This is a genomic window from Enterobacter sp. 03-F-07-AD-ECC, from assembly GCF_047530935.1.
Taxonomy (GTDB): Bacteria; Pseudomonadota; Gammaproteobacteria; order Enterobacterales; family Enterobacteriaceae; genus Enterobacter; species Enterobacter cloacae.
In genome coordinates this window covers 57672-115342 of record NZ_JBLKBZ010000006.1, presented here as the reverse complement: position 1 = coordinate 115342, position 57671 = coordinate 57672, and the positions used below count along the sequence as shown (strand labels likewise).

The following is a 57671-nucleotide window of genomic DNA, read 5'->3' as shown; positions in this document are numbered from 1 at the left end:
CCGTCACCTATCCGTCCTATCAGCGTCTGGTGAAGTACAAGCCTGGCACCACGGAGGTCGAAGGCGATCTGTCCACGGGCTGGAAGGCATCTGAGGATCAGAAAGAGTGGACCTTCACCCTGACGGACAACGCGAAATTCTCTGACGGCACGCCGGTCACCGCTGAAGCGGTAAAACTGTCGTTTGAGCGCCTGCTGAAGCTCAGCCAGGGGCCGTCTGAAGCGTTCCCGAAAGATCTCAAAATTGACGCCGTTGATGACCACACGGTGAAATTCACCCTCAGCCAGCCGTTTGCTCCCTTCCTCTATACCCTGGCGAATGACGGTGCATCGATTATTAACCCGGCCGTACTGAAGGCCAATGCCGCCGATGACGCGCGGGCTTATCTGGCGCAGAACACCGCCGGTTCCGGGCCATTTATGCTGAAGAGCTGGCAAAAAGGTCAGCAGCTGGTGCTGGTGCCTAACCCGCACTGGGCGGGTGATAAACCCCACTTTAAGCGCGTCTCGGTGAAAATTATCGGTGAAAGCGCGTCGCGTCGCCTGCAGCTTTCACGTGGCGATCTGGATATTGCCGACTCCCTGCCTGTCGATCAGCTTTCTGCGCTCAAGCAGGAGGGCAAAGTCGCCGTGGCGGAGTATCCGTCCCTGCGCGTGACCTATCTCTATCTCAACAACAGCAAAGCGCCGCTGAATCAGGTGGATTTGCGCCGGGCCGTCTCCTGGGCAACCGATTATCAGGGGATGGTGAAAGGCATTCTCAGCGGTAACGGCAAGCAGATGCGCGGCCCGATCCCGGATGGCATGTGGGGCTTTGACGCCACCGCCATGCAGTACAGCTTTGACGAGGCCAAAGCGAAAGCGGCGCTGGAGAAAGTCAAAGATAAACCGGCCAGCCTGACGTTCCTCTACTCGGACAACGACCCGAACTGGGAGCCTATCGCCCTCTCCACTCAGGCCAGCCTGGGCAAGCTCGGTATCAACGTCAAGCTGGAAAAACTGGCTAACGCCACCATGCGCGACCGCGTGGGTAAAGGCGATTATGACATTGCCATTGGCAACTGGAGCCCGGACTTTGCCGACCCGTACATGTTCATGAACTACTGGTTTGAGTCGGACAAAAAAGGTCTGCCGGGCAACCGCTCGTTCTATGAGAACAAAGAGGTCGATTCCCTGCTGCAGGCGGCGCTGAAAACCACGGAACAGGCGGAGCGCACCCGCGATTACCAGCAGGCGCAGAAGATTGTGATTGACGAAGCGGCCTACGTTTATCTGTTCCAGAAGAACTACCAGCTGGCAATGAACAAAGAGGTCAAAGGCTTCACCTTTAATCCAATGCTCGAGCAGGTGTTCAACATCGCCACCATGAGCAAGTAACGGTTTCGCCGGGGGAAAGTGTATGACGTTCTGGAGCATTGTGCGCCAGCGCTGCTGGGGGTTAATCCTGGTAGTAGCCGGTGTCTGTATCATCACCTTTATCATTTCACACCTGATCCCCGGCGATCCGGCCCGCCTGCTGGCCGGTGACCGTGCCAGCGACGAGATTGTGCAAAACATTCGCCAGCAACTGGGACTGGATCAGCCGCTCTATATCCAGTTTGGCCGCTATGTGGACGCCCTGGCGCACGGCGATTTAGGGACCTCTATCCGTACCGGGCGGCCGGTGGCGGAAGATTTAAAAGCCTTCTTCCCTGCCACGCTGGAGCTGGCGTTCTGTTCCCTGCTGCTGGCGCTGGTGATCGGCGTTCCGCTGGGGATTTTATCGGCGGTCTACCGTAACCGCTGGCTGGATCATCTGGTACGGCTGATGGCGATGACCGGGATCTCCACACCGGCCTTCTGGCTGGGTCTGGGCGTCATCGTCTTGTTCTACGGCCATCTTCAGCTTCTGCCCGGCGGCGGCAGGCTGGACGACTGGCTCGACCCGCCGGCCCACGTGACGGGCTTTTATCTGCTGGATGCCCTGCTGGAGGGTAACGGCGAGGTCTTTTTCAACGCCCTGCAACACCTGATTTTACCGTCACTGACGCTGGCGTTTGTTCATCTTGGCATCGTGGCGCGTCAGGTACGTTCCGCCATGCTGGAGCAGCTCAGCGAAGATTACATTCGCACCGCCCGCGCCAGCGGCTTGCCGGGCTGGTATATCGTCCTGCGGTATGCCCTGCCGAATGCGATGATCCCGTCCATTACCGTACTCGGGCTGGCGCTGGGCGATCTGCTTTATGGTGCGGTACTGACCGAAACCGTCTTTGCCTGGCCAGGCATGGGCGCCTGGGTGGTGACCTCCATTCAGGCGCTGGATTTCCCTGCCGTCATGGGCTTCGCCGTGGTGGTTTCACTGGCCTATGTGGTCGTCAATCTGGTGGTTGATCTGCTCTATCTGTGGATTGACCCTCGTATCGGGCGCGGAGGTGCCGAATGATGTTGACTGAGGAAACGCCCGTCCCCGTAAACACAACGAAACCGGGCATCGACTGGCCAAGGCTGTTCTGGATGCTGCGTCAAAGCCCGCTCACGCTGATCGGCGGGGTGATTATGCTGGTGATGCTGTTGCTGATGGTAACTTCACCGTGGATCGTCCCCCATGATCCGAACGCGCTGGATCTCACTGCCCGGTTGCAGGCCCCGTCTGCGCAACACTGGTTTGGTACCGATGAAGTCGGACGCGATCTGTTCAGCCGCGTGCTGGTCGGTAGCCAGCAATCCATTACCGCCGGGCTGGCGGTGGTGGTGATTGCCGGGAGTATCGGCTCGCTGCTGGGCTGTTTGTCCGGCGTGCTGGGCGGGCGCGGCGATGCCATCATTATGCGGGTGATGGACATTATGCTCTCCATTCCCTCCCTGGTACTGACCATGGCGCTGGCGGCGGCGCTGGGACCGAGTCTGTTTAACGCCATGCTGGCGATTGCGATTGTGCGTATCCCGTTTTACGTTCGCCTTGCGCGCGGGCAAACCCTGGTGGTGCGCCAGTTTACCTATGTGCAGGCCGCGCGCACATTTGGCGCATCGCGCTGGCATTTGATCAGCTGGCACATTCTGCGTAACGCCCTGCCACCGCTGATCGTGCAGGCCTCGCTGGATATTGGCAGCGCCATTCTGATGGCCGCCACGCTGGGCTTTATCGGCCTTGGGGCACAGCAGCCCACCGCCGAATGGGGAGCGATGGTGGCCGTGGGCCGCAACTATGTGCTCGACCAGTGGTGGTACTGCGCCTTTCCTGGCGCGGCAATTCTGGTCACTGCCGTCGGGTTTAATCTGTTTGGTGACGGCATTCGCGACCTGCTGGATCCGAAATCGGGAGGAAAACAGGCATGAGCGAAGCAGTATTAACCATTGAAGATTTACACCTGAGCTTCCCGATATTTCGCGGTGAAGTTCACGCCCTGAACCACGTATCGCTGGAGATCAAACGCGGCGAGATTGTTGGAGTAGTGGGCGAATCCGGCTCCGGAAAATCGGTAACGGCGATGCTGACCATGCGTCTGCTGCCGGAGGGCAGTTACCGGATCCATCGCGGGCAGGTAAAACTGTTGGGTGAAGATGTCCTGAATGCTTCGGAGAAACAACTCCGCCAGTGGCGCGGTGCCAAAGTGGCGATGATTTTTCAGGAGCCGATGACAGCGCTGAACCCAACGCGACGAATTGGCAAACAGATGGTGGAAGTGATCCGCCAGCATCAGCCCCTTTCACGGCGTGATGCCGGAAAAAAAGCGATCACCCTGCTGGAAGAGATGCAGATCCCGGATGCGGCGGAGGTCATGGAACGTTATCCGTTCGAGCTGTCCGGTGGCATGCGCCAGCGGGTGATGATTGCGCTGGCCTTCTCCTGCGAGCCTGAACTGATTATTGCCGATGAGCCGACCACCGCACTGGACGTCACCGTCCAGCTACAGGTACTGCGATTGCTGAAGCATAAAGCGCGGGCCAGCGGAACCTCGGTACTGTTCATCAGCCACGATATGGCGGTGGTTTCACAGCTCTGCGATCGGATGTATGTCATGTACGCCGGGAGCGTGATTGAAAGCGGCACCACGCAAACGCTGATCCACCATCCCGTTCATCCCTATTCCATCGGCCTGCTGCAGTGTGCGCCTGAAAACGGCGAGCCGCGCGAGATGCTGCCTGCCATCCCCGGTACGGTGCCCAATCTTAGCCAGCTTCCGCGCGGGTGTGCTTTTCGGGAGCGCTGTTTTGCTGCGGGCGTAAAATGCACTGAAACGCCGCGCTTACTGCCTCAGGGGGCCGAAGGCCAGCGGGCGGCCTGCTGGTATCCGCAACAGGAGAAAACCCATGTCTGACGTACTGCTGGAACTGGATCGCGTGCACGTTAACTTTCCCGCACGCAAAAACTGGCTGGGGCGGGTCACGGAACAGGTGCATGCTCTTAACGGGCTGGATCTTCAGATCCATCGCGGCGAAACGCTGGGGATTGTTGGCGAATCCGGCTGTGGTAAAAGCACACTGGCGCAGCTTTTAATGGGGATGCTCAAACCCAGTGCCGGCCTGTGTGCACGGACAAACCACGCGGGCGGTATGCAGATGGTGTTCCAGGATCCGCTCTCGTCGCTTGACCCGCGTCTGCCGGTCTGGCGCATTATCACCGAGCCGGTGTGGGTGCAAAAACGCAGCAGCGAACGGGAACGACGTCAGCTTGCTGAAAACCTGGCGCAGCAGGTCGGTATCCGCCCGGAATACCTCGACCGCCTGCCGCACGCCTTTTCCGGCGGGCAGCGCCAGCGTATTGCTATCGCCCGCGCTCTTTCCTCTGACCCGGACATCATCGTGCTGGATGAGCCCACCAGCGCGCTGGATATTTCCGTACAGGCGCAGATCCTCAATTTACTGGTGAAGCTGCAGCAGGAACGCAACCTGACCTATGTGCTGATATCCCATAACGTCTCGGTTGTCAGGCACATGAGCGATCGCGTGGCGGTGATGTATCTGGGGCAGATTGTCGAACTGGGCACGGCGGCACAGGTGCTGGTTACGCCGCGTCATCCCTACACCCGGCTGCTGCTCGATTCCGTTCCCAGAACCGGTGAGCCGCTGGATGAAAACCTGGCGCTGCGTAAAACGGATCTCCCGGGGAACCGCCATCTGCCCGAGGGGTGCTATTTCCGCGACCGTTGTCCGCAGGCCACGCAGGGGTGTGAACGCCCGCAGCCGCTACAGCCTTCACACGAGGGCCGTAGCGTGCGCTGCTGGCGTAATGTGGATTAAATTTGCGCCATCCCACCATCAACAAACAGCTCGGTGGCGTTAATAAAGCTGGCCGCGTCAGAGGCCAGAAACGCCACCACTTTCCCCACCTCGCCCGGCGCACCTAAACGTCCTAACGGAACCTGTGCAGCCAGCGCATCGTACAGCCCCTGACGATGTTCTTCTGGCACCAGTTCGCCAAGTCCCGGGGTTTTGACGGGGCCAGGACTGACCACGTTGATACGGATCCCACGGCCCTGCAGATCCAGCGCCCAGGAGCGGGCAAAGTTGCGCACGGCGGCTTTGCTGGCGCTGTAGACGCTAAAGTTTGCCGTTCCCTTTATCGACACCGTTGAACCGGTCAGAATAATGGACGACCCGGCAGATAACAGCGGCAGCGCTTTTTGTACTGTAAACAGCACTCCGCGCACGTTTGTGCCGAAAATACGGTCAAACTGCTCCTCGGTGATTGCTCCCAGCGGCAGCATATCTCCGCCACCCGCATTGGCGAACAAAATATCGAGACGCCCTTCTTCTTTTGCTATCTGCGCATAGACTCGATCCAGATCGGCGAGTTGTGAGACGTCGGCACGAATACCCACCGCACGGGAATCAATTTGTGCGACGGCGGCATCCAGCTCGGCCTGTCGACGACCGGTGATATAGACTTTGGCGCCCTGAGCCGCCAGCTCCTGCGCCGTGGCAAGACCAATACCGGTGCTGCCGCCAGTGACCAGTGCGATTTTTTCGAAGAGCGTTGTGTTCATGTCATTTACCTTTTGTTGGGTTTGCGTTGCGCGTTTTTGCTTGCGCTGGAGACACATTAGCCCTTGCCGGATTAGTGAAAAACCAGCAAAAATGAAAATGACTATTCACAAACAGAAATAATCGAGAGAAAAAGATGGACCAGCTCATGGCGATGCGCGCCTTCACGCGGGTTGTGGAAACCGGTAGCTTTACCCGAGCGGCTGATTCGCTAAACATGCCCATCGCCACACTGAGCAAGCTTGTGAAAGCGCTTGAGGCGCATCTTGAAATACGGCTGCTGCACCGTACCACCCGCCGGGTGGTCACGACGCCGGAAGGCGCGGAGTATTATGAAAAAGCGCTCAGGGTGCTCATTGATATCGAAGATATCGATACCTCGTTTCGCGTCTCTCACGCCACACCGAAAGGACATCTGCGGGTGGATATTGGCGGTTCGACTGCCCGCGACGTGCTCATCCCCCTGCTCCCGGATTTCATGCAGCGCTACCCGGATATTCGCATCGATCTTGGCGTGGCGGATCGTCCTGTTGATTTGATCAGCGGCAACGTGGATTGTGTGATCAGAGGCGGTCCGCTGAACGATTCCACCCTTATCGCCCGTCATCTGGGCGACGCCGACATGGTGACCTGCGCAACGCCGGGCTATCTGAAAAAGCACGGCGTTCCGGCTTATCCGCAAGAGTTGCGCAACGGACATAAACTTATAAGCTATCTCTCCCCGGTCACCGGGCGACCCTTTCCGTTTCGCTTCAGGAAAGGCGGCGAGGTGCAGGAGATCGGCATTTCGCACTATCTCGGCGTTAATGAAAGCAATGCGCACCTGGCAGCGGCGGTGGCAGGATTGGGCATCATTCAGACGTTTACATATTCAGCAAAGACATATCTTCAGGCGGGTACGTTACAAGAAATTTTAAGCGACTGGCACCCGGCGGCGTATCCGTTTCACGTGGTTTACCCGCAAAACCGGCATCTGACGCATCGCCTTAAGGCGTTTATTGCATGGCTGGCAGCGGTTTTTCCTGCTGCGCTGAAGGGATAGCCGGGCCTTCGCCCGGCTCAGGCTTAGTTAAGTTTATAGTCCAGCGTGATTTCCGCTTTCAGTACCTGCGACACCGGGCATCCTGCTTTCGCTTTCTGGATGATGCCGTCGAATTTCTGCGGGTCGATACCCGGTACGGTGACCTTGCTGTTTAGCGCAATTTTGCTGATTGCGAAGCCGCCATCGGTTTTATCCAGCGAGACATCCGCTGTGGTATCGATGGAATCTGCGGTATAGCCCGCTTCACCAATCATCAGCGACAGCGCCATTGAGAAACAGGCGGCGTGGGCTGCGCCAATCAACTCTTCCGGGTTAGTGCCTTTAGCGCCTTCGAAGCGGGTGTTAAAGCCGTAAGGTTGTTGATTCAGGACGCCACTTTCCGTTGAGACCGTCCCTTTGCCATTTTTGATATCACCAGACCAGTGTGCCGAACCGTGCTTATGAATCGTCATTCTTGCTCTCCTTTTGGCTTACAAAGGGGTAAGTATAGACGATGGTTCCGGCACACCCAGGAACACAGACAATTCTGTAACCTATACCCGCTGCGCGTCGCCTGACAGATGGCGCGCTATCTCATCAAGAAATACGCGCAACGCTGCGGGCTGATACTCCCGGGACTGATAAATACCGTGAATGGCTAACGCTTTGGGCGTCAGGCTGCTCAGCACCGGGACCAGCATGCCCTGTTCAATCGCGGCATGTGCTTCCTGCTCCGGCAACATGGCAATGCCGCAATGCTTCACCGCCGCCTCCATCAACAATGACGAGATGCTGGCGCTGAGGTTGCCGCTCACGGCGACGCTGACGTTTTCCCCTTCCAGCGTCAGGAAGTGCCACGCCTGACCGGCGAAAAAGCTGTAATGCAGACAGTTGTGCTGCGCTAACTCCTCCACCTGCTCTGGCGTGCCGTGGGTTGCAAGATACTGCGGCGACGCGCACAGCACGGAACGGCACTCCCCGAGCCTGCGGGCAATCATCCCGGGCTCTGGGTTATCCGTGATGCGGATCGCCACATCAATGCGTTCCCCTACCAGGCTCACCGGGTGGTTGTTCACATCCAGCTCAATGCGCAGTTGCGGGTAGCGCGAAAGCAAGCCGGGCAGCACCGGGGCAATCAGATGCATGGCGGTAAAATGGGCGCAGGCCACCCGTAGCGTGCCTGAAGGGAGATCTTTCTCCGACTGGCCCTCAATTTCCTGCGACAGCTGGGACAGCGTTCGCGTTTTTAGCAGCACCTTCTCTCCGGCCGCCGTCAGCGTCAGCTTGCGCGTCGAGCGGTTTACCAGCCGCGTACCGGCCCACTTCTCCATTTGCTCAAGATAGCGGCTCACCATCGGACGGGAGATACCCAACGCCCGGGCCGCTGCACTCAGGCTTCCCAGCTCGCATATCCGGTTATAGACCTGAGCGGCAATAACGCGATCCATATCACACCCCATTTGCTCGATTTATGAAACAAAGCATGTCTTGTTTCAGGAATTCTGGCAAATGCGAATATCCGTACAATAAAGACTTTCCTGAACAACAGAGACATCAGAATGAAATTCACTCACCTTGCACTGCTCTCCACGCTTATCACGCCCGCGGTGTTGGCTGCGCCATTAACCATTGATACCTATAACCCGCAGGACAAAGGGATGTTTGCGGTCTCCTCCACGCTGGTCTCTGGTCCAAAAGAGGCCGTGCTGTTTGACGCCCAGTTCAGCGTCAAAGATGGCGAAGCGCTGGTCGACAAAATTCGCAAAAGCGGGAAAACCCTGAACAAAATCGTCATTACCTCTGGCGATCCGGATTTCTATTTTGGTCTGCAACCGCTGGTGAAAGCCTTCCCGAATGCCAAAGTGGTGGCCACACAGCAGGTGGTTGACCATATCAAGGCCACCAAAGACGCCAAGCTTGCCTTCTGGGGACCGCAAATGAAAAACGGTGCACCAACCGAACTTATCGTTCCGCAGGTGCTGGCATCAACAACCTTCATGGTGGACGGCGAGAAGATTGATATCGAGCAGCCAGAAAGCTACGCCGCCTATGTCTGGATCCCTTCGGCTAAAACTATCCTCGGTGGTACCGGTGTCGCCTGGGGTATCCACGTCTGGACGGCAGACACCCAGACGCCAGCCAGCCGCAAGCAGTGGCAACAGACGCTGGAAAGCATGGCGGCACATAAGCCTGAACGCGTGATCCCGGGTCACTATCTGGGAACACCACCGGCAGGTAGCGGTGCTATCGACTTTACCCGTGATTATCTCCAGCGCTTCGAAAAGGCGTTGTCAGAACATAAAACATCGACAGGCGTGATCAACGCCATGAAAAAACAGTATCCGGGTCTGGCTGAAGAGAGCTCACTGGAATTAAGCGCCAAAGTGAATACTGGCGAAATGAAGTGGTAATGTAAAATCTGCTCCTGCTATATTTCAGTGATAGCAGGAGCACCTGCAAAATATCCTCGCGACAAACCCTCAATATATCCTCCCATTCTAAAAGCGCATAAAAGCATGCACTTATGTCATTTTTATTTCTAAGATGAATCTTAGACACAGCGGCCAAAATATTTGCCATTCTGTTTGTGAATTAAATTTTTTGCGAGCCGTACCATTAAACAGACAACGACACGGAGGCAGCATGTTTACTTATTACCCGGCCAATACTGCAGCGGCACAACCTGAACTCGTTAACGCGATTGCACAAGGTCTTCACGCCGAGCATGGTGCTGTGACTGAAGATGACATTTTGATGGAACTGACCAAGTGGGTGGAATCCACAGACAATGACATCCTCAGTGACATCTACCAGCAGACCATTAACTACGTCGTCAGCGGGCAAAACGCACCTTTGTAAAAACCTGCTATGCTGGATCTGCAACCTAAGGGGTTACATTTCGTTTGCGTAAGCGAACTGGTCCTTAAAACTATCAACAGGATTGAGGAGTTAACATGAAATCGAACCGTCAGGCACGCCATATACTGGGACTGAACTACAAGCTTTCTAACCAACGTAAAGTGGTGATTGAAGGCGACAGTGAAACACAGGTCACTCACGCCACCGGCAGAAAACGCCACGCGGGCAAGTAAGTTCCCAGGAGAGAGATCCTCAACACCATCGGCAAAACCGATGGTGTTTTTGTTTATGTGTTGCGGTAATTAATATTTAGCTCCTTTATAATACCGCCTGACCGCACCCCATCGCACAGGCCAGAAAGATGACAAACAGCAGTGTCAGGGACGGATCTTCAAAAAAAGAGTGAGTGACATGGACAACAAACTGAAAAAACATCGTTCCCTATATATCCCTTATGCCGGCCCGGTATTACTCGAATTCCCCCTGCTCAACAAAGGTAGCGCCTTCAGCATGGAAGAGCGCAGCAGCTTCAACCTGCTCGGTTTGCTGCCAGAAGTGGTGGAAACCATTGAAGAACAGGCAGAACGCGCGTGGATCCAGTATCAGGGTTTCAAAACCGAAATCGACAAACATATTTACCTGCGCAACATTCAGGACACCAACGAAACCCTCTTCTATCGTCTGGTACAAAATCATCTCGAAGAGATGATGCCGGTGATCTACACCCCAACGGTGGGTGCCGCCTGTGAACGCTTCTCAGAGATCTACCGTCGCTCCCGTGGCGTCTTTATCTCTTATCAGAACCGCCACAACATGGACGATATTCTGCAGAACGTGCCGAACCACAATATCAAAGTGATCGTGGTGACCGATGGCGAACGTATTCTGGGTCTCGGAGACCAGGGTATTGGCGGCATGGGGATCCCAATCGGTAAGCTCTCTCTGTATACCGCCTGCGGCGGCATCAGCCCGGCGTATACCCTGCCGGTGGTGCTGGATGTGGGCACCAACAACCAGCAGTTGCTTAACGACCCGCTGTATATGGGCTGGCGTCATCCGCGTATCACCGACGACGAGTACTATCAGTTTGTCGATGATTTCATCCAGGCGGTCAAGCACCGCTGGCCGGACGTGCTGCTGCAGTTTGAAGACTTCGCGCAGAAAAACGCGATGCCGTTGCTGAACCGCTATCGCGATGAGATCTGCTCTTTTAACGATGATATTCAGGGCACCGCCGCGGTCACCGTCGGCACGCTGATTGCCGCCAGTCGCGCGGCAGGCAGCCAACTGAGCTATCAGAAAATTGTCTTCCTGGGCGCAGGCTCTGCGGGTTGTGGTATCGCCGAGCAGATTATCGCCCAGACGCAGCGTGAAGGGCTAAGCGAAGAGCTGGCGCGCTCCCGCGTGTTCATGGTCGACCGTTTCGGCCTGCTGACCGACGGCATGCCAAACCTGCTGCCGTTCCAGACCAAGCTGGTGCAGAAACGTGAGAACCTGAAGAACTGGGACACCGACAACGAAGTGCTCTCTCTGCTGGACGTAGTGCGCAACGTGAAGCCGGATATCCTGATTGGCGTCTCCGGTCAGACGGGGCTGTTCACCGAAGAGATCATTCGTGAGATGCACAAGCACTGCGAACGCCCTATCGTGATGCCGCTCTCCAACCCGACCTCGCGCGTGGAAGCAACGCCGCAGGACATCATTGCCTGGACCGAAGGGAACGCGCTGGTCGCAACCGGCAGCCCGTTCGATCCGGTGGTGTGGAAGGACAAAACCTATCCTATTGCCCAGTGCAACAACTCCTATATTTTCCCGGGCATTGGTCTGGGTGTGATCGCCTCCGGCGCGTCGCGCATTACCGATGAGATGCTGATGTCGGCAAGCGAAACCCTGGCGGGCCACTCGCCGCTGGTGAACGATGGCGAAGGACTGGTGCTGCCAGAGCTGAAAGACATTCACAAGGTGTCGCGTGCTATCGCGTTCGCGGTCGGGAAAATGGCCCAGCAGCAGGGTGTGGCAGTGAAAACCTCTGCTGACGCGCTGCAGCAGGCCATCGACGACAACTTCTGGATGCCGGAATACCGCAGCTACCGTCGTACTTCGATCTAACACTGTGTTCCGACCGTTCCCTCTCCCTGTGGGAGAGGGGATTACATTCGTCCCCCCTAGCCAAACCGCCTTTCCCCCGCTACACTCCTTTCATCCATTAACCCACTGAATATATAAGGAGGCCAATTATGCTGTACTGTGAAATTTTCAATGTTTCACATGCATTGGGTGATCGCACCAGCTCAAGCGTTATCGGTATCGTGCTGCGATAACTTCTGCTTGAGCGAAGACACCAACCCCTGAAATCCCTTCTCTCGGGCTTACTGAGTTATCGTCAGCGATGTTTGACGAGGCATAAACATGCCTGTAACTCTTGGGTAAGCAACAATGAGCACTTTACTCACTGCACAATCTTTACGTGTTGATACGGCGTTTGGCACGCTCTTCGACTCCCTCTCCTTTACGCTGAAAAAAGGCGACCGCATTGGCCTGCTGGGCGACAACGGCTGCGGCAAAAGTACGCTGCTGAAGGTGCTGGACGGCACAGACTCTCCCGCTGCCGGAAGCGTCGCGCTGGCCGGACACTGTCTGATGGCGCGCGTTGAGCAACATCTGCCAGAAGCCATTTATACCCTGACCATGCTGGATGCCGTGCTGGCGCAACTGCCCACGACTGAGCGCGAGAGCCTGCGCTGGAAAGCAGAAACGCTGCTGGCGGGTATGGGCTTTACGCCGCAGGACATGGCCTTAACGTCGGCGACGCTGAGCGGCGGGCAACACACGCGTCTCCTGCTCGCGCGGGCGTTGATCGGCGAGCCGGATCTGTTACTGCTGGACGAGCCGAGCAACCACCTCGATTTGCCTACCATGCTCTGGCTGGAGCAGTTTTTACAGAACTGGTCCGGCAGCTTTGTACTGGTCTCGCACGACAGGCAGTTGCTGGATGCCGTCACCAACGGCAGCTGGATCCTGCGCGATAAGATGTTGCACTACTTCGCCCTTCCCTGCACCGCCGCGCGCCAGGCGCTGGTGGCGAAAGACGAAAGCGATGCGCTTCGGCATAAGGCGGAGCAAAAGGAGATCGACCGCGTAACCGCCAGTGCCAGACGGCTGGCCACCTGGGGCAAGGTCTACGATAACGAAGATCTGGCCCGCAAAGCCAAACAGATGGAAAAACAGGTCGAGCGGCTAAAGGAGAGCCAGACAGAGCTCACGGCAGGCAGTCCGTGGACGTTAACCCTGCGTGGTGATGCCCTGCGGGCGGACCGACTGCTGGAGATGGAAAACCTCGGCGTACCGCCTGCACCTGGGTTGCCCGATCTATTTCACGTCGACATTGCGCGGCTTAAAAGTGGCGATCGCGTGGCTATCGTCGGGCGTAACGGCTGCGGCAAATCATCGCTGATGAAGCTCATCTGGCGGCATTTCTCAGGTGAACCGTCAGAGGCTGGGCTAAAACTCCATCCTCGCGTGTCGCCAGGCTATTACGACCAGACGCTGAATCAGCTTCCGGATGAGGCAACGATCTTCGACGCGCTGGAGCCTTTTGCGCCAGCGCCACAGGATCGCAAGATGGCGCTTATCAGCGCCGGGTTCCCGTGGGCGCGTCACGGGCAAAAGGTCAGCACCCTCAGCGGCGGGGAGCGTTCGCGCCTGCTGTTTGTCGGCCTGACGCTTGCCCGTTATAGCCTGCTGATGCTGGATGAGCCTACCAACCACCTGGACATGGAAGGCAAAGAGGCGCTGGCCACTACCCTGCAACAGTTTGACGGCGGAGTGCTGCTGGTCAGCCATGACCGGCAGCTGATCGCCCAAAGCTGCAATCGCTTCTGGCTGATTGAGGACGGTTTGCTGAGCGAATGGCATGACGCCGAAGCGGTGTTCGAACGGCTGCGTGAACGCACAGGCCTGATGGCGTCGTCGGCGTCACCAGCAGTCGCGGATGTTAAAGCGCAAGCCTCGGACGATCTGCTTGAAAGGCTGATCGCGCTGGAAACGCTACTCGCAGAAGACCTGGCGCGTAAGCCTAAGCATCAGAAACCACATCTGCAGGCGCAATGGCGCAAAGAGATTGAGGTGATAGAAGCAAAACTGTAGATCTGTGCCCGGCGAGCTTCTCGCCGGGCCAGTGAATTCCCCACTAATTATTAGAGGATCGCTGTATTCTTAATCTGAAATCGCATCAATTGGTGACATTATGTTGCCGCCGCCTTGCATAACGCCTCTAAACTATTAATCCTTAAGTAGTATTCCCCTGCGATACACATACCCATCAAAAACAAGGAGAAACCTATGAAGGCTGCTGTTGTTACACAGGATCATCAGGTCAATGTTACCGAAAAAACCTTACGCCCACTGAAGCACGGCGAAGCCCTGCTCAAAATGGAGTGCTGTGGCGTTTGCCATACTGACCTCCACGTCAAAAATGGCGATTTCGGTGATAAAACCGGTGTGATCCTGGGCCACGAAGGGATTGGGATCGTGAAAGAAGTTGGGCCTGGCGTGACGTCACTAAAAGTCGGCGACCGTGCAAGCGTCGCGTGGTTCTTTGAGGGCTGCGGCCACTGTGAATACTGTAATACCGGCAACGAAACCCTGTGCCGCGATGTGAAAAACGCCGGTTATTCCGTTGATGGCGGCATGGCTGAAGAGTGCATTGTCACCGCGGATTACGCGGTAAAAGTGCCTGACGGGCTGGATTCCGCTGCGGCCAGCAGCATAACCTGTGCCGGCGTCACCACTTACAAAGCGGTAAAAGTCTCCCATATCAAGCCGGGCCAGTGGATTGCGATCTACGGCCTGGGCGGACTGGGTAACCTCGCGCTGCAGTATGCGAAAAACGTCTTCAACGCCAAAGTCATCGCCCTTGACGTTAACGACGAACAGCTGAAGCTGGCAGCGAGCATGGGGGCAGACTTAACCATCAACTCCCGCAGCGAAGATGCCGCTAAAATCGTGCAGGAAAAAACCGGCGGCGCGCATGCGGCTGTGGTAACGGCGGTCGCGAAAGCAGCATTTAACTCGGCGGTGGACGCGGTGCGTGCCGGTGGCCGCGTGGTGGCCGTTGGCCTGCCGCCGGAAGCCATGAGCCTCGATATCCCTCGTCTGGTGCTGGACGGTATCCAGGTGGTCGGCTCGCTGGTTGGTACCCGTCAGGATCTGCAGGAAGCGTTCCAGTTTGCTGCCGAAGGCAAAGTGGTGCCAAAAGTGACGATGCGCCCGCTGGAAGATATCAACGCCATCTTCAAAGAGATGGAACAGGGCCAGATCCGCGGCCGTATGGTGATTGACCTACGCAATTAACGCCGTTCCCACGAACCGCTCCGTCTGTGGAGCGGTTTTTTATGACCATATTCCGGCACTCAGGCCAGCGCACGAGCATCAGACTGAGCCCGCCTGGCGCGCAGATAGCCATACACCAGCAGCGCGCTCATCGCCAGGAAGGATAATATCGCCGCCGGTAGCGTGACATAGCTCCAGCTAAAACCGAGCGTAATCATCATCCCGCCAAAATAAGCACCAATCGCACTGCCCAGGTTAAACGCCATCTGTCCGCCTGCGGCACCAAGCATTTCCCCTCCTTTCGCATTTTGCAGCAGCAGAATTTGCAGTGGTGCAGAGAGTGCGAACAGCCCGGCACAGCAGATGAACCCCATCACCAGCGACGCGGTTTTCTGTTCGCCAAAGGCGAAAAGCAATAACAGTGAGGCGACAATCACCATATCGGTGGTGGCAGCAATACGCAGCGGGCTGAAACGGCCCGATAGTTTCCCGCTCAGCAGGTTACCCAGCACCATGCCGAGGCCCATCAACATCATGATGATCGTCATCAACCCCTCGGAGAAGCCAGAGACATTGACCATAAACGGCTTCACAAAACTGAACCACGCAAAAACGCCAGCGTTGCCAAACATGGTGGCGGCGAAGATCAGCCACGGTTCCGGTTTTTTCAGGAAGTGAAACTGCTCGGTGAGTTTTATTTCTGATGCGTCATGAAGGTTTGGTACCCACACCAGCACCGAGAGGATCACCAGCGCGTCAAACAGGGCTATCAGGAAAAAGGTATAACGCCAGTTGAATGTATGCCCCAGCCAGGTTCCAAACGGAACCCCCACCAGATTCGCCACGGTCATCCCGGCGATCATCCCCGCCACGGCCACCGTCACCTTACCCGGTGGCGCTATTTTCGAGAGGATAATCGCCCCCACGCCGAAAATTGCGCCGTGCGGGAACCCCGAGATTAAGCGCCCTGCCGCCAGCCAAAAATAGGATGTGGAAAAGGTAAACATCGCGTTACCCACCGCACACAGGGCAACCAGAAACAGCAGCGTGGTTTTTAACGAGAACTTACTGGAAAACAGCGCCACAATCGGCGCGCCAATCACCACGCCAAAGGCGTAAAACGAAATCATATTTCCGGCGGAGGGAATGGAAATACCGGTATCATGCGCCAGTTCCGTCAGGACACCCATAATACCAAATTCAGCCATGCCCAGGCCAAACGTGCTAAGGGCTAACGAGAAAATTGTCTTTTTCATACCACAACCACGAGTGAAAATTCGCAGCGGGCATTATTGAATAATCTTGTATGGTGAGCCAGTTCAAATCAGCAGACTGACACGTTAATCCATTAATTCAGGTGAATTACACTTCTTAATGCGGCCTCGCTTCTTCCCCGCGACCGGACAACCTGAGGATGACAATCATGGCAAGTAATAAGAAAACCAGCGTCGCTGTTGATGTCGTTAAAAATGCCCCTCTGAAAACAAAAGAGTATGAAAAAGAGCTTCGTCGCCTTCACGTTGAACTGGTCAAACTCCAGCAATGGGTTGTCGCCAAAGGATTGAAAGTCTGCATCGTGTTTGAGGGACGAGACGGGGCCGGTAAAGGCGGCACCATAAAAGCGATAACCGAACGCGTCAGCCCGCGCGTATTCCGGGTTGTCGCGCTGCCTGCGCCTACAGAGAAAGAGAAAACGCAGCTCTATTTCCAGCGTTATGTTCCGCACCTGCCCGCTGCTGGTGAAATCGTTATTTTTGACCGCAGCTGGTACAACCGCGCAGGCGTTGAACGGGTGATGGGGTTCTGCACGCCGGAACAGGTTGAAAAGTTTCTTGATGGCGCACCGGTGATGGAAAAAGCGATGGTCGATGCCGGGATCATTTTGCTGAAATACTGGCTTGAAGTGACGCCAAAGGAGCAGGAACGCAGGCTACGCGATCGCATCAACGATGGCCGCAAGATCTGGAAATTATCGCCTATGGATATTAAATCGTTCAATTTATGGGATGAATACACCGTCGCGCGGGATGCCATGTTTGCCTCCACGGACACTGCCTGGGCACCGTGGTTTGTGGCGCGCTCGGAAGATAAAAAACGCGTGCGGTTGAATATTATCTCCCATCTGCTTTCGCAGATCCCGTATAAAGAACTTCACGTTGAAAAAGTGGATTTGCCGAAGCGCAAAATTGGCAAAGTCAAACCAACAAAATATCCTTTCCGATATATTGCGGAGAAATTCTGATAAGCTGGAATACGGCTCGCATAATGAAGATTACCAGGGGAAACGGTATTGTTTTTTGTTGGCTGCGGTTGATAATGACCGCACCAACAAAGGAGGCTAAAAATGAAACCAAACCGAACAGAAAACTGCAGTGGCAGACCACCCCGGACAGAGAGAATACCGCGTCAGGCCTTGACTCCAGAGGAACGTAAACGCCAGCACCATCAGGATCAGGAGTTCATAAAAGCCATGAATGAATTTACTGCTAAAGCGGGATTATTATCAGATGACCCTTATTTTGGAGGACTTTAATGTGCTTTCAGTTCGATGTTTATCGTAACCCCTCAGACAAAACGCGCGAATACCAGCCTTATTTTATGATAATTCAACATGACTATTATGATGACTTATCAACAAGACTGATTGTTCCTTTAAGCTATCATAATAACCTACATGGGCATTACAACGCCGCCACACCATTAATAAACATTGAATTTGAGAGATATTTTCTCAACACCGCTGGCATAACACACGTGGAGAAAAAGAAATTAAATAATAAAAATTTTGTATGTAATCTTCGCAGCGCAAGAAGTACCGTCATTGCGGCGATAGATGCGTTAGTGACGAACAAATCCCGTAGGCCCGTGCAAGCGAAGCGCCGCCGGGCAAAGCCGACGGCGCAGGACGTTTTACTTCATCCCTTCCGTACTCTCCTGTTTCGCTTCCTGTCGCTCCACTTCCCGGTACCAGCGTGGGTGGTGTTTCTGCGCCCAGCGGCGGCTCACCTTCCCTTCAATCATGCCTTTAATCGACCCTTTAACCCAGAACGCCATATACATATGGATCAAAATGGCATGGATCAGAATGATGGCTGAGGTTGCGTGGATCAGCAGCGCGTAGCGGATGACCTGCATCGGGAAGTACTGCGCAAAATAAGGACGCCAGATGATCACACCAGTCACCAGCAGGACGAAAATCATGCTCATGATGCTCCAGAACATCATCTTCTGTCCGGCATTGTATTTACCGACCTTCGCGACTTTATGTTCGTTCCCCTTCAGGACCTCAATAATGCCCTTCAGCCAGGGAATATCCTGCTTGTCCGGGATATTGTGGTGGACGAAACGCACAAACATAAACATCAGCACCACAAAAATCAGTACGCCAAAAAACGGGTGCAGAATACGCCCCATCTGCGGCGTGCCGAACGTTTCCGTCAGCCATTGCAGCGTCGGGAAGAAGAACGAAATTCCGGATACGGCCACCAGGAAGAAGCAGATCACCACCGTCCAGTGACAGGCGCGATCGACAAACTTTGTGCGCACTATCATTTTCGACTTACTCATGATGCTCCTCCTCGTCGTCATCCACCTCTTTATTCGGCCCGATACCGATGTAGTGATAAATCAGCCCGGCAAAGGTGGCGATAAAGCCCGCCGCCGAGAGCGGTTTTAGCGCCCCTTTCCACAGGTTGATGGAGGTATCGATCGCCGGATCTTTCGGCAGATTGTGGTACAGCTCCGGCTGATCATTGTGATGCAGAACATACATCACATGCGTACCGCCCACCCCCTGCGGGTTGTAAATGCCCGCCTTGTCGTAGCCGCGCGCTTTCAGTTTGTCCACGCGCTGCTGCGCCACCTCCAGCATCTCTTTCTTGGTGCCGAAGTGAATGGCCCCGGTTGGACAGGTCTTGACGCAGGCAGGCTCCTGCCCGACGCTGACGCGGTCTACGCACAGGGTGCATTTGTATACCCGGTTATCCTCTTTATTGAGGCGCGGGATGTTAAACGGACAACCCGCAATGCAATATCCGCAGCCGATACAGTTATCCTGCTGGAAGTCGACGATTCCGTTCGCATACTGGATGATGGCGCCTGCAGACGGGCAGGCCTTGAGGCAGCCCGGATCTTCACAGTGCATACAGCCGTCTTTTCGAATCAGCCACTCCAGCTTGCCGTTCTGGTCAGTTTCGCTAAAACGCATCACCGTCCAGGATTTGGCGCTCAGATCGGCCGGGTTGTCGTAAACGCCAACGCAGTGCCCTACCTCATCGCGGATATCATTCCACTCTGAACAAGCCACCTGGCAGGCTTTGCAGCCCACGCAGGAAGAGACATCGATAAGCTTGGCGACTTCGGCCTTATAATCCCGCGCGCGCGGCGCGGGCGTTATCGGGTTGGTCGCGGAGCGTTTGATAATGTCTTGTGTTTCCATCGCCATTTACTCGCTCCTTACGCTTTCTCGATGTTGACCAGAAACGCCTTGTACTCCGGCGTTTGCGAGTTGGAATCGCCAACGTTTGGCGTCAGGGTATTGGCGAGATAGCCTTTCTGCGCCACACCTTCAAAGCCCCAGTGCAGCGGGATACCCACGGTTTCCACCTGCTGACCATTCACGTTTAACGTCTGCAGACGACGAGTGACCACCGCAACCGCACGGATAAAGCCACGTTTGCTGCTCACCGTCACGCGATCGCCATTGGCAATCCCTTTCGCTTTCGCCAGCGTTTCGCTTATCTCCACAAACTGTTCCGGCTGTGCGATGGCGTTAAGCCGCGCGTGCTTGGTCCAGGTGTGGAAATGCTCCGTCAGGCGATAGGTGGTTCCCACATACGGGAATTTGTCCTTTTTGCCTAAACGCAGCACGTCGTCAGCGTAGATACGCACGACCGGACTGGAGATAACATTTGGGTGTAGCGGGTTCGTGCCGAGCGGCGTTTCCATCGGCTCGTAGTGTTCCGGGAATGGCCCCTCAGCCAGCTTGTCGAGGGCAAACAGGCGTCCCAGCCCCTCCGGCTGCATAATAAACGGCCCGGTCTCACTGCCCGGTGGCGCGGTGTTGAAGTCAGGAATATCATTCCCCGCCCATTTCGCGCCGTTCCACGCGATCAGCATCCGTTTCGGATCCCACGGTTTACCGTTGATATCCGCCGACGCACGGTTGTACAGCACCCGACGGTTTAGCGGCCATGCCCAGGCCCAGCCCAGCGTATTGCCCAACCCGGACGGGTCAGCGTTATCGCGATTGGCCATCTGGTTGCCCTGCTCGGTCCAACTGCCGGTGTAGATCCAGCAGGACGACGCGGTGGAACCATCATCGCGCAGGACCGCAAAGCTGTTCAGCAGCTGGCCTTTCTTCGCCACCAGATTGCCGTTGGCGTCATAGAGATCGGCCAGCGCCACGCCGTTGTTCTCTTTGGCCACCTCTTCGGATTCAGGGTGATCCGGTTGCTTATAGTTCCAGCTCATCTTCAGCAACGGTTCAGCGCCTTTGCCACCTTCGGTGCGGTACATCTCACGCAGGCGATGGTAAATCCCGGCCAGAATTTCACCGTCATTACGCGCTTCACCCGGCGCATCCTGCCCCTTCCAGTGCCATTGTAACCAGCGACCGGAGTTGGCGATCGACCCGTCTTCCTCGGCAAAACAGGTAGACGGCAAGCGGAAGACCTCGGTCTGAATTGATGCGGGATCCACATCGTTCATCTCGCCGTGGTTCTGCCAGAAGTTAGACGTTTCCGTCACCAGCGGATCGATAACGACCATGTACTTCAGCTTGCTCAGGCTGCGAACCACTTTGTTTTTGTCCGGGAAGGACGCTACCGGGTTAAAGCCCTGGCAGATATAGCCCGTGACGTTGCCCTTATCCATCATGTTGAAATACTTGATGACGTCGTAGGCCTGGTCCCATTTCGGCAGCCACTCAAAGCCCCAGTCGTTCTCTTTCTGCGCCGCATCGCCATAAAACGATTTCATCAGGCTGACGTAGAACTTCGGATAGTTGCTCCAGTAGTTCACTTGCTCCGCACGCGTCGCTTTTGGCGTATTGGCCGTGAGATAGGTTTGCAGATCGGCCTGTTTTTCCGACGGCAGCGTCAGGTAACCCGGCAGGCTGGTCGAGAGTAAACCCAGATCGGTTAAGCCCTGGATGTTGGAGTGACCGCGCAAGGCATTTACCCCGCCTCCCGCCATGCCCATATTGCCGAGCAGCAGCTGAATCATCGCCATGGTACGGATGTTCTGCGCACCAACGGTGTGCTGCGTCCAGCCCAGCGCGTACAGGAACGTGGTGGTTCTGTCGGCGGCACTGGTAGAGGCCAGCACCTCACACACTTTCAGGAAGCCGGCTTTTGGCGTACCGCAGATGTTTTCTACTACATCCGGCGTATAGCGGGAAACGTGCTGTTTCAGCAAGTTCCACACACAGCGTGGATGGCTCAGGGTTTCATCGCGTCTGGCATAGCCGTTTTCATCGAACTGGTAGTTCCAGGACGATTTATCGTACTGACGTTTGTCCGCGTCATAGCCGCTGAACAGCCCCTCATCGAAGGCAAAATCATCCCGCACCAGCAGGCTGGCGTTGGTGTAGTGTTTTACGTACTCCGCGTTGATTTTATTGTTTTCAATCAGATACAGCAGCACGCCCGACAGGAACGTAATGTCCGTACCGGAGCGGATCGGTGCATAGATATCGGCCACCGATGCCGTACGCGTAAAGCGCGGATCGACGACGATAAGCGTCGCATCGTTATTGTTTTTCGCTTCCATCGCCCAGCGGAACCCCACCGGATGGGCCTCAGCGGCGTTGCCACCCATCACCATCACGACGTTGGCGTTTTTGATATCAACCCAGTGGTTGGTCATCGCACCGCGACCAAATGTTGGAGCAAGACTTGCTACCGTTGGTCCGTGTCAGACGCGCGCCTGGTTATCAACCGCCAGCATCCCGAGGGAACGAACAAATTTTTGCGTTAGCATGCCGGTTTCATTGCTGGCCGCGGAGGCGCACAGCATGCCGGTAGAGAGCCAACGGTTCACCGTCACGCCCTGCGCGTTCTTCTCAATGAAGTTGGCGTCGCGGTCAGCTTTCATCAGTCTGGCAATCCGGGAGAAGGCTTCATCCCAGGAAATACGCTGCCATTTGTCGGAACCCGGCGCGCGGTATTCCGGATAGCGCAGACGGTTATCGCTGTGAACGTAGTCCAGCAGTCCCGCCCCTTTCGGGCAGAGTGCCCCACGGCTCACCGGATGGTCCGGATCCCCTTCAATATGATAAATGGCCTCTCTGGCGTTCTTCGCGCCATCACCCAGGCTATACATTAAAAGCCCACAACCCACGGAGCAGTATGTGCAGGTGTTACGGATCTCTTTGGCACGCAGCAGTTTATAGTTGCGCGCCTGAGCCAGCGCCATTTTGGGAGCGAATCCCAGCATCGCGGCTGTTGTTCCGGCCATACCGCCCGCGCAGATTTTAAAAAATTGTCTGCGGCTGACGTCCATTGTTGTCCTCATTTACGGATAAGACTTCGCGCCGCAAACTAACAGCAAAGCCCCTGTTTTTTTTGCGTCAAATCAAGGTCGCCGGTGTTCGCCCCCTTAATAGTCAACCATCTCGCATTTAAATACCTCTTTTTGATTAACGGCTTAAGAGAATAATTCGCGACCGGGGCGCGATCGGTGCTATAAGTTTTGCCTTTGGTTTTGAGAGTAATGGCAAGGGTATGGACAGAAAAAGAGCAACGCTGATTGGGCTGGCAGCAATCTTGTTATGGAGCACCATGGTGGGGCTCATTCGCAGCGTGAGTGAAGGGCTTGGGCCTGTGGGGGGCGCCGCCATGATCTATACCGTCAGCGGCTTACTCTGTCTGGTGACGGTAGGATTTCCTCAAATCCGGCGCTTCACTCCCGGCTATCTTATTGCCGGCAGCCTCCTGTTTGTGAGCTACGAAATTTGTCTGGCGCTGTCGTTAGGGTATGCGGCTACGCGTTCACAGGCGATTGAAGTCGGCATGGTGAATTATCTCTGGCCAAGTCTGACCATTGTGTTTGCCATTTTGTTTAACGGACAGAAATCGTCCCTGTGGGTGATCCCCGGATTAGCCCTCTCTTTACTCGGTGTGTGCTGGGTATTGGGCGGCGAACAGGGGTTGCAGGTGAATGAGATTATCCGCAATGTTGTCTCCAGCCCCCTCAGCTATGCCCTTGCATTTGCCGGCGCGTTTATCTGGGCGGCGTACTGCACGGTAACCAGCAAATATGCCAAAGGACAAAACGGGATCACGCTCTTTGTGTTGCTTACCGCGCTGAGTTTGTGGGTGAAATATGCCCTAAGCGATCAACCGGAAATGGTGTTCAGCGTTCCGGTGGTGGTGAAATTACTCATGTGCGGCGCCGCACTGGGGCTGGGCTATGCGTCGTGGAATATTGGGATCCTTCACGGTAACGTCACGGTGCTGGCAGCCGTGTCCTATTTTACCCCGGTCTTATCCGCTGCGCTGGCGGCGCTGTTGTTGAGCGCCCCACTTTCCTTCTCCTTCTGGCAAGGCGCTATCATGGTCTGTGTGGGTTCTTTGCTGTGCTGGTACGCCACACGAAAATAATCTTTTCCTGATGCCGGGTTAATTACAACCCGGCCACATAATTAACATAAATTTAAAATGTGATCGCCCATTCACTCTTTAGCAAAATAATAGAAAGCGGTTTAGTTTCTGTTTATATTAACTCTCGTTCGTAAAGATATGGCGCGCAAATTGACATAAACTGACACCGGAACGTAATAACTGCATAGCAAACAGTCACGTCAGAAAAAGCATAAAATAAAATAATTCACTGCAAAACATTCACTTCACACATCGAAATCAACGTGCGATTAATCTTATAAGCCACTGATTTTAATGCATGTAAATTTCATCAACGATTGCAAAAGAACGGAAAAAACGATAATTAACACCATGAAATAAAAATGGTAATAATTATATTCCCCGCAACGAAAATGGCGGTAAAACGCGCACAAAATGCATAATTTTCAGGCAATTTATTCGTTAAAGCTGAAATTTACCCGATCACGATCACACTAATTGAAATTATCTTTAATATTTTGAAACTTATTATTGAAAGCAGGCTACAAGATTTTTAAAAATAGCTTGCCATTGACGAACAGCCTCGTTTGGAAATCGTTCGAAGTGGTTCAGGAAATACCCAAGAAAATTATAAGGAATATTTAAGATGAAACTTAAATTAGTTGCAGTGGCGGTCACTTCCATGTTGGCAGCAGGCGTTGTAAACGCGGCTGAAGTTTTTAACAAAGACGGTAACAAGCTGGATCTGTACGGTAAAGTCACAGGTCTGCACTATTTTTCTGATGATACTGACAACGACGGCGACAAAACCTACGTGCGTCTGGGCTTCAAAGGCGAAACTCAGATCAATGACCAGATGACCGGTTATGGCCAATGGGAATATGAGTTCAAGGGCAACCGCTCTGAATCCCAGGGTGCTGACGGTAACAAAACGCGTCTGGCGTTCGCAGGTCTGAAATTCAACGAATTCGGTTCCTTCGACTACGGCCGTAACTACGGCGTGGCGTACGACATCGGCGCATGGACTGACGTTCTGCCAGAATTCGGTGGCGATACCTGGACCCAGACTGATGGCTTTATGACTGGCCGTACAACTGGCGTAGCGACTTACCGTAACACCGACTTCTTCGGTCTGGTTGACGGTCTGAACGTTGCCGCTCAGTACCAGGGTAAAAACGACCGTAACGACATCACCGAATCTAACGGTGACGGCTGGGGTCTCTCTTCTACCTATGAATTCGACGGCTTCGCAGCGGGTGCAACCTACGCGAAATCTGACCGTACTGACCGTCAGGTTCGTGCAGCAAGCGACCTGAACGCAGGTGGCGAGAACGCAGAAGTATGGGCAGCCGGTCTGAAGTACGATGCGAACAACATCTACCTGGCAACCACCTACTCTGAAACCCGTAACATGACAGCTTTCGGTGACGGTCACGTTGCAAACAAAGCACAGAACTTCGAAGTTGTGGCTCAGTACCAGTTCGACTTCGGTCTGCGTCCGTCCATCGCTTACCTGAAATCCAAAGGTAAAGACATCGGTTCTTACGGCGACCAGGATCTGGTGGAATACGTTGACGTTGGCGCGAGCTACTACTTCAACAAAAACATGTCCACCTATGTTGATTACAAAATCAACCTGCTGGACGACAATGCGTTCACTAAAGACGCTAAGATCGCTACCGACAATATCGTTGCTGTAGGTCTGACCTACCAGTTCTAAGATTTGTCACACCAGAAAGCCAGCCCCTGCGGCTGGCTTTTTTTTGCCCCTCTGCCCGCTCCCCTAATCGTCATCCCCTGGTTCCGGTATACTGCTCTGTCGTCACTGTCCTAACGTCACAGCCTGAACAGGGAGCCCTCGATGATTACCACCCACGTTTTTATCGCCGTCAGTCTTGATGGCTACATTGCCCGCCAGGACGGCGATATCGGCTGGCTACTCCAGCGCGATGATCCAACGGAAGATCATGGTTATGATGCGTTCATTGCCGACAAAGACTGGATTGTGATGGGCCGGGGAAGCTATGAGAAAGTGCTGACCTTTGACCAATGGCCCTATAACCGACCCGTGCTGGTGCTCTCCAGTCAGCTGGCTGACACCGAGGTGCCCGAGGCGCTGAAAGGTAAAGTGCAGTTCTCCCGCTGTACCCCAAAGGAAGCGCTTGCTGAGCTGGCGGCGCAGAACGCACACCGCGTCTATATTGATGGCGGACAGGTGATCCAGTCGTTTCTGCGCGAAGGACTGGTGGCCGATATGGTTATCACCACTGTTCCTGTCCTGATCGGCTCAGGCAAGCCGCTGTTCGGCTCGCTGTCCCGGGATATCGATTTGACGCTTTTATCCACCCGCAGATTTCCGTCGGGTCTGGTGCAGTCGCACTATCGGCTGACGCGATAACGACACCGCGCCGCTGAAGAAGAAGTGAAAAGCCCGAAGGTGCAGCGCCTTCGGGCTTGCATTTACTGTTGCGGCGCGTTCGCCAGGCTAAACCAAATCCCAATCGCCAGCAGCAATAACATCCCACCGGCGCTGCCTAACGCCACGCTGTGCGACGTGATAAACGCCGTTTTTGCCGCCTCAATGACGGTTTCACCGAGCGCCGGACCGAGATCCTGCGCGACCTTCATCGCTTCGCCAATGGATGACGAGGCTTTATCAGCCAGCGTTGAAGGTAAGCCCTGCGGTAGTTCAATCGACGCCGAGAAGCTGCGGGTCAGCAACAGACCAAATATCGCGATCCCCAGGCCCGCGCCCAGTTCGTAGGACATGGTTTCAATCGCCCCGGCAGCGGCGGCTTTCTCTTTCGGCGCCGCCGCCATGATTGCCGAGGTGGAGGCCAGCAGCGCACTCGCCGCACTGAAGCCAAGCAGCACCATCAGGCACCACGCCTGCCACTGCTGCGTGCTGAAGTCGAGCATCGACAGGCCAATAAAGCTGACGGCGCTCAGCCCCATTCCGCCTGCCGCTACCATGCGCAGCCCCAGACGACCAACCAGTATCCCGGCAATCGGGCCGCTGAAGCCGCTGGCGACCATGAGCGGCAGCATGAACATGCCCGCTTCAAACGGGGTAAAGCCATGCACAAACTGCAGCTCCTGGGCCATCAACAATTCATACCCCACCAGGGCGATCATGGCGGTCATCGCCATCACCACCCCACTTAAAATGATGCGATGGCAAAACAGGCGCATGTCGATCATCGGCACGCGGGCGCGAAGCTGAATACGCACGAAGATAAACAGCAATACCGCGCCGGTGAGCAGTGTACAGGCCACCAGCCATGGAGAAAGCCCGCCTTTCAGCGCGGTTTTGGCGCTATAGACCAGCAGCAAAATTGCCACAATCAGCATGACGGCATGGCTAATATTTAGCGGCTGCTCTGGGCGCCCTTGCTGACGCGGAACATAGACCGCGGCCAGCGAGACCACCACCAGCACAATCGGCACGTTGATCAAAAAGACCGATCCCCAGTAAAAATGCTCCAGCAGCATACCGCCAATCAGCGGGCCAAACGCCGCCCCGCCGGACCCGACCGCGGCCCAGACGCCAAGCGCGATGTTGCGATCCCGCGCGTTAATAAACAAGGTGCGTATACCCGCAAGGGTTGCCGGTATGATCATTGCCGCGCCAATTGCCAGCGAGGCGCGCGCGGCAATCAGCCAGCCCGCAGAGGGGGCAAAGGCCGCCGCCAGCGATGACAGACCAAACAGCGTGCTGCCAAGCATCAGCAGCCGTTTAAAACCGATGCGGTCGCCGAGCGCGCCCATTGGCAACACCATACCCGCCATCACCAGCGAGTAGATATCGATGATCCACAATAATTCGTTACCGCTGGCGCCCAGCGTCATGCTCAATGTCGGCGCCGCCACGTGCAGCACCGTCGCGTCAATCGCCACCGGGATATACACCAGCACGATAATCACTAACGCTAACCACTGACGAAACATAAATTTCCTTTTTATATAAAAATGGACACATGTCCAGGATGCGATCCTACGGAATGTTGAACACTTGTCCAGCTCTTTGTTACACTCGTTTCATTGCTATTTAAGAGTGAGAGAAAATGGGTTATCTGACCAGGGATGAAAGACGGGAAGAGATCTTACAGGCCGCTATGCGCGTGGCGCTGGCCGAGGGATTTTCCGCCATGACGGTGCGCCGCATCGCGTCCGAAGCCGGTGTCGCAACCGGGCAAGTGCATCACCATTTCACCTCCGGCGGTGAGTTAAAATCGCTGGCCTTTATCCGGCTGATCCGCGAACTGCTGGATGCGGATGTGCTCGGGGAACACGCCAGCTGGCGGGCACGTTTACATGCCATGCTCGGCAGCGATGACGGCAGGTTTGAACCCTACATTCGCCTCTGGCGAGAAGCGCAAATCCTCGCAACCCGCGACGCAGAGATCAAGGGCGCGTATGTGCTGACAATGGAGATGTGGCATCAGGAAACGGTTGCCCTTATTGAAGCTGGCAGGAATGCAGGCGTATTCCGTTCCGGTGACCCGGCAGCAAGTATTGCCTGGCGTTTAATTGGCCTGGTATGTGGCCTTGACGGCATATATCTATTAAACATGCCTGAAATGGATGACGCTGCGTTTAATAATCATCTTGATAAATTAATTTCTCTGGAGTTGTTTTAATACTCCCTTCTGAGTAATTAAATCCCACCGTTACAATTAGTAACACATTAGGCGAACCCCTATTTCATTTCCAAACTCTGGGGTTCGCTTTTTTATCTATCCTTTCAGATGTATCTCAATACTTCCAATAACCACAATACCAGACCTTCACATATCTAACTGTTTTTACTTATTTTTTATCTCCATTTGGGTAAGCAAGAGGGCGATATGTCACAACAAAGTGAGAAAAATCATCACCATCTTTTAAGTAACTGGAAACCGGAAAATCCGCAATTCTGGGAGAATAAAGGCAAACATATCGCGCGAAGAAACCTATGGATTTCTGTGGCTTGCCTGCTATTGGCCTTTTGCGTCTGGATGTTATTTAGTGCCATTGCGGTTAACCTCAATAAAGTCGGATTTAATTTCACTACCGATCAGCTTTTTATGCTAACGGCATTACCTTCTCTCTCCGGCGCAATATTGCGTGTCCCCTACTCTTTTATGGTGCCGATATTTGGCGGACGTAACTGGACAGTATTGAGCACCGTGATCCTGATTATCCCCTGCGTCTGGCTGGGGATTGCCATTCAAAACACCGCGACGCCTTACTGGGTCTTTATCGTCATTGCCCTGCTCTGCGGATTTGCGGGCGCTAACTTTGCCTCCAGCATGGGAAATATCAGCTTTTTCTTCCCGAAATCCAGACAGGGTAGCGCGCTGGGAATCAACGGCGGGCTGGGAAACCTGGGCGTCAGCGTGATGCAGTTGATTGCGCCACTGGTCATTTTTCTGCCGATGTTCACCTTTCTGGGGGTAAACGGTGTGCCTCTGGAGGACGGGTCCACCATGTGGCTGGCGAATGCCGCCTGGATCTGGGCTCCGCTTCTGCTGCTGGCAACCATTGCGGCGTTTATTGGCATGAACGATATCGCCAGCTCAAAAGCCTCTATCGCCAGCCAGCTTCCTGTGCTTAAGCGGTTTCATCTCTGGCTGCTGAGCCTGCTCTATCTGGCGACCTTCGGCTCGTTTATCGGTTTCTCGGCAGGCTTTGCCATGCTGTCGAAAACCCAGTTTCCGGACGTTAACATTCTTCACCTTGCCTTCTTTGGCCCACTGATTGGTGCGCTGGCGCGTTCAGCGGGCGGGATGATCTCCGACAGGCTGGGCGGCGTGCGCGTCACACTCATCAACTTTGTCTTTATGGCCATCTTTAGCGCCCTGATCTTCCTGACCCTGCCCGGCTCGGGCTCCGGCAGCTTTGTCGCGTTTTATCTGGTCTTTATGGGGCTGTTCCTCACCGCCGGGCTGGGCAGCGGCTCAACCTTCCAGATGATTGCGATTATCTTTCGCCAAATCTCCATCGACCGGGTGAGAAAGCAAGGTGGCACCGATGAACAGGCGCAGCATGAAGCCGTGACGGACACCGCTGCCGCGCTGGGCTTTATTTCCGCCATTGGCGCAGTAGGCGGATTTTTTATCCCTAAAGCCTTCGGCACCTCGCTGGCGATGACCGGATCGCCGGTCGGCGCCATGAAAGTCTTCCTCGTGTTTTACATCGTCTGCGTGCTCGTCACCTGGCTGGTGTACGGCCGTAAATCCTCACAAAAATAATAACTACATCTTCGCCGGAGCGTGATGCAGCACCCTCCGGCCATGCTATCGAAGCAGGAGAAATGTCATGAGCAAACTGCTGGACCGCTTTCGTTACTTCAAAACAAAAGGCGACAGTTTCGCCGATGGGCACGGGCAGGTGTATCACACCAACCGGGACTGGGAAGACAGCTACCGCCAGCGCTGGCAGTTCGACAAGATTGTGCGCTCTACCCACGGCGTAAACTGTACCGGCTCCTGCAGCTGGAAGATTTATGTCAAAAACGGACTGGTGACCTGGGAGACCCAGCAGACCGATTACCCCCGCACTCGCCCGGACCTGCCTAACCATGAGCCACGCGGTTGCCCACGCGGCGCAAGCTACTCCTGGTACCTCTACAGCGCCAACCGCCTCAAATATCCGCTGGTGCGCCGCAGGCTGATTGAACTCTGGCGCAAGGCGCTGACGCAGCACAGCGACCCGGTACTCGCCTGGGATGCCATTCAAAACGATCCGCAAAAAGCGCAGAGCTACCGACAGGCACGCGGTAAAGGCGGGTTTATCCGCTCGAACTGGAAAGAGCTGAACCAGCTGATTGCCGCCGCCAACGTCTGGACCATCAAAAATTATGGCCCGGACCGCGTGGCCGGTTTCTCGCCTATTCCGGCGATGTCGATGGTCTCTTACGCTGCCGGTACCCGCTATCTCTCTCTGCTCGGCGGTACCTGCCTGAGTTTCTATGACTGGTATTGCGACCTGCCTCCCGCCTCTCCCATGACCTGGGGCGAGCAGACCGACGTGCCGGAGTCCGCCGACTGGTACAACTCCAGCTATATCATCGCCTGGGGCTCTAACGTTCCCCAGACGCGCACCCCCGACGCCCATTTCTTTACCGAGGTTCGTTATAAAGGGACCAAAACCGTTGCCATCACGCCTGACTTCTCAGAAGTTGCCAAACTGAGCGACCAGTGGCTCGCCCCGAAACAGGGGACCGACAGCGCGCTGGCGATGGCCATGGGACATGTGATCCTCAAAGAGTTCCACCTCGATAACCCAAGCGACTACTTCCTCAACTACTGCCGCCGCTACACCGACATGCCGATGCTGGTTCTGCTGGATGAGCAGGCCGATGGTCGTCTGGTGCCGGGACGCATGCTGCGGGCGTCCGACCTTGTGGACGGGCTGGGCGAAGCCAACAATCCGGAGTGGAAAACCGTCGCCTTTGATATTGCCGGTAATCTGGTGGTTCCTAACGGTTCCATTGGCTTCCGCTGGGGCGAAAAAGGCAAATGGAACCTGGAATCGCTGGCTGCGGGTCAGGAAACGGAGTTGACCCTTTCCCTGCTGATCACCCACGACAGCGTGGCGGATGTCGCCTTCCCCTACTTTGGCGGTAATGAGAACCCGCATTTTCGCAGCGTGAAACAGGAGCCAGTGCTGACCCGCCGTGTGCCGAGTAAAACCCTGACGCTTGCCGATGGCAGCCAGAAACATGTGGTCAGCGTGTACGATCTGGTGCTTGCCAACTACGGTCTCGATCGTGGTCTGGAAGACAGTAACGCGGCTGAAAATTATGGTGAGATCAAAGCGTATACACCGGCCTGGGGCGAACAGATCACCGGTGTTCCCGCGTATCTGATTGAAAAAATTGCCCGTGAGTTTGCCGACACGGCGCACAAAACGCATGGACGCTCGATGATCATTCTCGGTGCCGGGGTAAACCACTGGTACCACATGGACATGAACTACCGGGGCATGATCAACATGCTGGTCTTCTGCGGCTGCGTGGGCCAAAGCGGCGGTGGCTGGTCGCACTACGTGGGCCAGGAGAAGCTGCGTCCGCAAACCGGCTGGCTGCCGCTGGCCTTCGCGCTGGACTGGAACCGCCCGCCGCGCCAGATGAACAGCACCTCGTTCTTTTACAACCACGCCAGCCAGTGGCGCTATGAGAAGCTGACGGCGCAGGAGCTGCTTTCTCCGCTGGCGGATGCATCCCGATTCACCGGTCACCTGATCGACTTCAACGTCCGCGCCGAGCGTATGGGCTGGCTGCCGTCGGCGCCGCAGCTCAACCTCAACCCGCTGCACATCAAAGCCCGCGCTGAGGCAGCAGGCCTGTCTCCGCAGGAGTACACCGCTCAGGCGTTAAAATCGGGCGATATCCGCTTCGCCTGCGAGCAGCCCGATAGCGGTAAAAACCACCCGCGCAATCTGTTTGTCTGGCGCTCGAACCTGCTTGGCTCCTCCGGCAAAGGCCACGAGTACATGCTCAAGTATTTGCTCGGCACCGAAAGCGGGATACAAGGGGAAGATTTAGGCTCGACCGATGACGTGAAGCCTGAAGAGGTCGACTGGCAGACTAACGCCATTGAGGGCAAACTCGACCTGCTGGTAACGCTCGATTTCCGTATGTCCAGCACCTGCCTGTTCTCTGACATCGTCCTGCCAACCGCCACCTGGTATGAAAAGGACGACATGAACACCTCCGACATGCATCCGTTTATTCATCCGCTGTCTGCCGCCGTCGACCCGGCGTGGGAATCGCGCAGCGACTGGGAGATTTACAAAGGCATCGCCAAAGTTTTCTCTGACGTGTGCGTCGGCCATCTCGGTACGGAAACGGACGTCGTGTTGCAGCCTCTGCAGCACGATTCCCCGGCGGAACTGTCCCAGCCGTTTGATATTCAGGACTGGCGCAAAGGCGAATGCGATTTGATCCCCGGCAAAACCGCGCCGAACATTGCGGTCGTCGAGCGTAACTACCCGGAAACGTGGGAGCGCTTTACCTCCCTCGGCCCCTTGCTGGACAAGCTCGGCAACGGCGGGAAAGGGATCTCGTGGAACACGCAAAACGAAGTCGAGTTCCTCGGCAAGCTGAACTACGTCAAGCTCGACGGTCCGGCGAAAGGCCGTCCGCGTATTGAGACGGCCATTGATGCCGCCGAAGTGATCCTCGCGCTGGCACCGGAAACCAACGGTCAGGTGGCAGTGAAGGCGTGGGAGGCGCTGGGCGAACTGACCGGACGCGACCACACCCACCTGGCGCTGAATAAAGAAGATGAAAAAATCCGCTTCCGCGATATTCAGGCGCAGCCGCGTAAAATCATCTCCAGCCCGACCTGGTCCGGTCTGGAAAGCGAGCATGTCTCCTACAACGCGGGTTATACCAACGTTCACGAGCTGATCCCGTGGCGCACCCTCTCCGGCCGTCAGCAGCTGTATCAGGATCACCCGTGGATGCGTGCCTTCGGCGAAAGTCTGGTGGCTTACCGTCCGCCGATTGATACCCGCAGCGTCAGCCATATGCGCGAGATCCCGCCGAACGGCTTCCCGGAAAAAGCGCTCAACTTCCTGACGCCGCACCAGAAATGGGGCATCCACTCTACCTACAGTGAAAACCTGCTGATGCAGACTCTGTCGCGCGGCGGGCCGATTGTCTGGATCAGTGAAACCGACGCGCGTGAGCTGGGCATTGAGGACAACGACTGGATTGAAGCCTTCAACGCCAACGGCGCCCTCACCGCCCGCGCGGTGGTGAGCCAGCGCGTGCCACCGGGTATGACCATGATGTACCACGCCCAGGAGCGCATTCTTAACATTCCGGGTTCCGAGGTGACCGGACGGCGCGGCGGTATTCATAACTCGGTGACCCGCGCCTGCCCGAAACCGACGCACATGATTGGTGGTTACGCGCAGTTGGCTTACGGCTTCAACTATTACGGCACCGTTGGCTCCAACCGCGACGAGTTCATCATGATCCGCAAAATGAAAAACATTAACTGGCTGGATGGCGAAGGTCGGGATCAGGTACAGGAGACGAAAAAATGAAAATACGTTCACAGGTTGGCATGGTACTGAATCTCGATAAATGCATTGGCTGCCACACCTGCTCGGTCACCTGTAAAAACGTCTGGACCGGGCGTGAAGGGATGGAGTATGCATGGTTTAACAACGTCGAGACCAAACCGGGGATCGGCTACCCGAAAAACTGGGAAGATCAGGAAGAGTGGCAAGGCGGCTGGATCCGCGGTATTCACGGTAAGCTGACGCCGCGTCTCGGCGGCAAAATGGGGGTGCTGTCGAAAATATTTTCTAACCCTGTCATGCCGCAGATTGACGATTACTATGAGCCCTTTACCTTTGACTATCAGGACCTGCACCGCGCGCCGGAGGGGGATCACCTCCCTACCGCTCGCCCGCGCTCGCTGATTGACGGCAAGCGGATGGATAAAATCGTCTGGGGACCCAACTGGGAGGAGCTGCTGGGCGGCGAATTCGAAAAACGCGCCCGCGACCGTAACTTCCAGAAGATCCAGAAAGAGATGTACGGCCAGTTTGAAAACACCTTCATGATGTACCTGCCGCGCCTGTGCGAGCACTGCCTGAACCCAAGCTGCGTCGCCACCTGCCCGAGCGGCGCCATTTACAAGCGCGAAGAGGACGGCATTGTGCTGATTGATCAGGACAAATGCCGCGGCTGGCGTCTGTGCATCAGCGGTTGTCCGTACAAAAAGATCTACTTCAACTGGAAGAGCGGCAAGTCAGAAAAATGCATCTTCTGCTACCCGCGCATTGAATCCGGCCAGCCGACCGTCTGCTCGGAAACCTGCGTCGGGCGCATCCGCTATCTCGGCGTGCTGCTGTATGACGCGGACCGTATTGAGGAGGCCGCCAGCACCGAGCATGAAACCGATCTCTACGAACGCCAGTGCGACGTGTTCCTCAACCCGAACGACCCGGCGGTGATTGAAGAAGCGCTGAAACAGGGTATTCCGCAGAACGTGATTGATGCGGCCCAGCGCTCCCCGGTCTACAAAATGGCGATGGACTGGAAGCTGGCCCTGCCGCTGCACCCCGAATACCGCACCCTGCCGATGGTCTGGTATGTGCCGCCGCTGTCACCGATCCAGTCCTACGCTGACGCAGGCGGTCTGCCGCAGAGCGACGGCGTACTGCCTGCCGTGGAGAGCTTGCGCATTCCGGTGCAGTATCTGGCGAACATGCTCAGCGCGGGGGATACCGGCCCGGTGCTGCGCGCCCTTAAACGCATGATGGCGATGCGACACTACAAGCGCTCCCAGACGGTAGAAGGCGTCACGGACACCCGTGCGATTGAGGAGGTAGGCCTTACCGTGGAACAGGTTGAAGAGATGTACCGCTATCTGGCCATCGCCAACTATGAGGATCGTTTCGTGATCCCCACCAGCCACCGTGAAATGGCGCGCGATGCCTTCCCGGAACGTAACGGCTGCGGCTTCACTTTTGGCGACGGCTGCCACGGCTCTGACACCAAATTTAACCTCTTCAACAGCAGCCGGATTGATGCCATCAACATCACCGAGGTGCGCGAACATGGGGAGGGAGAGTAATGCAGATCCTCAAAATCATCGCGCTGCTGATTGAGTATCCCGATGAGACCCTGTGGGAAAATCGCGAGGAAGCGCTTTCGCTCATTGAGCAGGACGCACCCATGCTGCTGTCATTTGCCCGTCAGCACCTGAGCGCCCCGCTGCTGGATAAACAGGCCGAGTGGTGCGAGGTATTTGAGCGTGGCCGCGCGACCTCGCTGCTGCTGTTCGAGCATGTTCACGCTGAATCCCGCGATCGCGGTCAGGCAATGGTCGACCTGATGGGCCAGTATGAGAAAGCCGGGCTACAGCTCGACTGCCGCGAACTGCCGGACTATCTGCCGCTCTATCTGGAGTACCTCAGTATCGTTACGGACGACGAGGCGCGCGAAGGATTGCAGAACGTCGCGCCTATCCTGGCGCTGATTGGCGGGCGTCTGAAGCAGCGCGGCGTGGCCCATTATCAGCTGTTCGATGCCCTGCTGGTGTTGGCCGGAACGCGGCTTTCCAGCGACAGCGTGGCGAAACAGGTGGCCACGGAGAAACGCGATGACACCCGCCAGGCGCTGGACGCCGTCTGGGAAGAGGAACAGGTCAAGTTTATCGAAGACAACGCCACATCGTGCGACAGCTCGCCGATGCAGCACTATCAACGACGCTTTAGCCAGGACGTCGCGCCGCAGTACGTAGACGTCAGCGCCGGAGGCCCAAAATGACACATTACCTGAACGTCTTTTTCTATGACATTTACCCCTACATCTGCGCCACCGTGTTTTTCCTTGGCAGCTGGTTGCGCTACGACTACGGGCAATACACCTGGCGCGCCTCATCGAGCCAGATGCTCAGCAAACGCGGTATGAACTGGGCCTCTAACCTGTTTCATATTGGGATCCTGGGGATTTTCTTCGGACACCTGTTCGGCATGCTAACCCCGCACTGGATGTATGCCTGGTTTTTACCCGTCGCGGTTAAGCAGCAGTTAGCCATGATTGCAGGGGGGATTTGCGGCGTGCTGACGCTGATTGGCGGTTCCATGCTGCTGATTCGCCGCCTGTTCAACCAGCGGGTGCGTGCCACCTCCACCACGCCGGATATCATCATCATGAGTATCCTGCTGATACAGTGCATTCTGGGGCTATCGACCATTCCTTTCTCCGCCCAGTATCCTGACGGAAGTGAGATGATGAAGCTGGTCGGCTGGGCGCAGGGAATTGTGACGTTTAAGGGCGGCTCATCGGAAATGTTGAGTGGCGTTGCCCCCATCTTCCGCGTTCATCTGGTGCTGGGGATGACTATTTTCCTTATCTTCCCGTTCACCCGCTTGGTGCACGTGTGGAGCGCACCGTTTGAGTATTTTACCCGTCGGTATCAGGTGGTGAGATCGCGCCGTTGATTTTGTCGGGTGGCGGCTTCGCCTTACCCGACCTACGTTTGTGCACCTGTAGGCCGGGTAAGGCGCAGCCGCCACCGGGCTATTTCCCGGCCTGAGGATGTGTATCAAACCCTGCCATCACCGCCGTCAGCTCCGCCAGGGAAAAACCGTGCTTCGGATCGTCAACACCCAGCCCGAAGCGTTCCTGCATCAGTTGATACAGCGCCGCAGCATCGGGGAGATGGATTTGCTCCTCCACATGGCCCTTTTGCCAGTGGGTAAAGTTGAAGTTGGTCAGCGTCAGTTTGCCGCCGTCAGGCAGATGGCGACACATCAGCAGATGATGGCGGAAATGGGACTGCGGCCAATGCGCCGACCAGAAATTCCCCATGACGTAATCACTGAAATATTGTGTCGTCAGGTCAAAGTGGTACATCGACTGCCAGTGCTCATGGTGACGGAATTGCAGTACCCAGTCGTTCCCCTCGCTCAGCAGACGATACAGACCGTGCGGCGTCTCCTGCTCTTCGTTGGCAAGCAGACGAATCGGTGCCGTCAGCGTCTGGCCGCCAAATCCAACGTCGGCAATCCAGCGCTCGCCGTTAAGTTCGACGAGCAACAGGCGATGCGTGCGCGGCGGCATTTGCGGTGGATTCGCTAATACCACACGTCCCAGCACGCTGCGCACCGTAAACCCAACTTCTCGCAACACGCGCTCAAACAAGCCATTTTGTTCAAAGCAATACCCCCCGCGACGCGCCTTAACAAGTTTGTCGACAAGGCTTTGATCGTCGAGCTGTATTTCGCGCGGTAGTACGACATCGATATTCTCAAACGGGATCGCACAGTTGTGATGTAAATGCAGCGCGCACAAGGTGTCGATATCAACAGTAGCCGGTTGTTTCCAGCCGATGCGGGCGAAATAGGCAGTCAGAAATGGGGACATGCATCAGTTTCCTTTAACAGTGATGTTCTGTTTATAAACTAATTTTACGTGTCCACTTTGATTTCCGTGCTTTTTCGCCATACTCATCGTTATTAATGAGGAGACCCTATGAACCACTTTCGTCCTGTTGAATTACGTCATGCCAGCCGTCTTTTAAACCATGGTCCCACCGTGCTTATCACCAGTCGGGATGAAACCCTGGACAGGCGTAACGTTATGGCTGCTGCGTGGTCGATGCCGGTTGAGTTTGAACCACCGCGTATCGCCATTGTGGTGGATAAAAGCACCTGGTCGCGTGAACTGATTGAACGCAGTGGGCAATTTGGCATCGTCATTCCCGGCGTGTCCGCCGCCAACTGGACCTACGCGGTCGGTAGCGTTAGCGGGCGCGACGAAGACAAATTCAACTGCTACGGCATCCCGGTGGTGAACGGTCCGGCACTCGGCCTGCCCGTCATTGAAGAGAAATGTCTGGCATGGATGGAGTGCCGGTTATTACCCGTTACATCCGCTGCAGAAAAGTACGATACGCTGTTCGGGGAAGTGGTTTCAGCCGCCGCCGATGAACGCGCGTTTGTCGCCGGACGCTGGAAGTTTGACGGGGATAAGCTGAATACCCTGCACCATCTGGGAGCCGGGACGTTTGTGGCGAGTGGGAAAATGGTGAAGGCGCTCGATTGATAAACCCTCCCCCCATCGGGGAGAGGGTGAACGTATTACTTCGCACGCCGGGCAATAATCTCATCCGCCACATTGCGCGGTGCTTCCGCAAAATGGTGGAACTCCATCGTGTAGGTCGCGCGGCCTTGCGACATCGAGCGCAGCGTGGTGGCGTATCCAAACATCTCTGCCAGCGGCACGTCAGCGCGGATAATCTGGCTGCCGTACTGCTCTTCCATGCCCTGCACCATGCCACGACGGGATGAGAGATCGCCCATAATATTACCGGCGTACTCTTCCGGCGTTTCCACCTCGACATGCATCACCGGCTCAAGGATCACCGGATCCGCTCTGCGAGCGCCCTCTTTAAACCCGAGGATCGCCGCCATGCGGAACGCCATTTCCGAGGAGTCGACGTCGTGATACGACCCAAAGGTCAGGGTCGCTTTTACATCGACAACCGGATACCCCGCCAGCACGCCGCTGTTCATGGCTTCGCGCAGCCCTTTTTCCACAGAGGGAATATACTCACGCGGCACCACGCCACCCTTCGTGGCATCTTCAAACTTGAAGCCACTACCAGGCTCTAACGGCTCAAGGCTCAGGACCACATGCCCGTACTGCCCTTTACCGCCGGACTGCCGGACAAATTTGCCTTCGATATCTTTCACCGCTTTGCGCAGCGTCTCGCGGTAGGTCACCTGCGGACGGCCGATGTTCGCCTCGACGCCAAACTCACGCTTCATGCGATCGACAATAATCTCAAGATGTAGCTCACCCATACCGGAGATAATCGTCTGGCCGGACTCTTCATCGGTATGCAGACGGAACGACGGATCTTCCGCCGCCAGGCGTTGCAGGGCAATGCCCATCTTCTCTTGATCGCCCTTGGTTTTTGGCTCGATGGCAAGGGAGATCACCGGGTCCGGGAACTCCATTCGCTCAAGCGTGATGACCGCATTCGGATCGGTGAGCGTGTCCCCGGTGGTCACATCCTTCAGACCCACACAGGCCGCAATATCACCGGCGCGCAGCTCGTCCACCTCGTGACGATCGTTGGCATGCATCAGCACGATGCGTCCGATACGCTCTTTCTTGCCCTTCACCGGGTTATACACCGCGTCGCCTTTTCTCAACACGCCAGAGTAAACGCGAATAAAGGTCAACTGCCCGACGTACGGATCGCTCATCAGTTTGAACGCCAGCGCAGAAAACGGCTCTTCATCACTTGGATGACGCTCCGCATGCTGCCCTTTTTCGTCCACACCGTCGATGGCCGGTACATCCAGAGGGGATGGCATCAGCTCAATCACCGCATCGAGCATGCGCTGTACCCCTTTGTTTTTAAAGGCGCTGCCGCACAGCATCGGCTGGATTTCACCGGAGATGGTCCGAATACGCAGCCCTTTGATGATCTCAGCCTCATCAAGGTCGCCCGTCTCCAGGTATTTATCCATCAGCGCGTCGCTGGCTTCTGCTGCCGCAGAGACCATTTTTTCCCGCCACTCCTGCGCGGTGCTCAGCAATTCGTCCGGTACCGGCGCATAGTTAAATACCATGCCCTGTGTGGCATCATCCCACACAATGGTACGCATCTTGATGAGATCCACCACGCCGGTGAAATGCTCTTCCGCGCCCACAGGGATCACAATAGGCACCGGATTCGCCTTCAGGCGTTCCTGCATCATCCGTACGACGCGGAAGAAATCGGCACCCGGACGGTCCATTTTGTTGACGAACGCCAGGCGCGGCACATGATATTTATTCGCCTGACGCCAGACGGTCTCTGACTGTGGCTGCACGCCACCCACGGAGTCGTACACCATGACGGCACCGTCCAGCACGCGCATGGAACGTTCCACCTCAATGGTGAAATCCACGTGCCCCGGGGTGTCGATGATATTGATCCGGTGCGGTTCAAACCCTCTGTCCATACCCGGCCAGAAGCAGCTGACGGCCGCGGATGTAATGGTGATCCCGCGTTCTTGCTCCTGTGCCATCCAGTCGGTTGTTGCCGCGCCATCGTGTACTTCACCCAGCTTGTGGCTCATCCCGGTGTAAAACAGGATGCGTTCGGTGGTTGTCGTTTTACCGGCATCGATATGCGCGGAAATACCGATGTTGCGATAACGTTCGAGAGGGATGGGTCGGGGCATAATATTTCCTTAAGTCTGTAAGACTGAGTTGTGACGACCGGGATGGTCGCCTGTGTGTTCGTTTGCTATAATAGTCCTATTGTACGAGTATTATCGAACTATTTTTTCACGGTTGACCTATTGTTGATATAGCTCAATCTGAACGTTGACGCAGGAAAACGATGATCCCAAACCACCCCGAACCTGAACAAATACTGTTGGAAAATGTGCTGTTTGCTCTCGGCAACCCGCTCCGGCTATCGATTATCCGCAGGCTGGCCGATGGCAGTGAACTGAGCTGCAACGCGCTGCGCCCGGACGATGTGGTGAAATCCACCATGACCCACCACTGGCGTGTACTGCGCGACAGCGGTGTAATCTGGCAGCGCCCGCAGGGGCGAGAGAATATGATTTCACTGCGAAGAGACGATCTGGATGCCCGTTTTCCTGGGCTGATGGCGATATTGCTGCGGGCTGAATAGCCCTGCGGTTACGTTAATATTCGTGGCAACGCTACGCTTTTTCCTGACGATAGACCGGGATCTGCCGTCGGGTCCTGGTCAGCGTATCAAAGACCTCGGTCCCGGAGGTGGTTATTCTCATCCCCGTTTTGCGCAACCGTTGCACATCGGCCGCGATGCGCTGAATGCCGAACCAGAAAAGCCCGTCGAGTGCGGTTACCGCGAGCCCGTTTTCCAGCGCTAACTTTAATCGCTCACGGGGCGCTTTCACCTGCTGGGCGATTTGCCGGTACGGCACTTCGCTACCCCCTTCGCTATCACTGCGCTGGATACGCGTTTTCAGGTGGTAGTTAAATTCATCGGGGATCCCGTCCAGATTCATTTTCAGGCTATAAACACAGCCGAAGCGCTTGCCGTTAAAAAGCACATTTTTTTGGCTGAGTTGAAGCTCTTTTCTGAGGCCGTCAATTAACTGCGGGGCGCGGGTGAGGAGTAACCGGAAAGGAAGCTCAAAGCTGGTGACGTAATCCACATTCAGCAGCGCAAGTCGCAGGCGTTCTTCTGCACCGGCCTGTTGCTCCCGACACTCTTCCAGTACCTCCGCCCACTGGCGCGTCAGACGCTCCGGTTCGGCGGCTTCGGTAAAGAGAAATTTTTCAATCTGGTAATCAACTCTTCCGGTCATCGTGCGGTTTCCCGTCGCTGTGAATGCGGTAATTCTATCCAGCGCAGTGATATTTATAAAGAACTGAACCGCAACGGCGTGCTGAAAATGTCGTTGCGATTCAGTCTTCTGACGTCCGGGATCAGTGCGCCATTAACCAGCCCATCAAAAGCGTGGCGAAAATCACCGTCGACGCACCGCCAATGCGGGTCGCAATCTGGGCAAACGGCATCAGCGACATGCGGTTAGACGCGGAAAGGATCGCCACATCTCCTGTCCCGCCCAGCCCGCTATGACAGCAGGTGACAATCGCCGCTTCCACCGGGTACATATTCAGGCGCGACGCAATAAAATAGCCGCTCAGCGCCATTGCGATGACGATCGAACCGCACACCACCACGTATCCCACCGAAAAGACCGACACCACGCTCTCGAGCGGCACGTACAGCATGCCGAGACCAATCATCAACGGCCAGACCAGCGCAGCGGAGACAAATTTATAGCAGCTGTGCGCCCCCTGCTCCATGGAGGCCGGGATCACCTTGAAGTATTTGCACAGCACGGCGATGAGGATCATCAGCACCGGGCCGGGAATATGCACCAGCTTCTCAAACAGTCCGCCAACGATGAAAAACGCACACACCATCAGCAGCCCGCCCCCCATCAGGTGGAAATCCGTCTGCTGTACGCTCTGCGCGCTGGCAAACAGGCTTGTGTCATCTTTGCTGCGGGTTAACATGCCATTGCCTGAAAGCGAGGGACGTTTTGCCCCGAGGCGCGCCAGCGTACCCGCACAAATAATGGCAAAAATATTCCCCACTACGGCGGCGGGTGCCAGTTGCGCCACATACACGTCAGGTGTCTGACCCAGTATCGCCGAATAGGCCAGCGACAACGGTAAAATCCCCTCGCCAATCCCTCCGCCGATAATCGGTACGATGATGAAGAAGAAGGTGTGATACGGCGTATAGCCAAACAGCGAACCAACGAGTAAACCGGTCAGCACGGCCATCAGGGTACCCACCACCAGTGGAACGAACATGCGGATCATCCCCTGGATCAACAGCACGCGGTTCATCCCCAAAATGCTCCCCACCACCAGACAGGCGATGACGAAATAGAGCAAATTGGCCTCTTTCATCAGCAGGTGAACCGTATCCAGGGTGTGTTTCTCGAATACGCCAAAATAGACCAGCACCGAGGGCAGCATCAGGCACAATATTGCCGGGCCACCAATATCTTTCAGCAGCGGGATTTGTCGGCCAATTTTGGCAAAGGCGAAACCGAGTGTCATGATCACCGCGAGTCCACCGATCATGTTTTTCGGCAGCAGCCCCGCCCACGCGGAGGTGGCCACAATGGCCGCGATCCCGACAAACAGCATCAACGGGACCGCGCCAACTTCAGCATTGCTCAACCCAAAAGCAAAACGTGAAGCAACTGGAGACGTGGTTACAGAATTATCTTTCATATAATCACCGGATTAGTAGGTTCGGATATCAATAAACAGGAATAAATCGTAATTGGCCTGTGCTTAATAAAGCTTTAATATTTAATCGTATTCAAATTGCCATTTATAAAAATGGTTCATCGAGAAATTAGCATGGCGATTTCGCCGGAAATGTGAACAGCACGAGAATTTGTTTTTAAATAACTTAATTCATCTTTTCGTAACTAAAGTTTTTAATCGCCGCATCGGTGTTTTGAAATTAATTAAACCAGAAAGACTGTGACCGTTATCACTACGCCTATGATCCTTAACCGCTAGATTAGCGCGAAACCAAAGACATAAATAAACCTGCGCCTGCAACTGAACCTTATCCGATTATTGAAATTCAGGAGTCATTCATGTCTCGCAAAGAAGTACTGTATACCCCTTATAGCGGCGCCGTATTACTGGAAAATCCGTTATTAAATAAAGGGCTCGCATTTATTAAAGAAGAACGTGATAACTTTAATCTGCACGGTTTGTTGCCACACAACGTTGAAACCATCGAGGAACAAACCGAACGCGCCTGGGTACAATTCTGTCATTTTAAAAGCGATATTTCCCGCCACGTTTATCTGCGTAATATCCAGGATACTAATGAGACGCTGTTTTACAACCTGCTGCGTTCGCACCTGAAAGAGACGTTACCCATTATCTATACCCCCACGGTAGGAGAAGCGTGCGAACACTTCTCGACTATTTATCGCCGCGCGCGTGGGCTGTTTATTTCCTGGCCCAATCGTCACCGTATTGATGAAATGCTGCAAAGCTTCTCACGCAATGATATTCGCGTCATCGTCGTGACCGACGGAGAGCGTATTCTTGGGCTTGGCGATCAGGGAATTGGTGGGATGGGAATACCCATTGGAAAACTCTCGTTATATACCGCCTGTGGTGGGATCCACCCGGCGTCTACCCTGCCGATTATGCTCGATGTTGGTACCAATAATCAGCAGCATCTGGACGATCCCATGTACATGGGCTGGCGTCACCCACGCATCAGCGACGATCAGTACGCCGAGTTTATGGACATGTTTATCAGTACCGTGAAGCAGCGCTGGCCCAATGTAATGCTGCAGTTTGAGGATTTCGCGCAGAAAAACGCCACCAGACTGCTGCAGCGCTACCGCGACCAGCTGTGCTGTTTCAACGACGATATCCAGGGTACCGCCGCCGTGACCGCGGGCACGCTGATTGCTGCCGCCCATGCTGCCGGGACCCGTGTTCGCGATCAGCGCGTGGTCTTCCTGGGGAGCGGATCCGCCGGTTGCGGCATCGCCGAAAAAATCGTGGCGCTGATGATGGATGACGGGCTAACCGAAGCCGAAGCCCGCAGTCGGGTTTTTATGGTCGATCGCTTTGGCCTGCTGACTGACGATATGACCAACCTCCTCGACTTCCAGAAAAACCTGCTCACGGCGCGCGAGGCGATCCGCGACTGGCAGGTTGAGTCGAACAATATTTCGCTGATGGACGTGGTTAAAAACGCGCATCCGACGGTAATGATTGGGGTCTCAGGCCAGCCGGGCCTCTTCAGCGAAGAGATTGTGAAAGAGATGCATCGCCACTGCCCGCGTCCGGTGATTATGCCGCTTTCTAACCCCACATCCCGCGCGGAGGCGCAACCGCAGGATCTCATTGCCTGGACACAGGGCGCCGCGCTCGTCGCCACCGGCAGCCCGTTTGCGCCGGTGTTCTGGCAGGGCGAGCAGTACGATATTGCCCAGTGTAATAACGCCTATGTATTCCCCGGGCTGGGGCTGGGTATTCTGGCCTGCCATGCACGGCGGGTCACCGAGGAGATGCTGATGGCGGCAAGCCGCAGCCTGGCCGCGCAGTCGCCGCTGGTGACAACCGAAAAAGGTGGATTATTGCCGCCGGTGGATCATATAGAAACGGTGTCACGCCATATCGCGTTTGCCGTCGCCAGAGCGGCCATTGAGCAAGGTGTTGCGCCAGCCATGGAGGATGAGATATTGCTGGCGCGGATTGAAGAGACCTGGTGGCAAGCAGATTATACGCCGTACCGCAGGGCTGCGCTGTAGCCGTCAGCCTGCCCTCACGTTACGGTGAGGGCATACTTTAGTGCTGAATGCCTGACTGTTCAGGCATGTCGCCTGTAGATACAGTACTGTTGGAAGTGACCACGCTTTTTTTGCGCGCATATCTGTCCGGCTGGCCTTCAGGACGGGTTTTGAAGCGTCGGTGCAACCACATATATTGCTCCGGCGCCATCAGCACCGCGCGCTCAATCGCCCTGTTCATTTGCGTGGCTACCGACGCTTTATCACCGCCCTGCAGCGTTTCGCCGATATCTTCAAGAATAATCAGTTCGTAACCGCTGCCGTCTGCCTTTCTGCGTGGAACGAACGGGATCACCGCCGGTCTGGCACTCTTCACAAGCATATAACTTCCGGCGGTTGTCGCGGCATCAGGAACCGCAAAGAACGGTACAAACACGCTGTTGGTTTTGCCGTAGTCGTGATCCGGGGCGTACCAGAGAATGTCATTCTGCTTCAGGGCGCGGATCATGCCCTTCAGGTCGTAGCGATCCAGCATGGTTTTATTTGAGCGCAGACGGCCGCGCGTCTGCAGCCAGTCCAGCAGCGCATTATTGTTAGGGCGATAAACACCGACACCCGGGTTGAGCATGCCAAAGATCCTCGCCCCCAGTTCAAGCGTGAGAAAATGCATACCGATGAGCACCACGCCATTTCCGCGCGCCCGGGCCTCTTCCATATGTTCATATCCGCTGACGCTGAAACATTTACGCACACGCCAGTCAGGCCAGAACCAGGCGATCCCGGTTTCGATGACGCCCATGCCAACCGATTCAAAATTACGCTGCAGTAGCTTTTCGCGCTCATCCTTTTTCATGTCGGGAAAACAGAGCTCAAGGTTGCGGCGAGCGATGTCCACACGACGGGGAAGCAAACGCATGGCCAGACGACCAAGCCCGTGTCCGATTCTTAATAAAAGGGGATACGGGAGCTGCACAATGCACCAGAGCGCAGCAATGCCTGTCCAGCTGAGCCAGTAACGAGGATGAAAAAAGGCGAGTGAGAACTGAGGTAATTTTGTCATGAGAAAATTATCCTGTACTGAATTTAACGCAACTGCTGTGCTTACCAGATGATTTCGTGAAAGTTTTAGAGAGGGAAAGTGTAACGGAAACGTCACAGGATCGTATTATCGATTTTTGCGAAATGTCGGGAGAAACTTAAATGCCGGGTCAACGAGGCCGCTGCCCGGCAAATAAAATTACATCGAATAGCCGGGCTTTTTAATCAACGAATCCAGCTTCGGGCCAATTTCGCTGTCCCAGACCTGCGCTTTCCAGTCTTCAGGATTAACCTGGTTTAACGCCACCGACACTGAACTGTCTTTACTGTTGAAATGACGAATTATCACCTCGGCAATATCAGCCGCCAGCGCGTTTTTTTGTTCGTCGTTTAAATCCCGGGGAAAACATTTGATATCTACATGTGGCATGTGCAGGCTTCCTGTTATGAATCAGGTTTACACGTTATCAGATAATGCCGTTTGCCTTTAACACCTTGTGCAGTTCAGGAAGCTGACACACGGCGTCTGCAATGGCCGTTATCTTTGGCGTATTCTCGGCAAACCACGCATGCCGTGGCCCCCAGGTACGTGCGACCGCAATATAGACGTCGAGTAGCGTAAGCTGTTCACCCAGCGCAAACGGGGCCGCTTTGAGCTGGCTATCGAACCACAAATAGAGGGATTTGCGGTATTCGATACAATTTTTCTTCAACTGTTCCGGTGCGTCAGGCACCCAGCGTTCGGGATAATCGGCATAGGTAAAGGTCGGATAGACGTTCGCGACAAACCAGATAAGCAAGCGCTGAAATTGCTGACGTTCTGCCTGTCCGACGGGCGGCGCCAGTTCGGGACACCTGTCGAGCACCATCAGGGCGATGGCGGCTGTTTCGGTCATGATCGCGCCATTTTCCAGCGCCAGTGTCGGCACCTGACACAATGGATTGAGTCTTTGCAGCAATTCGCGCTGCGGACCGGGCGCATCAAACCCGTCCACATCAATAAACTCGTAAGGGATGTCTGCCAGAGTCAGCATCACTTCGCTGATTGCCGAGCCCCAGCCGGGTGCACCATAAAGTTTGATCATGTTGCCCTCTCAGGAGTGAAAATCCTAAGTGTAGAGCACAATTAATACGTGATCCCAGGCGGGTTAACCTCCGAGTGTGTCACCGCTTCGCCCTGCTCTCCCCAGCGCGCCAGCACCTTCTGATACTCCCCGCGCGTGATCGCGCCGTCCAGCGCGGCCTGCAGGGCGTAGACCAGTTGATTGCCTTTTTTGGTGGTCGTGGCGACATACGCTTTTTTCGGGCCCAGCCCGACAACGCGCGTTTTACCGGTCAGCGCGGCTTTCCACGCGGCGACCGACTGTGGTCCAAAGAACACATCCGCCCGCCCGGACTGAATATAAAGATTGCCCGAGGCATCATCCGTCAGGTACACCGGCAGCGCGGGCTCACGCCCGGCCTTTTTATTCTCCTCGTTCCAGCCTAAGAGGATGCGCTCCTGATTGGTGCCGGATCCGACAATAACCTTTTTACCCGCAAGATCTTCAGGACCGTTAATCGACTGCACCGGACTGGTGGATTTCACCGTAAACGCCAGCGAATCGACGCGATAGGTCGCAAAATCAAACTTCTCTTTGCGCTGTTCGGTCACCGCAATGTTCACCAGCGCCACGTCATAGCGCCCGGAGGTGATCCCCAGCGGCCAGTCTTCCCAGGCGGTGGGAACGAGCTTCAGTTTTAGCCCCAGGCTGCCTGCCAGCAACCGGGCGATATCCGGATCGCTGCCTATTCGCGTACGGTTGTCGCTGGCAAGCAGGGCCAGCGGCGGTGAGTTAAGCGCAGAAATGGCCACCGTGAGGGTTCCCGGCTCGACAAATTTGTAATGAGCGGGGATCTTCGCCACCGCCTGCTGATCCACCGTCACCGGCAGCGGCTGCTCGTTGGCTTTTAAATCAATACTGGCATGGCTGGCGGCGGTAAAGGCCAGCCCTGCCAGAAGTCCATATTTCATGGGTACTCCTTACAGGACTCGGGAAAGGAACTGACGCGTTCGCGCGTGCGATGGCCGGTTCAGCACCTCGTCGCTGCTGCCCTGCTCCACAATTTTACCGTCGACCATAAACACCACCTGATCCGCTACTTCTCTGGCGAAACCGATCTCATGGGTGACCACCACCAGCGTGGTGCCGGAACGGGCAAGTTTCTTGATGACATCCAGCACTTCGCCCACCAGCTCCGGGTCTAGCGCCGAGGTGGGTTCATCAAACAGTATGACGCGCGGACGCAGCGCCAGCGCGCGGGCAATGGCGATGCGCTGCTGCTGCCCGCCGGAGAGATGGCGCGACCAGGCATCCGCTTTATCACGCAGCCCCACCACATCCAGCAGGCTATACGCCTGCTCAACGGCCTCTTTTTTGCTCAGTTTTTTATGGGCGACAGGCGCTTCAATCAGGTTTTCCAGCACCGTGAGATGCGGGAAGAGATTAAAGTTCTGGAACACATAACCCACATTGACGCGCTGTTTGAGGATCTCTTTCTCTTTTAACTCGTAGAGTTTGTCACCCCGACGGCGATAGCCGATGTAATCCCCGTCAATCTGAATAAACCCTTCGTCGACGCGCTCAAGGTGGTTGATGGTACGCAGCAGGGTCGATTTACCGGAGCCGGACGGTCCGAGGATCACCGTGACGGATCCCGGTGGGATCTCAAGCGACACGTTATCGAGCGCTTTATGGCGACCAAAGAATTTACTGACGCCGGTAATGGAAATATGTCCTTCATGAGAGGCTTGCATGGACGGGCTCCTGTGCGGGCGTGGTGGTGACGGAACGGGAACGGGTACGGCTGAGGGTACGGTTCTGATTCACCGCCGAGCGACGCTCGCTGCGGGCCAGTCCCCGCTCAACACCATACTGGATAGCGGACAACACGGTGGTAATCACCAGGTACCAGGCAGCCCCCACCATCAGCAGCGGGATCACCTCCTGCGTGCGGTTGTAAATCATCTGGATGGTGTAGAACAGCTCCGGCATGGCCAGCACGTAAACCATCGCCGTCCCCTTCGCGAGACTGATGATTTCGTTAAACCCGGACGGCAGTATGGTGCGCAGCGCCTGAGGCAGAATGATCCGCACCGTACGACGCCAGGCCGGTAGCCCCAGCGCAGCGGCCGCTTCATACTGACCATGATCCACGCCGAGGAAGCCCCCGCGAATGATCTCCGCGGTATAGGCGCTCTGCACCAGCGTTAGCCCGACTACGGCGGTAGAGAATTGCCCCAGCACATTGATGGTTTCAAAGCTGCCCCAGGTCATGCCGGTGAACGGCACCCCGAGCGAGAGCGTGTCGTAGAGATAGGAAAAGTTATAAAGGATGATCAGCACTACAATCAGGGGCAGCGAGCGAAACAGCCAGATATAGCCCCAGGCCAGGCTGCTCAGCAGCCAGGATGACGAGAGTCTCGCCAGCGCCAGCATACCGCCCAAAATCACGCTCAGCGCGGTGCCGATCAGCGTCAGCAGTAATGTCTGGCCGACGCCTTCAAGGATCACCGGGTCGAAGAACCAGCGGGCAAACACAGACCACTCCCAGCGCGGGTTAAAGGCGACGGACTGGACAACGACCGCCAGGACAAACAGCGCCACCACGGCACCGACGGCCCGTAGCGGATAACGCGCCGGGACCACTTTTATGGTTTCAACGTTGCTCATCATCGTACCTCATGCGGTTTTACTTAACGCTTCACGAACCAGCGTTTTGGTGAAACGCAGCCGGCCATCAAACGGGGGCTGGCTGTACTCTTCCGGATCGCGGTTGAGATCGAACTGCGGCTGGTAACCCTGGCTAAGATAGAGCCGTACCGCTTCCGGCTGGCGAAAACCGGTGGTCAGGTAGATCTGGCTGTAGCCTGCCAGCACCGCCCGGCGCTCCAGCTCCTGCACCACGCGCCCCGCAAGCCCCTGCTGACGCAGGCTTTTGTCCGTCCAGATGCGTTTGATTTCTGCGGTGCGTTCGTCGAAGGGTTTGTACGCCCCGGTGGCAATAATCTTCCCGTCACGCTCCAGGACGATAAACAGCCCCTGCGGCGCCAGATACCACTCGGTGAGCTCGACCTCAGCATCTTTCGAAAAATAGTCACCGTAGCGGGCAGCGTATTCACCGAACAGCCCATTGATGATGGGCTGAAGATCGGCATCTTCCGGCGAAACGTCACGAAATTGTTCGCTCATAACGCCTCCTTAATCACCCAGACCGGCCGGGTTGACTTCCGACTGCGGGATGCGTTCCACCCCTTCTCCCCAGCGGTTCAGCACTTTGTCGTAATCGCCGTTTTTGATCACGCCATTAAGCGCGGTCTGCACCGGTTCCACCAGGCCGCTGCCTTTTTTCAGCGTCACCGCGATATGCGCCGCCTTCGGCCAGCCGCCGTCAACGCTTCCCACCAGTTTGGTTTTACCGGTCAGCGCCGCTTTCCACGCGCCAATCACGTTTGGGCCAAAATACGCATCCGCACGCCCGGACTGGAGCGCCAGCGTTTGTGCCGCATCATCTTTGGTGTAGACCGGGGTAAACGGTTTCAGTCCCTTCTTAAGGTTTTCGGCGTTCCATGCCAGCAGGATGGCCTCCTGGTTAGTGCCTGAGCCCACAATAATCCGCAGCCCGGCAATGTCCTCCGCCTTCTGCAGGGATGTGATTGGACTGGTTGATTTCACATAAAAACCGAGCGAATCCTTACGGTAGGTGGCGAAATCAAACTTCTCCTTACGCGCTTTAGTCACGGTGATGTTGCTGATCGCCGCATCGTATTTCCCGGAGGCCACCCCCAGCGGCCAGTCCTCCCAGGAGGTTGGCACCACGTTCAGCTCCAGCCCCAGGCTGTCCGCCACCAGACGAGCCACGTCAACTTCGCTTCCCAGAAGCGTTTTGTTGTCATCCGAGAAAACCGTCAGCGGCGGTTGATTGAGGCCCGCCACCGCGACGGTAAATTTCCCCGGCACGGCAAAGCGATAATCTTTCGGCAACTGCGCGATGGCATCGTCGTTTTTGGCGGTATTGATCGGCGTTTTGTTGGCCTCAATACTCACGCCGGTGCCGTTAATGTTCACATTCTCTGCCCAGACGGCAGGGGTAAAGGCCAGCGCGAGCGCCAGAATAAGCGATGGTTTCTGCATAGCGGGTTCTCTTTTATTGTTGTGTGAACTGATTTTTGGGTTCGTCCAGGCCCAGGCTGTCGCGCAGCGTGGTCCCGGGGTAGTCAGTGCGAAACAGGCCGCGGGCCTGTAGCACCGGCACCACCTGGTCAACAAAGCGCGGGAAGGTATCTGGCGTCCCGCCCTGGATGATGAAGCCGTCGGCTGCATAGCCGTCGAACCACGCCTGCAGGCCGTCCGCCACCTGCTCCGGCGTACCGGAAAAACGGGGGCGTGGTGAGGCCGCTTCCAGCGCGACCTGACGCAGCGTCAGCTGACGTTCGCGGGCATTGCGCTTTATCTCATCCGTGGTACTGCGGAAGCTGTTTTTTCCCAGATCGCCGAGGTCCGGGAACGGCTCGTCGAGCGGATACTGGCTGAAATCGTGATGTTCGAAATAGCGTCCGAGATAATTGAGCGCATCCTTAACCGACACCAGCGCCGCGGTGGTCTGGTACTGGTTTTCCACATCTTCGGCATCTTTTCCGACAATGACGCTCACGCCCTGGAAGATGTGCAAATCAGAGGCACGACGACCGTTGTTTTCCAGCTGCTGCTTCACATCGCGGTAGAACGCTTGTGCTTCTTCGAGAGTTTCATGGTGGGTGAAGATCGCATCGGCATGCTTCGCAGCCAGCTTTTTACCGTCGTCCGATGCGCCCGCCTGGAACACAATCGGACGTCCCTGCGGCGTGCGACCAATATTGAGCGGCCCGGCGACCTGGAAGAAATCACCCCGGTGATCCAGGGTATGCAGTTTGGCGGGGTCAAAAAACTGACCACTCTCTTTGTTGCGCACAAAGGCATCGCCTTCCCACGAGTCCCACAGCCCTTTCACCACATCGAGATACTCATCCGCAATGCGGTAGCGCAGCGCGTGCTCGGGGTGTTTTTCACGCGAGAAGTTCCTGGCCGACCCTTCCAGCGGCGAGGTCACGACGTTCCAGCCCGCGCGGCCGTTGCTGAGATGATCCAGGCTGGCAAACTGGCGCGCCACGGTAAAAGGTTCGCTGTAGGAGGTGGATAACGTGCCCACCAGCCCCAAACGCGAGGTAATGCTCGCCAGCGCGGAGAGCACCGTTAACGGCTCAAAGCGATTTAAAAAATGCGGGATCGACTTCTCATTAATGTAGAGGCCATCGGCTACGAATAAAAAGTCGAGCTTGCCCTCCTCTGCTTTTAACGCCGTCGCTTTGACGAAATCAAAATTAATACTGGCATCGGCCACCGCCGCAGGATGGCGCCAGGCGGACATATTCCCGGAAGCACCGTGCAAAATGGTCCCCAGCCGCAATTGTCGTGTTGCAGACATATTCACCTCTTCTGAATTAAACGTGTTGCAGGGCTTTTTCCGCAAGCTGTGCAAAATAACGGGCAGCCGGCTCAATTAATGCTTCGTCCGGATTAAAGGCCGGGTGATGTAAACCATACGGGCTATTGCTGCCAATGCTGACAAACGCGCCGGGGATCTGCTGCAGATAGACTGCAAAATCCTCTCCGCCCATATGCAACTCGGCATGCTGCGTTTCATAACCCGCTTCCCGGGCGACCGACGTGGCAAACGCCGCCCAATGCTCGTCATTGACCAGCGCAGTCGGTCCGGCATACCAGGTGATATCAATCCGGGCACTGAAGGCGCTGGCGAATCCGGCAGCGATTTCACCGACACGCGCTTTGACGTTCTGTTGAACTTCCGTGCGATGCGTGCGCAGCGTCCCTTCCAGCTCAACGCTTTCCGGCAGGACGTTCCAGGTATTGCCGCCCGCAATGCGCGTTACGCTCAGCACAACGGAGTCCAGCGTATTCACGTTGCGACTGGCGACGCTCTGCAACGCGGTAACAAGCTGGCTTGCCAGCACAATCGCGTCGTTGCCTTCATGAGGCCGTGCGGCATGAGCACCTTTGCCGGTAATGCGGATCACAAACCGATCGACGTTGGCATAGAACGGCCCGCCGCGGGTGGCAAACTCACCCACCGGCAACCCCGGCTCGTTGTGCATCCCGAAGATGGCGCTGACGTCACGTAACGCCCCGGCCCGCACCATGCTCTTCGCTCCGCCAAAATTCTCTTCGGCAGGCTGGAACAGGATCCGCACGCGACCGTTGAGCAACGCTTCACGTTCTTTTAGTTTTAATGCCGCCCCGAGGATCACGCTGGTGTGGATGTCATGACCGCAGGCGTGCATGACTCCCGAACGCTGCGAGCTAAACGCCACCCCGCTGCGCTCTTCGATCGGCAAGGCATCAATGTCCGCCCGCAGGGCAATCAGTTTGTTGCCGGTGCCGATCTCCGCCACCAGCCCGGTAGGCAAGTCATAAGGCAGCGGCGTAATACCGGCATGGGTCAGCCACTGGTGCAAACGGGCGGTTGTTTCCACCTCCTGGCCCGACAGCTCCGGGTGCTGGTGCAGCTCACGACGCCAGGCAATCAGTTGTTCGCCAAAACGCATACGTTAACCTCCCTGTTAAGTCGCGCCTGCGCCAGCAGACGCAGGGACTGCACGCGCGCGGCGCCGTCCGCAACCGGTGTGTCGATAATGAATTCGTCAATCCCCCACTGGTGATGCAGAGCGTCCAGTTGTGCCAGTACCGACTCAGCGGTCCCGGCCACCAGCGACTGCGCGCGACGCGCTATACGCAGCGGCTCGCTGCCTGCCTGACGCGCAAACGCATAGGCTTGCTCTTCGCTGGCCACCGTAACGCGCTGGCCGTTTGCCAGCTCCACGCCCCAGACTTCAACCTTTTGTGCCAGCGAGTGCGCCTGGGCCTGAGAGTCCGCCACAATGACCTGAACCGCCACAATCACCTCCCGGGCGCTGTGTTCACGCCAGGTGGTGATGACCTCGCGCAGCAGGTCGGGATCACCATTCAGGTGAGCGGCAAAGACAAAATGCCAGTTGAGCTTTGCGGCCAGCAGAGCACTTTCGACACTCGCTCCCAGCAGGAATCCCTGCGCCGGAACCGGCGGCAGCGGCGTGGCGTGCACCGCCTCCTCCGCGGACTGATTTTCAGGACGGATCCAGCTATCGAGCTGCGCCAGCTGTTCGGCAAAGCTGCCCTTTTCCTGCTGATTCAGACCGAGTTGCAACGCGCGGGTAGAGAGCGGCAGACCGCCAGGCGCTTTTCCAACGCCCAGATCCACGCGTCCGGGAGCCAGGGCAGCCAGGAGATTGAAATTTTCTGCAACTTTATACGGGCTGTAGTGTTGCAGCATGACACCGCCCGATCCCACGCGGATACGCGTTGTCTGCCCGAGGATCCAGGCAATCAATAACTCCGGCGAGGGGCTGGCCAACTGTGGGGTGTTGTGGTGTTCGGCAATCCAGAAACGGTGATAACCGAGAGTTTCCGCCTGTTGCGCCAGCGCCAGGGTTCGCGCCAGCGCATCGGCGGCTGTTTCATTTTCAGCGATGGGGCTTTTATCCAGAATGCTGATTCGCCAGGACATGTTGCGTTCTCGTTCGACTTAACATGTCGTTATTAATAAAGGCGTATTTCACCGCTGAGAAACAATTAATTTACATTTGGTTTGCCGGAAATCAGATATATAAAACCCTGTTAAAAATAAGACTTAAGTGAGGCGATAAGCGTTTCCGCCTGAGCGCGGCGGGTAATACGGATAAAGCGTATGTGTGCGTAGTCCGGGTTTTGCATATCGACCTGATAACGCCTGCGGTTGTTGCGCCAGGTTTTAATCGTCCAGATGATAATGGACTCTCTGCTGAGGAAGGCGCGCCGGAAACTCTCTTTATTGCCCGTTCCCGGCCAGAGTTCGTGTTGATTCCAGGCCCGCTTGATCGCCCGGATAACGGCCTGATACAGCGTACGGACAAATCCATAGTCCACCCAGACGACCAGATCCACATTGCGCCATTTAACGGGGCGCGTGCGGTTATAGTTGCCATCGAGCACCCAGTTTTGAGAAGCGCTTAATGCATGCTCCAGTTTTTCCAGAAACGCATCATCTGCTGTGCCCTGCCAGTTCGGGCGCCAGTAAAGCCTGTCCATCTCAATATAAGGAATAGCCAGCTCATCAGCGATCCGTCTTGCCAGCGTGGTTTTTCCACTTCCGCTGGTGCCGATTACATTAATTTTCACCGTTAGCCTCGTTCTGGCAGAATAAAAACCAAACCGATCATAGCGTTTACCTTCCGCTAGTTCCACTGAGCAACTGATAAGCGCCACTGATGTTTAAATCATCAATCCGCGAATCTTTTGTCTAAAAACTCACCACGATTCAGCGCGTTGTGATCCCCGTCTGCTCTGACCACACGATTTCCTTCGACGTGCATCACTTTCGGCACGGTTATATTTTGCGTCGCTTATCAATTGCAGGTAGGATGCCTCGCCATGTTTCGCCTTATCCATACGCAGAATGACTGGGAAGGCGACATGTGTTTGCGCAGAAGCAATCGTTTGTATGCTCTCTGCCAGGCAGGACTATCACGATAATGGTTCAGACAGGCAAACAGGTAACTCAATGAAAACAAGCAATAAAAGCGCAGCCGATCATCATGCTGCTAAACGTCGCTGGTTAAACTCCCATGAAGAGGGCTACCACAAAGCGATGGGCAACCGTCAGGTTCAAATGATCGCCATCGGCGGCGCTATCGGTACAGGTCTGTTTTTAGGTGCTGGTGCACGTCTGCAGATGGCTGGCCCGGCTCTCGCCCTCGTCTATCTGGTGTGCGGGATCTTCTCCTTCTTCATTCTTCGCGCGCTGGGCGAACTGGTACTGCATCGCCCTTCCAGCGGCAGCTTTGTCTCTTACGCCCGCGAATTTCTCGGTGAAAAAGCCGCCTATGTCGCTGGCTGGATGTACTTCGTTAACTGGGCGATGACCGGTATCGTCGATATCACTGCCGTTGCGCTGTATATGCACTACTGGGGCGCGTTTGGCGATATCCCGCAGTGGGTCTTTGCGCTTGGCGCCCTGGCGATTGTCGGCACCATGAACATGATCGGCGTGAAGTGGTTCGCCGAGATGGAGTTCTGGTTTGCACTGGTAAAAGTGCTGGCGATTGTGATTTTCCTGGTCGTCGGTACCGTCTTCCTTGGCAGCGGTAAGCCGCTGGACGGCAATGCAACCGGCTTCCATCTGATAACCGATAACGGCGGCTTCTTCCCGCACGGTCTGCTGCCGGCGCTGGTTCTGGTGCAGGGCGTGGTGTTCGCCTTTGCCTCTATCGAGCTGGTGGGTACGGCGGCGGGCGAATGTAAAGACCCGCAGACCATGGTGCCAAAAGCCATTAACAGCGTGATCTGGCGTATCGGTCTGTTCTATGTGGGTTCTGTGGTGCTGCTGGTTCTGCTCCTGCCATGGAACGCCTACCAGGCGGGTCAGAGCCCGTTTGTGACCTTCTTCTCTAAACTCGGCGTGCCATACGTGGGCAGTATCATGAACATCGTGGTGCTGACCGCGGCGCTCTCCAGCCTGAACTCTGGCCTCTATTCCACCGGCCGTATTCTGCGCTCCATGTCGATGGGCGGCTCTGCGCCGAAGTTTATGTCGAAGATGAGCAAGCAGCAGGTACCATATGCCGGTATCCTGGCGACACTGGTGGTCTACGTGTTTGGCGTGTTCCTGAACTACCTGGTACCGTCCCGCGTGTTCGAAATCGTGCTGAACGTGGCCGCGCTGGGGATTATCGCCTCCTGGGCCTTTATCGTGGTCTGCCAGATGCGTCTGCGCAAAGCCATTAAAGAGGGCAAAGCGGCTGACGTGAGCTTCAAGATGCCGGGTGCTCCGGTGACCTCATGGCTCACCCTGCTGTTCCTGTTCAGCGTGCTGGTACTGATGGCGTTCGACTACCCGAACGGCACCTATACCATCGCCACCATTCCGCTGCTGGCCGTTCTGCTGATTGCCGGCTGGTTTGGCGTGCGTAAGCGCGTGCATGAAATCCACAGCACCGCGCCGGTTCATCATGACGATGAAAAACACGACGGCCCGCTGGTGGAAGAGACCTCGCGTTAATAAAAAAAGCCGGGTGGCGGCTTCGCCTTACCCGGCCTACATTTCAGGATTTTGTAGGCCCGGTAAGCGCAGCGCCTCCGGGCAATGCCCACATTAGAGCGCGATACGTACCACATCGTCAGGCTGGGTCGCTTCCTGCTGACGGGTGGATTTCTGTTTCACCGTCACGTACAGCGTTTTGCCATCGGCAGAGAGCGCCAGGCTGTTTGGATAGACCGGCGTGTCGAAGGTTTTCGTCACTTTGTAGGTTTTGGTGTCAATCACGCTCACCTTTCCGGCTTCACGATGCGTCACGTACGCTTCGTTGCGCGTCGGGTTAAAGAGCACCGCCAGCGACTCTGGCGTCGCGATCTTCTCAATCACGCTGCCATCCTTCAGGCTCACCACCAGCACTTC

50 protein-coding genes and 2 pseudogenes (2 of these 52 cut by a window edge) are annotated in these 57671 nt (G+C 55.8%); 28 read left to right on the top strand and 24 right to left on the bottom strand.

Annotated features, from left to right (window positions below; genetic code table 11):
- The 5 genes in view from ACMWKA_RS11610 to ACMWKA_RS11590 are tightly spaced (at most 22 nt apart) and all read left to right on the top strand, a layout consistent with a single transcriptional unit that may run on beyond the window.
- Positions 1-1376 carry the 3' portion of an ABC transporter substrate-binding protein gene (locus ACMWKA_RS11610; protein ID WP_414760240.1) on the top strand. It extends 157 nt beyond the left edge of the window, so the window shows 1376 of its 1533 coding nt (coding positions 158-1533); its start codon lies beyond the left edge, outside the window; the stop codon is at positions 1374-1376.
- A gap of 22 nt (positions 1377-1398) precedes the next feature.
- Positions 1399-2421, top strand: a complete 1023-nt coding sequence (locus ACMWKA_RS11605; RefSeq protein ID WP_013096543.1) for an ABC transporter permease — start codon at positions 1399-1401, stop codon at positions 2419-2421.
- Positions 2418-3314 (top strand): D,D-dipeptide ABC transporter permease, encoded by an 897-nt coding sequence (gene ddpC, locus ACMWKA_RS11600; protein WP_038419496.1) that lies wholly within the window; start codon positions 2418-2420, stop codon positions 3312-3314. Before ACMWKA_RS11605 ends, ddpC begins: the two co-directional genes overlap by 4 nt.
- A complete protein-coding gene (locus tag ACMWKA_RS11595) occupies positions 3311-4297 on the top strand; it encodes an ABC transporter ATP-binding protein (protein ID WP_020688688.1) in 987 nt (328 codons plus the stop codon). Before ddpC ends, ACMWKA_RS11595 begins: the two co-directional genes overlap by 4 nt.
- Complete coding sequence (locus ACMWKA_RS11590; protein ID WP_029883328.1) at positions 4290-5219, top strand: ABC transporter ATP-binding protein; 930 nt, start codon at positions 4290-4292, stop codon at positions 5217-5219. Before ACMWKA_RS11595 ends, ACMWKA_RS11590 begins: the two co-directional genes overlap by 8 nt.
- Here the strand turns inward: ACMWKA_RS11590 and ACMWKA_RS11585 are convergent.
- Positions 5216-5965, bottom strand: coding sequence for an SDR family NAD(P)-dependent oxidoreductase (locus ACMWKA_RS11585; protein WP_029883329.1), 750 nt, complete (start codon positions 5963-5965; stop codon positions 5216-5218). The two genes, ACMWKA_RS11590 and ACMWKA_RS11585, sit on opposite strands and share 4 nt — an antisense overlap.
- Before the next feature lie 134 nt (positions 5966-6099).
- On the opposite strand from ACMWKA_RS11585, the gene ACMWKA_RS11580 reads away from it, so the two are divergent.
- On the top strand, positions 6100-7005 hold the full coding sequence (locus ACMWKA_RS11580; protein ID WP_045903017.1) for a LysR family transcriptional regulator: 906 nt from the start codon (positions 6100-6102) through the stop codon (positions 7003-7005).
- 23 nt (positions 7006-7028) lie between these two features.
- Here ACMWKA_RS11580 and ACMWKA_RS11575 read toward each other — a convergent pair whose 3' ends face one another.
- Together ACMWKA_RS11575 and ACMWKA_RS11570 are read right to left on the bottom strand one after the other, a co-directional pair.
- Positions 7029-7457: an OsmC family protein gene (locus ACMWKA_RS11575; RefSeq protein ID WP_020690322.1), complete on the bottom strand. Its 429-nt coding sequence runs from the start codon at positions 7455-7457 to the stop codon at positions 7029-7031.
- A gap of 81 nt (positions 7458-7538) precedes the next feature.
- Positions 7539-8432: a LysR family transcriptional regulator gene (locus tag ACMWKA_RS11570; protein WP_346720885.1), complete on the bottom strand. Its 894-nt coding sequence runs from the start codon at positions 8430-8432 to the stop codon at positions 7539-7541.
- A gap of 111 nt (positions 8433-8543) precedes the next feature.
- On the opposite strand from ACMWKA_RS11570, the gene ACMWKA_RS11565 reads away from it, so the two are divergent.
- From ACMWKA_RS11565 to adhP, 6 genes are all read left to right on the top strand, one after another.
- Positions 8544-9395, top strand: a complete 852-nt coding sequence (locus ACMWKA_RS11565; RefSeq protein ID WP_346720884.1) for a Vmh family MBL fold metallo-hydrolase — start codon at positions 8544-8546, stop codon at positions 9393-9395.
- 232 nt (positions 9396-9627) lie between these two features.
- The gene (bdm, locus tag ACMWKA_RS11560; RefSeq protein WP_013096534.1) at positions 9628-9843 is read left to right on the top strand and encodes a biofilm-dependent modulation protein; all 216 of its coding nucleotides are present in this window, start codon (positions 9628-9630) and stop codon (positions 9841-9843) included.
- Positions 9844-9938: 95 nt separating this feature from the next.
- Positions 9939-10076: a stationary-phase-induced ribosome-associated protein gene (gene sra, locus ACMWKA_RS11555; protein WP_013096533.1), complete on the top strand. Its 138-nt coding sequence runs from the start codon at positions 9939-9941 to the stop codon at positions 10074-10076.
- Positions 10077-10254: 178 nt separating this feature from the next.
- Complete coding sequence (locus tag ACMWKA_RS11550) at positions 10255-11952, top strand: NAD-dependent malic enzyme (RefSeq protein WP_013096532.1); 1698 nt, start codon at positions 10255-10257, stop codon at positions 11950-11952.
- A gap of 327 nt (positions 11953-12279) precedes the next feature.
- Positions 12280-13989, top strand: a complete 1710-nt coding sequence (locus ACMWKA_RS11545) for an ABC-F family ATP-binding cassette domain-containing protein (RefSeq protein ID WP_414760239.1) — start codon at positions 12280-12282, stop codon at positions 13987-13989.
- A 195-nt stretch (positions 13990-14184) separates the two neighbouring features.
- Positions 14185-15195 (top strand): alcohol dehydrogenase AdhP, encoded by a 1011-nt coding sequence (gene adhP, locus ACMWKA_RS11540; RefSeq protein WP_058684710.1) that lies wholly within the window; start codon positions 14185-14187, stop codon positions 15193-15195.
- Positions 15196-15254: 59 nt separating this feature from the next.
- Here adhP and araJ read toward each other — a convergent pair whose 3' ends face one another.
- On the bottom strand, positions 15255-16430 hold the full coding sequence (gene araJ, locus ACMWKA_RS11535; RefSeq protein WP_057072360.1) for an MFS transporter AraJ: 1176 nt from the start codon (positions 16428-16430) through the stop codon (positions 15255-15257).
- A gap of 167 nt (positions 16431-16597) precedes the next feature.
- Between araJ and ppk2 the strand changes: the two genes are divergently transcribed.
- The 3 genes and pseudogenes from ppk2 to ACMWKA_RS11520 all read left to right on the top strand — a co-directional run.
- Complete coding sequence (ppk2, locus tag ACMWKA_RS11530) at positions 16598-17416, top strand: polyphosphate kinase 2 (protein ID WP_013096528.1); 819 nt, start codon at positions 16598-16600, stop codon at positions 17414-17416.
- A 102-nt stretch (positions 17417-17518) separates the two neighbouring features.
- Positions 17519-17707 (top strand): type II toxin-antitoxin system CcdA family antitoxin, encoded by a 189-nt coding sequence (locus ACMWKA_RS11525; protein ID WP_072036492.1) that lies wholly within the window; start codon positions 17519-17521, stop codon positions 17705-17707.
- A pseudogene (locus ACMWKA_RS11520) lies at positions 17707-18009 on the top strand (CcdB family protein); the annotation flags it as partial. The gene ACMWKA_RS11525 and the pseudogene ACMWKA_RS11520, both read left to right, overlap by 1 nt.
- Positions 18010-18084: 75 nt before the next feature.
- On the opposite strand, the gene fdnI reads toward ACMWKA_RS11520, so the two are convergent.
- The 3 genes from fdnI to fdnG are packed head-to-tail and all read right to left on the bottom strand — an operon-like array spanning position 18085 to position 22677.
- Positions 18085-18741 (bottom strand): formate dehydrogenase-N subunit gamma, encoded by a 657-nt coding sequence (gene fdnI / locus ACMWKA_RS11515; RefSeq protein WP_013096526.1) that lies wholly within the window; start codon positions 18739-18741, stop codon positions 18085-18087.
- Positions 18734-19618, bottom strand: a complete 885-nt coding sequence (gene fdxH, locus ACMWKA_RS11510) for a formate dehydrogenase subunit beta (protein ID WP_003857048.1) — start codon at positions 19616-19618, stop codon at positions 18734-18736. Before fdxH ends, fdnI begins: the two co-directional genes overlap by 8 nt.
- Before the next feature lie 11 nt (positions 19619-19629).
- Positions 19630-22677: a formate dehydrogenase-N subunit alpha gene (gene fdnG / locus ACMWKA_RS11505; RefSeq protein ID WP_414760238.1), complete on the bottom strand. Its 3048-nt coding sequence runs from the start codon at positions 22675-22677 to the stop codon at positions 19630-19632.
- 221 nt (positions 22678-22898) lie between these two features.
- Between fdnG and yddG the strand changes: the two genes are divergently transcribed.
- The 3 genes from yddG (at position 22899) to ACMWKA_RS11490 (ending at position 26154) form a co-directional block, all read left to right on the top strand.
- On the top strand, positions 22899-23777 hold the full coding sequence (gene yddG / locus ACMWKA_RS11500; RefSeq protein WP_414760237.1) for an aromatic amino acid DMT transporter YddG: 879 nt from the start codon (positions 22899-22901) through the stop codon (positions 23775-23777).
- A 625-nt stretch (positions 23778-24402) separates the two neighbouring features.
- Positions 24403-25476 carry a porin OmpC gene (ompC, locus tag ACMWKA_RS11495; RefSeq protein WP_013096520.1) on the top strand — a complete coding sequence of 358 codons (1074 nt, stop codon included), beginning with the start codon at positions 24403-24405 and terminating at the stop codon, positions 25474-25476.
- Positions 25477-25617: 141 nt separating this feature from the next.
- A complete protein-coding gene (locus tag ACMWKA_RS11490) occupies positions 25618-26154 on the top strand; it encodes a dihydrofolate reductase family protein (RefSeq protein WP_414760236.1) in 537 nt (178 codons plus the stop codon).
- A gap of 62 nt (positions 26155-26216) precedes the next feature.
- On the opposite strand, the gene ACMWKA_RS11485 is transcribed toward ACMWKA_RS11490, so the two are convergent.
- Complete coding sequence (locus ACMWKA_RS11485) at positions 26217-27704, bottom strand: MFS transporter (RefSeq protein WP_320724790.1); 1488 nt, start codon at positions 27702-27704, stop codon at positions 26217-26219.
- Between the two features lie 116 nt (positions 27705-27820).
- On the opposite strand from ACMWKA_RS11485, the gene ACMWKA_RS11480 reads away from it, so the two are divergent.
- From ACMWKA_RS11480 to narI, 6 genes are all read left to right on the top strand, one after another.
- Positions 27821-28396, top strand: coding sequence for a TetR family transcriptional regulator (locus ACMWKA_RS11480; RefSeq protein WP_045294179.1), 576 nt, complete (start codon positions 27821-27823; stop codon positions 28394-28396).
- A gap of 207 nt (positions 28397-28603) precedes the next feature.
- Positions 28604-29989, top strand: coding sequence for a NarK family nitrate/nitrite MFS transporter (locus ACMWKA_RS11475; RefSeq protein ID WP_414760235.1), 1386 nt, complete (start codon positions 28604-28606; stop codon positions 29987-29989).
- Between the two features lie 67 nt (positions 29990-30056).
- Positions 30057-33797: a nitrate reductase subunit alpha gene (locus ACMWKA_RS11470; protein ID WP_414760234.1), complete on the top strand. Its 3741-nt coding sequence runs from the start codon at positions 30057-30059 to the stop codon at positions 33795-33797.
- Complete coding sequence (gene narH, locus ACMWKA_RS11465; RefSeq protein ID WP_048972815.1) at positions 33794-35338, top strand: nitrate reductase subunit beta; 1545 nt, start codon at positions 33794-33796, stop codon at positions 35336-35338. The genes ACMWKA_RS11470 and narH overlap by 4 nt, the downstream gene beginning before the upstream one ends.
- Positions 35338-36033 (top strand): nitrate reductase molybdenum cofactor assembly chaperone, encoded by a 696-nt coding sequence (narW, locus tag ACMWKA_RS11460; RefSeq protein WP_013096513.1) that lies wholly within the window; start codon positions 35338-35340, stop codon positions 36031-36033. The genes narH and narW overlap by 1 nt, the downstream gene beginning before the upstream one ends.
- Complete coding sequence (gene narI, locus ACMWKA_RS11455; protein ID WP_014883923.1) at positions 36030-36710, top strand: respiratory nitrate reductase subunit gamma; 681 nt, start codon at positions 36030-36032, stop codon at positions 36708-36710. The genes narW and narI overlap by 4 nt, the downstream gene beginning before the upstream one ends.
- Before the next feature lie 79 nt (positions 36711-36789).
- Here narI and nhoA read toward each other — a convergent pair whose 3' ends face one another.
- The gene (nhoA, locus tag ACMWKA_RS11450; RefSeq protein WP_248031739.1) at positions 36790-37635 is read right to left on the bottom strand and encodes an N-hydroxyarylamine O-acetyltransferase; all 846 of its coding nucleotides are present in this window, start codon (positions 37633-37635) and stop codon (positions 36790-36792) included.
- A gap of 108 nt (positions 37636-37743) precedes the next feature.
- On the opposite strand from nhoA, the gene ACMWKA_RS11445 reads away from it, so the two are divergent.
- Positions 37744-38316, top strand: coding sequence for a flavin reductase family protein (locus tag ACMWKA_RS11445; protein ID WP_414760233.1), 573 nt, complete (start codon positions 37744-37746; stop codon positions 38314-38316).
- Between the two features lie 35 nt (positions 38317-38351).
- On the opposite strand, the gene fusA is transcribed toward ACMWKA_RS11445, so the two are convergent.
- A complete protein-coding gene (gene fusA, locus ACMWKA_RS11440) occupies positions 38352-40451 on the bottom strand; it encodes an elongation factor G (RefSeq protein WP_040022647.1) in 2100 nt (699 codons plus the stop codon).
- 161 nt (positions 40452-40612) lie between these two features.
- On the opposite strand from fusA, the gene ACMWKA_RS11435 reads away from it, so the two are divergent.
- Positions 40613-40912 carry an ArsR/SmtB family transcription factor gene (locus ACMWKA_RS11435; RefSeq protein WP_013096507.1) on the top strand — a complete coding sequence of 100 codons (300 nt, stop codon included), beginning with the start codon at positions 40613-40615 and terminating at the stop codon, positions 40910-40912.
- A gap of 31 nt (positions 40913-40943) precedes the next feature.
- Here ACMWKA_RS11435 and ACMWKA_RS11430 read toward each other — a convergent pair whose 3' ends face one another.
- Together ACMWKA_RS11430 and ACMWKA_RS11425 are read right to left on the bottom strand one after the other, a co-directional pair.
- Positions 40944-41576 carry a DNA-binding protein gene (locus ACMWKA_RS11430; protein WP_013096506.1) on the bottom strand — a complete coding sequence of 211 codons (633 nt, stop codon included), beginning with the start codon at positions 41574-41576 and terminating at the stop codon, positions 40944-40946.
- A gap of 121 nt (positions 41577-41697) precedes the next feature.
- The gene (locus ACMWKA_RS11425) at positions 41698-43026 is read right to left on the bottom strand and encodes a 2-hydroxycarboxylate transporter family protein (RefSeq protein ID WP_029883354.1); all 1329 of its coding nucleotides are present in this window, start codon (positions 43024-43026) and stop codon (positions 41698-41700) included.
- 377 nt (positions 43027-43403) lie between these two features.
- Here ACMWKA_RS11425 and ACMWKA_RS11420 point away from each other — a divergent pair, with 377 nt between their 5' ends.
- Complete coding sequence (locus ACMWKA_RS11420) at positions 43404-45089, top strand: NAD-dependent malic enzyme (RefSeq protein ID WP_333094130.1); 1686 nt, start codon at positions 43404-43406, stop codon at positions 45087-45089.
- A 37-nt stretch (positions 45090-45126) separates the two neighbouring features.
- Here the strand turns inward: ACMWKA_RS11420 and ACMWKA_RS11415 are convergent, their stop codons facing one another.
- The 11 genes and pseudogenes from ACMWKA_RS11415 to ACMWKA_RS11365 all read right to left on the bottom strand — a co-directional run bounded on the left by ACMWKA_RS11415 (position 45127) and on the right by ACMWKA_RS11365 (position 55396).
- Positions 45127-46128, bottom strand: a complete 1002-nt coding sequence (locus ACMWKA_RS11415) for a Kdo(2)-lipid IV(A) acyltransferase (protein WP_038981834.1) — start codon at positions 46126-46128, stop codon at positions 45127-45129.
- Between the two features lie 177 nt (positions 46129-46305).
- A complete protein-coding gene (gene pptA / locus ACMWKA_RS11410) occupies positions 46306-46536 on the bottom strand; it encodes a tautomerase PptA (RefSeq protein WP_013096502.1) in 231 nt (76 codons plus the stop codon).
- Between the two features lie 37 nt (positions 46537-46573).
- Positions 46574-47191 carry a glutathione S-transferase family protein gene (locus ACMWKA_RS11405; RefSeq protein WP_333094131.1) on the bottom strand — a complete coding sequence of 206 codons (618 nt, stop codon included), beginning with the start codon at positions 47189-47191 and terminating at the stop codon, positions 46574-46576.
- A 41-nt stretch (positions 47192-47232) separates the two neighbouring features.
- The gene (locus ACMWKA_RS11400) at positions 47233-48120 is read right to left on the bottom strand and encodes an ABC transporter substrate-binding protein (RefSeq protein WP_414760232.1); all 888 of its coding nucleotides are present in this window, start codon (positions 48118-48120) and stop codon (positions 47233-47235) included.
- Positions 48121-48129: 9 nt separating this feature from the next.
- Positions 48130-48903 (bottom strand): amino acid ABC transporter ATP-binding protein, encoded by a 774-nt coding sequence (locus tag ACMWKA_RS11395; RefSeq protein ID WP_040022655.1) that lies wholly within the window; start codon positions 48901-48903, stop codon positions 48130-48132.
- Positions 48887-49819: an amino acid ABC transporter permease gene (locus tag ACMWKA_RS11390; protein ID WP_023621243.1), complete on the bottom strand. Its 933-nt coding sequence runs from the start codon at positions 49817-49819 to the stop codon at positions 48887-48889. The genes ACMWKA_RS11395 and ACMWKA_RS11390 overlap by 17 nt, the downstream gene beginning before the upstream one ends.
- Positions 49820-49828: 9 nt before the next feature.
- Positions 49829-50338, bottom strand: a complete 510-nt coding sequence (locus ACMWKA_RS11385; protein ID WP_013096497.1) for a GNAT family N-acetyltransferase — start codon at positions 50336-50338, stop codon at positions 49829-49831.
- A 9-nt stretch (positions 50339-50347) separates the two neighbouring features.
- Positions 50348-52610, bottom strand: a pseudogene (locus ACMWKA_RS11380) (NtaA/DmoA family FMN-dependent monooxygenase).
- Between the two features lie 16 nt (positions 52611-52626).
- Positions 52627-53748 carry an amidohydrolase gene (locus tag ACMWKA_RS11375; RefSeq protein WP_095439500.1) on the bottom strand — a complete coding sequence of 374 codons (1122 nt, stop codon included), beginning with the start codon at positions 53746-53748 and terminating at the stop codon, positions 52627-52629.
- Positions 53727-54746 (bottom strand): MsnO8 family LLM class oxidoreductase, encoded by a 1020-nt coding sequence (locus ACMWKA_RS11370; protein ID WP_248076103.1) that lies wholly within the window; start codon positions 54744-54746, stop codon positions 53727-53729. Before ACMWKA_RS11370 ends, ACMWKA_RS11375 begins: the two co-directional genes overlap by 22 nt.
- Before the next feature lie 110 nt (positions 54747-54856).
- Entirely contained in the window at positions 54857-55396 is a 540-nt protein-coding gene (locus ACMWKA_RS11365) for an AAA family ATPase (protein WP_248076101.1), read from the bottom strand.
- Between the two features lie 382 nt (positions 55397-55778).
- On the opposite strand from ACMWKA_RS11365, the gene ansP reads away from it, so the two are divergent.
- Positions 55779-57275, top strand: a complete 1497-nt coding sequence (ansP, locus tag ACMWKA_RS11360) for an L-asparagine permease (protein WP_020684770.1) — start codon at positions 55779-55781, stop codon at positions 57273-57275.
- 93 nt (positions 57276-57368) lie between these two features.
- On the opposite strand, the gene ACMWKA_RS11355 is transcribed toward ansP, so the two are convergent.
- Positions 57369-57671, bottom strand: partial view of a YncE family protein gene (locus tag ACMWKA_RS11355; RefSeq protein WP_020689165.1) — the 3' end only. The gene runs 759 nt beyond the window's last position; only the last 303 of its 1062 coding nucleotides appear in the window; the start codon falls outside the window, past its right edge — the gene reads right to left on this strand; it ends in the stop codon at positions 57369-57371.

What these genes read in the sequence shown, in the direction of transcription:
- narH (WP_048972815.1), top strand. Translation starts at nt 33,794, where the DNA reads ATGAAAATACGTTCACAGGTTGGCATGGTACTGAATCTCGATAAATGC.
- ACMWKA_RS11405 (WP_333094131.1), bottom strand. Translation starts at nt 47,191, where the DNA reads ATGATCAAACTTTATGGTGCACCCGGCTGGGGCTCGGCAATCAGCGAA.
- ompC (WP_013096520.1), top strand. Translation starts at nt 24,403, where the DNA reads ATGAAACTTAAATTAGTTGCAGTGGCGGTCACTTCCATGTTGGCAGCA.
- ACMWKA_RS11485 (WP_320724790.1), bottom strand. Translation starts at nt 27,704, where the DNA reads ATGTTTCGTCAGTGGTTAGCGTTAGTGATTATCGTGCTGGTGTATATC.
- ACMWKA_RS11605 (WP_013096543.1), top strand. Translation starts at nt 1,399, where the DNA reads ATGACGTTCTGGAGCATTGTGCGCCAGCGCTGCTGGGGGTTAATCCTG.
- ACMWKA_RS11470 (WP_414760234.1), top strand. Translation starts at nt 30,057, where the DNA reads ATGAGCAAACTGCTGGACCGCTTTCGTTACTTCAAAACAAAAGGCGAC.
- fusA (WP_040022647.1), bottom strand. Translation starts at nt 40,451, where the DNA reads ATGCCCCGACCCATCCCTCTCGAACGTTATCGCAACATCGGTATTTCC.
- ppk2 (WP_013096528.1), top strand. Translation starts at nt 16,598, where the DNA reads ATGGCAAGTAATAAGAAAACCAGCGTCGCTGTTGATGTCGTTAAAAAT.
- ACMWKA_RS11570 (WP_346720885.1), bottom strand. Translation starts at nt 8,432, where the DNA reads ATGGATCGCGTTATTGCCGCTCAGGTCTATAACCGGATATGCGAGCTG.
- ACMWKA_RS11385 (WP_013096497.1), bottom strand. Translation starts at nt 50,338, where the DNA reads ATGAGCGAACAATTTCGTGACGTTTCGCCGGAAGATGCCGATCTTCAG.
- ACMWKA_RS11395 (WP_040022655.1), bottom strand. Translation starts at nt 48,903, where the DNA reads ATGCAAGCCTCTCATGAAGGACATATTTCCATTACCGGCGTCAGTAAA.
- ACMWKA_RS11445 (WP_414760233.1), top strand. Translation starts at nt 37,744, where the DNA reads ATGAACCACTTTCGTCCTGTTGAATTACGTCATGCCAGCCGTCTTTTA.
- ddpC (WP_038419496.1), top strand. Translation starts at nt 2,418, where the DNA reads ATGATGTTGACTGAGGAAACGCCCGTCCCCGTAAACACAACGAAACCG.
- sra (WP_013096533.1), top strand. Translation starts at nt 9,939, where the DNA reads ATGAAATCGAACCGTCAGGCACGCCATATACTGGGACTGAACTACAAG.
- ACMWKA_RS11525 (WP_072036492.1), top strand. Translation starts at nt 17,519, where the DNA reads ATGAAACCAAACCGAACAGAAAACTGCAGTGGCAGACCACCCCGGACA.
- fdxH (WP_003857048.1), bottom strand. Translation starts at nt 19,618, where the DNA reads ATGGCGATGGAAACACAAGACATTATCAAACGCTCCGCGACCAACCCG.
- ACMWKA_RS11575 (WP_020690322.1), bottom strand. Translation starts at nt 7,457, where the DNA reads ATGACGATTCATAAGCACGGTTCGGCACACTGGTCTGGTGATATCAAA.
- ACMWKA_RS11420 (WP_333094130.1), top strand. Translation starts at nt 43,404, where the DNA reads ATGTCTCGCAAAGAAGTACTGTATACCCCTTATAGCGGCGCCGTATTA.
- ACMWKA_RS11435 (WP_013096507.1), top strand. Translation starts at nt 40,613, where the DNA reads ATGATCCCAAACCACCCCGAACCTGAACAAATACTGTTGGAAAATGTG.
- ACMWKA_RS11480 (WP_045294179.1), top strand. Translation starts at nt 27,821, where the DNA reads ATGGGTTATCTGACCAGGGATGAAAGACGGGAAGAGATCTTACAGGCC.
- adhP (WP_058684710.1), top strand. Translation starts at nt 14,185, where the DNA reads ATGAAGGCTGCTGTTGTTACACAGGATCATCAGGTCAATGTTACCGAA.
- ansP (WP_020684770.1), top strand. Translation starts at nt 55,779, where the DNA reads ATGAAAACAAGCAATAAAAGCGCAGCCGATCATCATGCTGCTAAACGT.
- yddG (WP_414760237.1), top strand. Translation starts at nt 22,899, where the DNA reads ATGGACAGAAAAAGAGCAACGCTGATTGGGCTGGCAGCAATCTTGTTA.
- bdm (WP_013096534.1), top strand. Translation starts at nt 9,628, where the DNA reads ATGTTTACTTATTACCCGGCCAATACTGCAGCGGCACAACCTGAACTC.
- ACMWKA_RS11425 (WP_029883354.1), bottom strand. Translation starts at nt 43,026, where the DNA reads ATGAAAGATAATTCTGTAACCACGTCTCCAGTTGCTTCACGTTTTGCT.
- ACMWKA_RS11590 (WP_029883328.1), top strand. Translation starts at nt 4,290, where the DNA reads ATGTCTGACGTACTGCTGGAACTGGATCGCGTGCACGTTAACTTTCCC.
- ACMWKA_RS11550 (WP_013096532.1), top strand. Translation starts at nt 10,255, where the DNA reads ATGGACAACAAACTGAAAAAACATCGTTCCCTATATATCCCTTATGCC.
- ACMWKA_RS11375 (WP_095439500.1), bottom strand. Translation starts at nt 53,748, where the DNA reads ATGCGTTTTGGCGAACAACTGATTGCCTGGCGTCGTGAGCTGCACCAG.
- ACMWKA_RS11475 (WP_414760235.1), top strand. Translation starts at nt 28,604, where the DNA reads ATGTCACAACAAAGTGAGAAAAATCATCACCATCTTTTAAGTAACTGG.
- pptA (WP_013096502.1), bottom strand. Translation starts at nt 46,536, where the DNA reads ATGCCACATGTAGATATCAAATGTTTTCCCCGGGATTTAAACGACGAA.
- ACMWKA_RS11565 (WP_346720884.1), top strand. Translation starts at nt 8,544, where the DNA reads ATGAAATTCACTCACCTTGCACTGCTCTCCACGCTTATCACGCCCGCG.
- ACMWKA_RS11595 (WP_020688688.1), top strand. Translation starts at nt 3,311, where the DNA reads ATGAGCGAAGCAGTATTAACCATTGAAGATTTACACCTGAGCTTCCCG.
- narW (WP_013096513.1), top strand. Translation starts at nt 35,338, where the DNA reads ATGCAGATCCTCAAAATCATCGCGCTGCTGATTGAGTATCCCGATGAG.
- ACMWKA_RS11415 (WP_038981834.1), bottom strand. Translation starts at nt 46,128, where the DNA reads ATGACAAAATTACCTCAGTTCTCACTCGCCTTTTTTCATCCTCGTTAC.
- ACMWKA_RS11580 (WP_045903017.1), top strand. Translation starts at nt 6,100, where the DNA reads ATGGACCAGCTCATGGCGATGCGCGCCTTCACGCGGGTTGTGGAAACC.
- ACMWKA_RS11585 (WP_029883329.1), bottom strand. Translation starts at nt 5,965, where the DNA reads ATGAACACAACGCTCTTCGAAAAAATCGCACTGGTCACTGGCGGCAGC.
- ACMWKA_RS11400 (WP_414760232.1), bottom strand. Translation starts at nt 48,120, where the DNA reads ATGAAATATGGACTTCTGGCAGGGCTGGCCTTTACCGCCGCCAGCCAT.
- ACMWKA_RS11390 (WP_023621243.1), bottom strand. Translation starts at nt 49,819, where the DNA reads ATGAGCAACGTTGAAACCATAAAAGTGGTCCCGGCGCGTTATCCGCTA.
- nhoA (WP_248031739.1), bottom strand. Translation starts at nt 37,635, where the DNA reads ATGTCCCCATTTCTGACTGCCTATTTCGCCCGCATCGGCTGGAAACAA.
- narI (WP_014883923.1), top strand. Translation starts at nt 36,030, where the DNA reads ATGACACATTACCTGAACGTCTTTTTCTATGACATTTACCCCTACATC.
- ACMWKA_RS11545 (WP_414760239.1), top strand. Translation starts at nt 12,280, where the DNA reads ATGAGCACTTTACTCACTGCACAATCTTTACGTGTTGATACGGCGTTT.
- ACMWKA_RS11490 (WP_414760236.1), top strand. Translation starts at nt 25,618, where the DNA reads ATGATTACCACCCACGTTTTTATCGCCGTCAGTCTTGATGGCTACATT.
- araJ (WP_057072360.1), bottom strand. Translation starts at nt 16,430, where the DNA reads ATGAAAAAGACAATTTTCTCGTTAGCCCTTAGCACGTTTGGCCTGGGC.
- fdnI (WP_013096526.1), bottom strand. Translation starts at nt 18,741, where the DNA reads ATGAGTAAGTCGAAAATGATAGTGCGCACAAAGTTTGTCGATCGCGCC.
- ACMWKA_RS11370 (WP_248076103.1), bottom strand. Translation starts at nt 54,746, where the DNA reads ATGTCCTGGCGAATCAGCATTCTGGATAAAAGCCCCATCGCTGAAAAT.
- ACMWKA_RS11430 (WP_013096506.1), bottom strand. Translation starts at nt 41,576, where the DNA reads ATGACCGGAAGAGTTGATTACCAGATTGAAAAATTTCTCTTTACCGAA.